The 54,508-nt window shown below is 40.0% G+C and carries 72 protein-coding genes and 2 pseudogenes (2 of these 74 running past the window's edge); 64 read left to right on the top strand and 10 right to left on the bottom strand.

Annotation, left to right across the window (positions count from 1 at the left end; translation table 11 throughout):
- The 3 genes in view from AC4ME5_RS01520 to AC4ME5_RS01510 are tightly spaced (at most 13 nt apart) and all read right to left on the bottom strand, a layout consistent with a single transcriptional unit that may run on beyond the window.
- Window positions 1–400: the 5' end (the start) of an HIRAN domain-containing protein gene (locus AC4ME5_RS01520; protein ID WP_491799515.1), read on the bottom strand. The gene continues 515 nt to the left of window position 1, outside the view; 400 of the gene's 915 nt are visible here — the first part of the coding sequence; the start codon lies at window positions 398–400; its stop codon lies beyond the left edge, outside the window.
- Between the two features lie 13 nt (window positions 401–413).
- Window positions 414–794, bottom strand: coding sequence for an ImmA/IrrE family metallo-endopeptidase (locus tag AC4ME5_RS01515; protein ID WP_491799513.1), 381 nt, complete (start codon window positions 792–794; stop codon window positions 414–416).
- Between the two features lie 3 nt (window positions 795–797).
- On the bottom strand, window positions 798–1,151 hold the full coding sequence (locus AC4ME5_RS01510; RefSeq protein WP_491799512.1) for a helix-turn-helix domain-containing protein: 354 nt from the start codon (window positions 1,149–1,151) through the stop codon (window positions 798–800).
- Window positions 1,152–1,449: 298 nt separating this feature from the next.
- On the opposite strand from AC4ME5_RS01510, the gene AC4ME5_RS01505 reads away from it, so the two are divergent.
- Window positions 1,450–1,641 carry a DNA-binding protein gene (locus AC4ME5_RS01505; RefSeq protein ID WP_491799510.1) on the top strand — a complete coding sequence of 64 codons (192 nt, stop codon included), beginning with the start codon at window positions 1,450–1,452 and terminating at the stop codon, window positions 1,639–1,641.
- 104 nt (window positions 1,642–1,745) lie between these two features.
- Here the strand turns inward: AC4ME5_RS01505 and AC4ME5_RS01500 are convergent, their stop codons facing one another.
- Window positions 1,746–2,402, bottom strand: a complete 657-nt coding sequence (locus tag AC4ME5_RS01500; protein WP_491799508.1) for a DUF4145 domain-containing protein — start codon at window positions 2,400–2,402, stop codon at window positions 1,746–1,748.
- Window positions 2,403–2,602: 200 nt separating this feature from the next.
- Complete coding sequence (locus tag AC4ME5_RS01495) at window positions 2,603–2,770, bottom strand: YjzC family protein (RefSeq protein ID WP_084940180.1); 168 nt, start codon at window positions 2,768–2,770, stop codon at window positions 2,603–2,605.
- A 116-nt stretch (window positions 2,771–2,886) separates the two neighbouring features.
- Between AC4ME5_RS01495 and AC4ME5_RS01490 the strand changes: the two genes are divergently transcribed.
- The 47 genes from AC4ME5_RS01490 to dapA all read left to right on the top strand — a co-directional run bounded on the left by AC4ME5_RS01490 (window position 2,887) and on the right by dapA (window position 33,803).
- Window positions 2,887–3,030, top strand: coding sequence for a hypothetical protein (locus AC4ME5_RS01490; protein ID WP_491799506.1), 144 nt, complete (start codon window positions 2,887–2,889; stop codon window positions 3,028–3,030).
- Between the two features lie 59 nt (window positions 3,031–3,089).
- On the top strand, window positions 3,090–3,374 hold the full coding sequence (locus tag AC4ME5_RS01485) for a DNA-binding protein (protein WP_491799504.1): 285 nt from the start codon (window positions 3,090–3,092) through the stop codon (window positions 3,372–3,374).
- A gap of 38 nt (window positions 3,375–3,412) precedes the next feature.
- Entirely contained in the window at window positions 3,413–3,841 is a 429-nt protein-coding gene (locus tag AC4ME5_RS01480; protein WP_491799502.1) for a hypothetical protein, read from the top strand.
- The gene (locus tag AC4ME5_RS01475) at window positions 3,838–4,176 is read left to right on the top strand and encodes a hypothetical protein (protein ID WP_491799500.1); all 339 of its coding nucleotides are present in this window, start codon (window positions 3,838–3,840) and stop codon (window positions 4,174–4,176) included. The genes AC4ME5_RS01480 and AC4ME5_RS01475 overlap by 4 nt, the downstream gene beginning before the upstream one ends.
- On the top strand, window positions 4,173–5,507 hold the full coding sequence (gene dnaB / locus AC4ME5_RS01470) for a replicative DNA helicase (protein WP_491799499.1): 1,335 nt from the start codon (window positions 4,173–4,175) through the stop codon (window positions 5,505–5,507). The genes AC4ME5_RS01475 and dnaB overlap by 4 nt, the downstream gene beginning before the upstream one ends.
- Window positions 5,508–5,510: 3 nt before the next feature.
- Window positions 5,511–6,272, top strand: coding sequence for a replication initiator protein A (locus tag AC4ME5_RS01465; RefSeq protein WP_491799497.1), 762 nt, complete (start codon window positions 5,511–5,513; stop codon window positions 6,270–6,272).
- On the top strand, window positions 6,273–7,094 hold the full coding sequence (locus AC4ME5_RS01460) for an ATP-binding protein (protein ID WP_491799495.1): 822 nt from the start codon (window positions 6,273–6,275) through the stop codon (window positions 7,092–7,094).
- Window positions 7,094–7,321 (top strand): hypothetical protein, encoded by a 228-nt coding sequence (locus AC4ME5_RS01455; RefSeq protein ID WP_491799493.1) that lies wholly within the window; start codon window positions 7,094–7,096, stop codon window positions 7,319–7,321. The genes AC4ME5_RS01460 and AC4ME5_RS01455 overlap by 1 nt, the downstream gene beginning before the upstream one ends.
- 120 nt (window positions 7,322–7,441) lie before the next feature.
- Complete coding sequence (locus tag AC4ME5_RS01450) at window positions 7,442–7,630, top strand: hypothetical protein (RefSeq protein ID WP_491799492.1); 189 nt, start codon at window positions 7,442–7,444, stop codon at window positions 7,628–7,630.
- Complete coding sequence (locus AC4ME5_RS01445) at window positions 7,623–8,120, top strand: DUF1642 domain-containing protein (protein ID WP_491799490.1); 498 nt, start codon at window positions 7,623–7,625, stop codon at window positions 8,118–8,120. Before AC4ME5_RS01450 ends, AC4ME5_RS01445 begins: the two co-directional genes overlap by 8 nt.
- 142 nt (window positions 8,121–8,262) lie before the next feature.
- Window positions 8,263–8,523 (top strand): DUF1372 family protein, encoded by a 261-nt coding sequence (locus tag AC4ME5_RS01440; RefSeq protein WP_491800059.1) that lies wholly within the window; start codon window positions 8,263–8,265, stop codon window positions 8,521–8,523.
- Window positions 8,520–8,774: a hypothetical protein gene (locus AC4ME5_RS01435; protein WP_491799488.1), complete on the top strand. Its 255-nt coding sequence runs from the start codon at window positions 8,520–8,522 to the stop codon at window positions 8,772–8,774. Before AC4ME5_RS01440 ends, AC4ME5_RS01435 begins: the two co-directional genes overlap by 4 nt.
- Window positions 8,775–8,786: 12 nt before the next feature.
- Window positions 8,787–9,272: a MazG-like family protein gene (locus AC4ME5_RS01430; RefSeq protein ID WP_491799486.1), complete on the top strand. Its 486-nt coding sequence runs from the start codon at window positions 8,787–8,789 to the stop codon at window positions 9,270–9,272.
- The gene (locus AC4ME5_RS01425) at window positions 9,269–9,547 is read left to right on the top strand and encodes a hypothetical protein (protein WP_491799484.1); all 279 of its coding nucleotides are present in this window, start codon (window positions 9,269–9,271) and stop codon (window positions 9,545–9,547) included. Before AC4ME5_RS01430 ends, AC4ME5_RS01425 begins: the two co-directional genes overlap by 4 nt.
- Window positions 9,548–9,558: 11 nt before the next feature.
- Window positions 9,559–9,924 (top strand): YopX family protein, encoded by a 366-nt coding sequence (locus AC4ME5_RS01420; RefSeq protein ID WP_491799482.1) that lies wholly within the window; start codon window positions 9,559–9,561, stop codon window positions 9,922–9,924.
- Window positions 9,921–10,241, top strand: a complete 321-nt coding sequence (locus AC4ME5_RS01415; RefSeq protein WP_491799480.1) for a hypothetical protein — start codon at window positions 9,921–9,923, stop codon at window positions 10,239–10,241. The genes AC4ME5_RS01420 and AC4ME5_RS01415 overlap by 4 nt, the downstream gene beginning before the upstream one ends.
- Window positions 10,238–10,504, top strand: coding sequence for a hypothetical protein (locus AC4ME5_RS01410; protein ID WP_491799478.1), 267 nt, complete (start codon window positions 10,238–10,240; stop codon window positions 10,502–10,504). The genes AC4ME5_RS01415 and AC4ME5_RS01410 overlap by 4 nt, the downstream gene beginning before the upstream one ends.
- Window positions 10,501–10,980, top strand: a complete 480-nt coding sequence (locus AC4ME5_RS01405; RefSeq protein ID WP_491799476.1) for a YopX family protein — start codon at window positions 10,501–10,503, stop codon at window positions 10,978–10,980. The genes AC4ME5_RS01410 and AC4ME5_RS01405 overlap by 4 nt, the downstream gene beginning before the upstream one ends.
- Window positions 10,958–11,122 carry a hypothetical protein gene (locus AC4ME5_RS01400; protein ID WP_414357173.1) on the top strand — a complete coding sequence of 55 codons (165 nt, stop codon included), beginning with the start codon at window positions 10,958–10,960 and terminating at the stop codon, window positions 11,120–11,122. The genes AC4ME5_RS01405 and AC4ME5_RS01400 overlap by 23 nt, the downstream gene beginning before the upstream one ends.
- 19 nt (window positions 11,123–11,141) lie before the next feature.
- Entirely contained in the window at window positions 11,142–11,567 is a 426-nt protein-coding gene (locus AC4ME5_RS01395) for an ArpU family phage packaging/lysis transcriptional regulator (protein WP_268719700.1), read from the top strand.
- Window positions 11,568–11,701: 134 nt separating this feature from the next.
- Window positions 11,702–12,268 carry a site-specific integrase gene (locus AC4ME5_RS01390; protein ID WP_000754955.1) on the top strand — a complete coding sequence of 189 codons (567 nt, stop codon included), beginning with the start codon at window positions 11,702–11,704 and terminating at the stop codon, window positions 12,266–12,268.
- 235 nt (window positions 12,269–12,503) lie between these two features.
- Window positions 12,504–12,848 (top strand): HNH endonuclease, encoded by a 345-nt coding sequence (locus tag AC4ME5_RS01385; RefSeq protein ID WP_491799474.1) that lies wholly within the window; start codon window positions 12,504–12,506, stop codon window positions 12,846–12,848.
- Window positions 12,849–13,056: 208 nt separating this feature from the next.
- Complete coding sequence (locus AC4ME5_RS01380) at window positions 13,057–14,325, top strand: hypothetical protein (RefSeq protein ID WP_491799473.1); 1,269 nt, start codon at window positions 13,057–13,059, stop codon at window positions 14,323–14,325.
- Complete coding sequence (locus AC4ME5_RS01375) at window positions 14,315–15,706, top strand: hypothetical protein (protein WP_491799472.1); 1,392 nt, start codon at window positions 14,315–14,317, stop codon at window positions 15,704–15,706. The genes AC4ME5_RS01380 and AC4ME5_RS01375 overlap by 11 nt, the downstream gene beginning before the upstream one ends.
- Window positions 15,696–15,935 carry a DUF7675 family protein gene (locus AC4ME5_RS01370; protein ID WP_491799471.1) on the top strand — a complete coding sequence of 80 codons (240 nt, stop codon included), beginning with the start codon at window positions 15,696–15,698 and terminating at the stop codon, window positions 15,933–15,935. The genes AC4ME5_RS01375 and AC4ME5_RS01370 overlap by 11 nt, the downstream gene beginning before the upstream one ends.
- A 110-nt stretch (window positions 15,936–16,045) precedes the next feature.
- Entirely contained in the window at window positions 16,046–17,458 is a 1,413-nt protein-coding gene (locus tag AC4ME5_RS01365) for a terminase (RefSeq protein WP_491799469.1), read from the top strand.
- An 80-nt stretch (window positions 17,459–17,538) separates the two neighbouring features.
- Window positions 17,539–17,997, top strand: coding sequence for a capsid assembly scaffolding protein Gp46 family protein (locus tag AC4ME5_RS01360; protein ID WP_491799467.1), 459 nt, complete (start codon window positions 17,539–17,541; stop codon window positions 17,995–17,997).
- Between the two features lie 3 nt (window positions 17,998–18,000).
- Window positions 18,001–18,891, top strand: a complete 891-nt coding sequence (locus AC4ME5_RS01355) for a phage major capsid family protein (RefSeq protein WP_491799465.1) — start codon at window positions 18,001–18,003, stop codon at window positions 18,889–18,891.
- A gap of 1 nt (window position 18,892) precedes the next feature.
- Window positions 18,893–19,099: a HeH/LEM domain-containing protein gene (locus tag AC4ME5_RS01350; protein ID WP_061418872.1), complete on the top strand. Its 207-nt coding sequence runs from the start codon at window positions 18,893–18,895 to the stop codon at window positions 19,097–19,099.
- A 5-nt stretch (window positions 19,100–19,104) separates the two neighbouring features.
- Entirely contained in the window at window positions 19,105–19,500 is a 396-nt protein-coding gene (locus AC4ME5_RS01345; RefSeq protein WP_491799463.1) for a phage Gp19/Gp15/Gp42 family protein, read from the top strand.
- Entirely contained in the window at window positions 19,487–19,825 is a 339-nt protein-coding gene (locus AC4ME5_RS01340) for a hypothetical protein (protein ID WP_491799461.1), read from the top strand. The genes AC4ME5_RS01345 and AC4ME5_RS01340 overlap by 14 nt, the downstream gene beginning before the upstream one ends.
- Window positions 19,818–20,054: a hypothetical protein gene (locus AC4ME5_RS01335; protein WP_491799459.1), complete on the top strand. Its 237-nt coding sequence runs from the start codon at window positions 19,818–19,820 to the stop codon at window positions 20,052–20,054. The genes AC4ME5_RS01340 and AC4ME5_RS01335 overlap by 8 nt, the downstream gene beginning before the upstream one ends.
- Complete coding sequence (locus AC4ME5_RS01330; protein WP_491799457.1) at window positions 20,051–20,386, top strand: hypothetical protein; 336 nt, start codon at window positions 20,051–20,053, stop codon at window positions 20,384–20,386. Before AC4ME5_RS01335 ends, AC4ME5_RS01330 begins: the two co-directional genes overlap by 4 nt.
- Window positions 20,387–20,398: 12 nt before the next feature.
- Entirely contained in the window at window positions 20,399–20,983 is a 585-nt protein-coding gene (locus AC4ME5_RS01325) for a phage tail tube protein (RefSeq protein ID WP_491799455.1), read from the top strand.
- 3 nt (window positions 20,984–20,986) lie between these two features.
- Complete coding sequence (locus AC4ME5_RS01320) at window positions 20,987–21,262, top strand: hypothetical protein (protein WP_491799453.1); 276 nt, start codon at window positions 20,987–20,989, stop codon at window positions 21,260–21,262.
- An 11-nt stretch (window positions 21,263–21,273) separates the two neighbouring features.
- Window positions 21,274–21,654 (top strand): DUF5361 domain-containing protein, encoded by a 381-nt coding sequence (locus AC4ME5_RS01315; protein WP_491799451.1) that lies wholly within the window; start codon window positions 21,274–21,276, stop codon window positions 21,652–21,654.
- A complete protein-coding gene (locus tag AC4ME5_RS01310) occupies window positions 21,654–24,437 on the top strand; it encodes a phage tail protein (protein WP_491799449.1) in 2,784 nt (927 codons plus the stop codon). The genes AC4ME5_RS01315 and AC4ME5_RS01310 overlap by 1 nt, the downstream gene beginning before the upstream one ends.
- Entirely contained in the window at window positions 24,437–25,132 is a 696-nt protein-coding gene (locus AC4ME5_RS01305) for a phage tail protein (RefSeq protein WP_491799447.1), read from the top strand. Before AC4ME5_RS01310 ends, AC4ME5_RS01305 begins: the two co-directional genes overlap by 1 nt.
- The gene (locus AC4ME5_RS01300) at window positions 25,129–28,425 is read left to right on the top strand and encodes a phage tail spike protein (protein ID WP_491799445.1); all 3,297 of its coding nucleotides are present in this window, start codon (window positions 25,129–25,131) and stop codon (window positions 28,423–28,425) included. The genes AC4ME5_RS01305 and AC4ME5_RS01300 overlap by 4 nt, the downstream gene beginning before the upstream one ends.
- Complete coding sequence (locus AC4ME5_RS01295; RefSeq protein WP_491799444.1) at window positions 28,422–28,631, top strand: hypothetical protein; 210 nt, start codon at window positions 28,422–28,424, stop codon at window positions 28,629–28,631. Before AC4ME5_RS01300 ends, AC4ME5_RS01295 begins: the two co-directional genes overlap by 4 nt.
- Window positions 28,621–29,229: a hypothetical protein gene (locus AC4ME5_RS01290; RefSeq protein WP_491799443.1), complete on the top strand. Its 609-nt coding sequence runs from the start codon at window positions 28,621–28,623 to the stop codon at window positions 29,227–29,229. The genes AC4ME5_RS01295 and AC4ME5_RS01290 overlap by 11 nt, the downstream gene beginning before the upstream one ends.
- 14 nt (window positions 29,230–29,243) lie before the next feature.
- The gene (locus AC4ME5_RS01285; protein WP_491799442.1) at window positions 29,244–29,525 is read left to right on the top strand and encodes a DUF7365 family protein; all 282 of its coding nucleotides are present in this window, start codon (window positions 29,244–29,246) and stop codon (window positions 29,523–29,525) included.
- Window positions 29,526–29,539: 14 nt separating this feature from the next.
- On the top strand, window positions 29,540–29,770 hold the full coding sequence (locus AC4ME5_RS01280) for a phage holin (protein ID WP_491799440.1): 231 nt from the start codon (window positions 29,540–29,542) through the stop codon (window positions 29,768–29,770).
- 9 nt (window positions 29,771–29,779) lie between these two features.
- Window positions 29,780–30,784, top strand: coding sequence for a GH25 family lysozyme (locus AC4ME5_RS01275; RefSeq protein ID WP_491799438.1), 1,005 nt, complete (start codon window positions 29,780–29,782; stop codon window positions 30,782–30,784).
- A gap of 207 nt (window positions 30,785–30,991) precedes the next feature.
- Window positions 30,992–31,237 (top strand): DUF7720 family protein, encoded by a 246-nt coding sequence (locus AC4ME5_RS01270; RefSeq protein ID WP_491799436.1) that lies wholly within the window; start codon window positions 30,992–30,994, stop codon window positions 31,235–31,237.
- A 497-nt stretch (window positions 31,238–31,734) separates the two neighbouring features.
- Window positions 31,735–32,811, top strand: coding sequence for an aspartate-semialdehyde dehydrogenase (locus AC4ME5_RS01265; RefSeq protein WP_491799434.1), 1,077 nt, complete (start codon window positions 31,735–31,737; stop codon window positions 32,809–32,811).
- A 56-nt stretch (window positions 32,812–32,867) separates the two neighbouring features.
- Complete coding sequence (gene dapA / locus AC4ME5_RS01260; protein WP_007521849.1) at window positions 32,868–33,803, top strand: 4-hydroxy-tetrahydrodipicolinate synthase; 936 nt, start codon at window positions 32,868–32,870, stop codon at window positions 33,801–33,803.
- Window positions 33,804–33,847: 44 nt separating this feature from the next.
- On the opposite strand, the gene mnmE is transcribed toward dapA, so the two are convergent.
- Together mnmE and AC4ME5_RS01250 are read right to left on the bottom strand one after the other, a co-directional pair.
- Complete coding sequence (mnmE, locus tag AC4ME5_RS01255) at window positions 33,848–35,221, bottom strand: tRNA uridine-5-carboxymethylaminomethyl(34) synthesis GTPase MnmE (RefSeq protein ID WP_096422283.1); 1,374 nt, start codon at window positions 35,219–35,221, stop codon at window positions 33,848–33,850.
- Between the two features lie 137 nt (window positions 35,222–35,358).
- Complete coding sequence (locus AC4ME5_RS01250) at window positions 35,359–35,541, bottom strand: 4-oxalocrotonate tautomerase (protein WP_001117401.1); 183 nt, start codon at window positions 35,539–35,541, stop codon at window positions 35,359–35,361.
- 122 nt (window positions 35,542–35,663) lie between these two features.
- Here AC4ME5_RS01250 and AC4ME5_RS01245 point away from each other — a divergent pair, with 122 nt between their 5' ends.
- From AC4ME5_RS01245 to AC4ME5_RS01195, 11 genes are all read left to right on the top strand, one after another.
- Window positions 35,664–36,254: a thymidine kinase gene (locus AC4ME5_RS01245; protein WP_491799419.1), complete on the top strand. Its 591-nt coding sequence runs from the start codon at window positions 35,664–35,666 to the stop codon at window positions 36,252–36,254.
- On the top strand, window positions 36,251–37,330 hold the full coding sequence (gene prfA, locus AC4ME5_RS01240; protein WP_001028815.1) for a peptide chain release factor 1: 1,080 nt from the start codon (window positions 36,251–36,253) through the stop codon (window positions 37,328–37,330). The genes AC4ME5_RS01245 and prfA overlap by 4 nt, the downstream gene beginning before the upstream one ends.
- The gene (gene prmC, locus AC4ME5_RS01235) at window positions 37,330–38,166 is read left to right on the top strand and encodes a peptide chain release factor N(5)-glutamine methyltransferase (protein WP_491799417.1); all 837 of its coding nucleotides are present in this window, start codon (window positions 37,330–37,332) and stop codon (window positions 38,164–38,166) included. Before prfA ends, prmC begins: the two co-directional genes overlap by 1 nt.
- Complete coding sequence (locus AC4ME5_RS01230) at window positions 38,150–38,752, top strand: L-threonylcarbamoyladenylate synthase (protein WP_042899485.1); 603 nt, start codon at window positions 38,150–38,152, stop codon at window positions 38,750–38,752. The genes prmC and AC4ME5_RS01230 overlap by 17 nt, the downstream gene beginning before the upstream one ends.
- 1 nt (window position 38,753) lies before the next feature.
- A complete protein-coding gene (locus AC4ME5_RS01225) occupies window positions 38,754–39,185 on the top strand; it encodes a GNAT family N-acetyltransferase (protein ID WP_491799415.1) in 432 nt (143 codons plus the stop codon).
- 49 nt (window positions 39,186–39,234) lie between these two features.
- On the top strand, window positions 39,235–40,491 hold the full coding sequence (gene glyA, locus AC4ME5_RS01220) for a serine hydroxymethyltransferase (protein WP_491799413.1): 1,257 nt from the start codon (window positions 39,235–39,237) through the stop codon (window positions 40,489–40,491).
- 7 nt (window positions 40,492–40,498) lie between these two features.
- Window positions 40,499–41,473 carry a nucleoid-associated protein gene (locus tag AC4ME5_RS01215; RefSeq protein ID WP_268713459.1) on the top strand — a complete coding sequence of 325 codons (975 nt, stop codon included), beginning with the start codon at window positions 40,499–40,501 and terminating at the stop codon, window positions 41,471–41,473.
- Window positions 41,473–42,075 carry a lysozyme family protein gene (locus tag AC4ME5_RS01210; RefSeq protein WP_061588162.1) on the top strand — a complete coding sequence of 201 codons (603 nt, stop codon included), beginning with the start codon at window positions 41,473–41,475 and terminating at the stop codon, window positions 42,073–42,075. Before AC4ME5_RS01215 ends, AC4ME5_RS01210 begins: the two co-directional genes overlap by 1 nt.
- 86 nt (window positions 42,076–42,161) lie before the next feature.
- Window positions 42,162–43,136: a DUF1002 domain-containing protein gene (locus tag AC4ME5_RS01205; RefSeq protein WP_491799410.1), complete on the top strand. Its 975-nt coding sequence runs from the start codon at window positions 42,162–42,164 to the stop codon at window positions 43,134–43,136.
- Window positions 43,137–43,209: 73 nt separating this feature from the next.
- Window positions 43,210–44,580 carry a 23S rRNA (uracil(1939)-C(5))-methyltransferase RlmD gene (gene rlmD, locus AC4ME5_RS01200; protein WP_491799408.1) on the top strand — a complete coding sequence of 457 codons (1,371 nt, stop codon included), beginning with the start codon at window positions 43,210–43,212 and terminating at the stop codon, window positions 44,578–44,580.
- Between the two features lie 305 nt (window positions 44,581–44,885).
- Window positions 44,886–45,485, top strand: coding sequence for a hypothetical protein (locus tag AC4ME5_RS01195; RefSeq protein WP_096422261.1), 600 nt, complete (start codon window positions 44,886–44,888; stop codon window positions 45,483–45,485).
- A 429-nt stretch (window positions 45,486–45,914) separates the two neighbouring features.
- Here AC4ME5_RS01195 and AC4ME5_RS01190 read toward each other — a convergent pair.
- Both AC4ME5_RS01190 and AC4ME5_RS01185 read right to left on the bottom strand, forming a co-directional pair.
- Window positions 45,915–46,034, bottom strand: a pseudogene (locus AC4ME5_RS01190) (TMEM175 family protein); the annotation flags it as partial.
- A 251-nt stretch (window positions 46,035–46,285) separates the two neighbouring features.
- A pseudogene (locus AC4ME5_RS01185) lies at window positions 46,286–46,582 on the bottom strand (IS110 family transposase); the annotation flags it as partial.
- A 396-nt stretch (window positions 46,583–46,978) separates the two neighbouring features.
- Between AC4ME5_RS01185 and AC4ME5_RS01180 the strand changes: the two are divergent.
- Window positions 46,979–49,783 (top strand): cation-translocating P-type ATPase, encoded by a 2,805-nt coding sequence (locus tag AC4ME5_RS01180; RefSeq protein WP_491799406.1) that lies wholly within the window; start codon window positions 46,979–46,981, stop codon window positions 49,781–49,783.
- A gap of 139 nt (window positions 49,784–49,922) precedes the next feature.
- On the opposite strand, the gene AC4ME5_RS01175 is transcribed toward AC4ME5_RS01180, so the two are convergent.
- A complete protein-coding gene (locus AC4ME5_RS01175) occupies window positions 49,923–51,125 on the bottom strand; it encodes an IS110 family RNA-guided transposase (protein WP_491799404.1) in 1,203 nt (400 codons plus the stop codon).
- Between the two features lie 566 nt (window positions 51,126–51,691).
- Here AC4ME5_RS01175 and AC4ME5_RS01170 point away from each other — a divergent pair.
- The 4 genes from AC4ME5_RS01170 to AC4ME5_RS01155 all read left to right on the top strand — a co-directional run.
- On the top strand, window positions 51,692–52,309 hold the full coding sequence (locus AC4ME5_RS01170) for an RpiB/LacA/LacB family sugar-phosphate isomerase (protein WP_057489087.1): 618 nt from the start codon (window positions 51,692–51,694) through the stop codon (window positions 52,307–52,309).
- Between the two features lie 358 nt (window positions 52,310–52,667).
- Complete coding sequence (locus AC4ME5_RS01165) at window positions 52,668–53,285, top strand: SAP domain-containing protein (RefSeq protein ID WP_033605621.1); 618 nt, start codon at window positions 52,668–52,670, stop codon at window positions 53,283–53,285.
- Window positions 53,286–53,337: 52 nt separating this feature from the next.
- A complete protein-coding gene (locus AC4ME5_RS01160; protein ID WP_491800057.1) occupies window positions 53,338–54,180 on the top strand; it encodes an ADP-ribosylglycohydrolase family protein in 843 nt (280 codons plus the stop codon).
- 46 nt (window positions 54,181–54,226) lie between these two features.
- A protein-coding gene (locus AC4ME5_RS01155; RefSeq protein ID WP_270747946.1) for a hypothetical protein crosses the window boundary here: on the top strand, window positions 54,227–54,508 show its beginning. It continues 285 nt past the right edge of the window; the window shows 282 of its 567 coding nt (coding positions 1–282); its start codon is at window positions 54,227–54,229; its stop codon lies off the right edge, out of view.

Here is a 54,508-nt window from a genome sequence, read left to right as displayed (position 1 = left end):
GGCCAATAATGTAAGTTATAAAACCAGTAATAAACAAGAAGAAGCCGAGAGGTGGAAATAAAAATAGGAAAATTGCACCTAAGACCATTAGCACAATGCCAGCTTCTTTATGGTCTTTGGGAGTGTGTTGCTTTTTACCGTTAGATGACAAAATAGATTGTTGTTTTTTTATGACTACTTTTTTCTTTCTCTTTTTAGACGGTTTCAACAAATCTGTAAGACCAAACGTTGTCTTATGATAGACCTTATTATACATGGCTTTCTTGGGATTCTTTATCCATCCCACGCCTTTCTTTCCATATCCAGGGATAATGGCTTTTTTAGCTTGTCTTTTCCATTTGCTGGTAGTTCTAGCTTTCAAGCTCTTTTTTAGACTTGGTGTTCTCATTCCTATTTTCATATTCTACCCCTATTCAACTAATCAATGAATAATATTCATCAATTACCATGACTTCATCTGTGATGGTTTTTAATTTGTGCTTTTTCATAAAGTGTAAATAGTTAAAAGATAACTGATCATCAGAGAGTGCGAGTTCTTCTTCTAGTAATTTATGGATCATGTGCCTATTGGCTTCATTTTCGCACCTATTGTGGTTATTTGTATATAACTCAGTAGAATGTTCCAGATGTCCTAATTCATGGTATATGACCCGTTTTTGTGCGTTCTCGGATAGCTCACGGTTTATAAAAATGATATTGATTTCTTTGATGTAGCACCCTGGTCTGTGCCAGAGTTCGTTATCAAAATAAGCTAGAGTGACACCGTGCGAGTCTACCAACTCTTCAATAGTCATAGGCTATCTACCTCTCAAATAAATCTCGATGATGTTCTGGATGGCATCGATGTCTTCCTCTGTAAGTGGCTTGCCATCAAAGGTCTTGGCATTCTCTGCCATTTTTCGGAGGTCAGCCGATGTATATCCTGCGATTGTATCATTATTTGAAATAGTCGGATTATCTGTGCGTCCAAGCAGGTAATCAGTGGACACGTTGAAGTAGTCGGCGATTTCTTGTAATCGTTCGGAGCTGACCTTTTGTCGCTTTAAAGAATACAGAGTATTTTTACTGTATCCAAGTTTTTCTTCTACTTGATTTAGAGATAAGCCTTGTTTTTTTGCTAATTCTCTAACTTTTTCAAATGTCGGAAACATTGTTAAATCAACCTTTCTAAGAGATTGACAAAAAATATTTAAATTATTTGTTTAAAATTGTTGACAAAATTAAATAAATGATTTAAAATAGTTTTTGTAAGTAAGTTACAACTAAAAAAACAACTAAAAAATAAATTATAAAAAATGTTTTGGCGAACGGTATTTATAGTTTTATTAGTGCTTTTTATTATGCTTTCATTTTAAATTATTTATTTAAAATAGTCAAGCAATAACACAAAAAATAGTTAAAATTTTAGTTGTTTCTTATTTACAAATTAGTGAAGAGGGAGGGACGTATATGCCAGATATCGCAAATGGTCGTGAAATAGTTAATGCTTTCTTGAAAGAGAAAGGGATCAAAAAAGCAACTCTAGCGGTTGCTTACGGCTTTAAGCGACAGGAAGTGACAAACATTCTAAGTGGAACAACAAAAGGTCCACGAGCGAACAGTTTTATTCTTCAGGTTATTGAAGATTATGGGATTGAGTAGGAAAGGAGTAAACATGAACGAATTAGAAAGAACAGCCCTCAATGAAATATTGAGGACCGTGACATATATTGCTGAGAAGTTGGATGAATTAGAATCTAAACTTACTAAATCGGATCTACAAGATTTTGAGCGTCCATAATAGTTAGTTGATATTCGATAAAGCGGATGGTAGCATTTAAAAATTTTTTCAAATCTTGTAAATCTTTGTCTGTATGTTTTCGTACGTAGTGAGTTTCATCGTTTCCTATCCACGAAGTGGCCTGAGCGAGTTTTTGTAAAATCTGATCATCGATGTAATCTTTAATGACAGCCCCTAACGGTTTTGTCTTAATTTCATCAGCTTTTTCAGGGAATTTGTATATTAAAAAATCTTTGATGATGAACTCTAGAGATTTTCTGAGACCAATCCCAACTAAAGTGTCGTAACCGTCTGCCTCGGCTTGTAAAGACTGAACATATGTCTTAACACCTTGAGGAGAAAGTTTAGAAATTTCTTTAGGGAACTTAGATGGGACCTCTTTGTAATAGTGTAAATCCCTTGGGAAAACATCTCCATAATCGGATACATAATCATAAGAATCTACCCAAGCATATTTACAAGAATTGCAAAATAAAGTTAAAAACAAGATGTGACTATTTTCATCTTTGTAAAATGATGAATCTTTTAATATAGGCTCTATGCCTCTACCACAGTTAGGACAAATATCTGTTACAGTAACATTTACTTCAGCATTGCCCCAATTACCATATTTCGCTTTCATCAACATAACAACTTCTCCAATCGTTTTTATTATATTATATCATATTTAGAAAGGAATAAAATGATTCATCATTATATAACCCATTATGCAAGCGATGGGAAAGATTACGCCGAAGCATGGATTCAAATTAATATTTTTGGAATGTGCTTTTGTTTATGGAAAAAGCGTACAACCATTGAACGATTGTACGCAAACGAAGATTAGACTTTCTTCCAGCCGTTGCCTTTAGCTGATGTCGGAGGGAGACGGTCACCTTTTCCAATAGTTGCGGTATGACCGTTAGTGACTTTTCCACCACGAGGTCCCACCTCTACATAGTGGCCAGGTTTCTGATTGTCTGTTCCAGGTTTTATTGGAGTATTTGACATAATAATGCTCCTTTCTGTTGAAATTTTGACTAAAACGGTGAGAGGTCCTAGTCAAGATTATTATAGCAAATTAGGAGGGAATTTCATCAGTCTTGAGACTGATATAGGAGGTATTGATGGAAGATAAAATCATTGAACTTGCTGATTACTTCATCAGTGAGAACACAACGTACAGAGAAGCTAAAATAGCGTGTGAGAAGCTATTGAGACAAGTTAGCCATGAAATTGAACTCAGGGCAATGGAAAGTAATATTGTATAAACAAAAAAGCATCTGACGGAAATCAGGCGCTCAACAAAATTATTCAAGGAAATTATATCATGAATGACTTAATGAATCAATTATTAGATCAGTTTGAAGCTGGATTGATGGACAGAACATTAAAGGTGATGAATATCATAACAGATGAGAAAAAGCGCTATCCGATGGAATTGAATAAGTCGCAATGTTCTGAAATGTTGCTTGGAACGAAAGATACAGGAACATTTGATGAGCGTTTCAATAGTCACAAGGACTTTCCAAGGATAAAAGGAAAACGTGAGAAATACCCTCGAGATGCGGTCATTGAATGGTATCACAATAACTGGCAAAAAACAGCTCTTTAAAGGAGCGGAAAAATGGAAATTAAGTGGGAGGAAACAATATGACAGAACCAACTTTATCAAGCCAATTGCTTGGCTTAGCAGTGATTTTCATTGGGATGTTCATCCTAATGGTGCTTACGGCTAAAAATGAAAAATCGGATGAGCAAAATGTTGTGGTCATTATTGAAGAAACAGAAGATTTCAGGGAAGTTGCTAGAAGAAACCTGAGAATGTGTGACAGAAAGTCTACCTATGACACACAACCTCCTATAGGCCTCGCTTCATCGATTGAGGATGTACCACAAGTTTTTCGGTCATGTATCGAAGACTATGACAGGCTAGCTCGTGATTATCATGAAGAAGCAAGAAATAATGATCTTCTAAGTAGACAAAATGCAAATCTCCTAGAAGAAAATGGGCGTTTGCTTTACAAAGAAATGACTATGGATTTACGTAAGAATCCAAGGAAATGGAGGGCAAAGACATGACAGTTAGTCGTGATATGAGCGAGATGGAAATACGTGTGTTAAACATGATCATGAATTGCGCTACTTTCGATTTGCCCATTCAAGCAAGTGAAATACGCTTAGAAACTGGACTGTCGAAGCGTAAGCTGGAGGAGACTATCGAAAGTTTGCGTGTGAATTTTAGGCATCCTATCGTAGCTAAGAAGATGAAACCGAACGGATATTACTTACCACGAAGTGAGGAGGAGCGACAAGCTGGTCTGGCTCCTTATCGCAGACAAATCTTGACCGAGCAAAAGAATCTTGCTGCAGTGATGAATGTGGATTTGGAAAAGTATTGGGGGGATAACGCATGAGTGAAGATTTTAGAATACCACCTCATGATCTAGTAGCAGAGCAGTCAGTTCTTGGAGCTGTCTTCATCTCACCGGACACCATCATTTCACTGGCAGATGAATTGACTCCTGATGATTTCTATAAGCCTGCCAACAAGATTGTATTTAAGACCATGTTGTCATTGCTTGAAAAAGGTGAGCCAATCGATGCTACGACAATGGTTTCTGCTCTGACAAATCAGGGAGAGATTAAAAAAATTGGTGGTTTAAACTATGTTGTTGAACTAGTAAACTCAACTCCAACATCAAAAAATGTGGAGCATTATGCGAAGCTAGTAAAAAAAAAGTCAACTCTAAGAAGAGTAATTGCTGATTTGTCGGACTCACTCTCTAGTGCCTATCAAAGCGATGCATCTATCGCCGATATCATTGCTAAAACTGAAAAGTCTATGCTTGACATCAGCAATCAGAATACGGGTACAGGATTTCGCAATGTGGCTGATATCCTTGATACACACATGCAGATGGTTGAGACCAGATCGCAGACAGATGGAGTTGTGACAGGTCTATCTACTGGATTTGATGGACTGGACAAGATTACAACTGGTCTTCATGAGGACAACCTTATCATCCTTGCTGCTCGTCCAGCGATGGGGAAGACAGCGCTAGCTCTAAATATCGCTCAATATATCGCTGTAAAAGAGAAAAAAACTGTTGCTATTTTCTCGCTTGAGATGGGGGCGGAGAGCTTGATTGAGCGGATGTTAGCATCTGAGGGCATGGTAGAAGGGTATCATCTCAAAACTGGGAATCTGAGTGTTGAGGAATGGAGTAGGCTAGTGCATGCACAAGGGAATCTCTATGACGCTCCTATTTTTGTTGATGATACGGCTGGTATTCGTATCTCTGAGATACGGTCAAAGGCTCGTAAACTTGCCCAGGAAATGGGAGGCCTTGGAGTCATTATCATTGACTACTTGCAATTGATCACTGGGGCAAAAGGTGAGAATCGTCAGCAGATTGTTTCTGAAATTTCAAGGGAATTGAAAATCCTAGCTAAGGATTTGAAAGTACCTGTCATTGCTTTGTCGCAATTAAGTAGGGCGGTTGAGCAGAGACAAGATAAGCGTCCGATGTTAGCAGATTTGCGAGAGTCAGGTTCGATTGAACAAGATGCAGACATTGTAGCTTTCTTGTATCGTGATGCCTACTATCAGAAGGAGCAAGGAGATAGTCAAGAAGCAAATAACGTGACGGAGCTTATCCTGGAAAAGAATCGGCATGGCAGTCTCGGAACAGTGAAGTTGTATTTTCACAAGGAATACACAAAATTTTCAAGTGTGGAGGAGTAGAAGATGGCTGAGACTTATTTTAAAAATGAAGTTGAAAAGTTTCAATATTTTCAATTGCCTAAATGGCTCTTTAAGGAGCCTTATAAAAAGTTATCAAACAACGCTAAAATAATGTACGCCTTGCTTTATAATCGTTTGGACTTGTCTTTGGAGTCCAAGTGGCATGATCGAAATGGTCAAGTATTTATGTATTTTACAACGGCTGAATTTTGCGAAGAGTTGGGTTGTTCGGAGAAAACGGTAACCAAGATTAAAAAGGAACTTGTTACATCAGGTTTGTTGAGGGAAGAACGTCAGGGCTTGACTAAGCCAAATCGACTTTACATCCTTGGTCCAAAAATTATCAAGCGTGAACCTCCAGAACCGAAAAAAATACCGTCCAGAACCGTAGAAAATACCGCTCTGGATACGCAAGAAGTACAAACAATAAAGACTGATATTAGAAAGACTGATATAGATAATAATAAATTGTTGATTTGTAAAGAAGTTATTTCTTATCTCAATTTGAAATCTAAGAAAAATTTCAAGGTAAATACTGCTAGTCATCAAAAATTTATCAAGGCAAGGTTAAAAGAGGGCTATGTCCTTGAAGATTTTAAAAAGGTTGTGGATATTATGGTCGCTAAGTGGAAAGGTACAGAATACGAGCAGTATCTTCAACCGCAAACGCTTTTCGGTAATAAGATGGACAATTATTTAAATCAGCCTATGCCTCGCAAAGCTCAGTCGTTTCAATCAGCAGTTGACGAAAGGCTAGGGTTTTAGATGAAGCAGTTTAAACAATTCAAAACCAGAACAGTTCTTGATGATATTTGTGAAATCCATGGATGCCATCTTTGGTCTGTTAAGATTCCCATCAAGGGCAAGGTTGAGGAAATCAGTCAATGTCCTGAGTGCGAGAAAGAGAACATTCGACGCTTTGAAAAGCAGTTGAATATGGAATCTGAGGTAAAGAGTAAGCTATCGGATACTTACGAGGTCTTTGATCGTGACAGTATCGTTTCAAGTAAGCTGACTAGCAAGTCACTACATGACTATGAAATTCAAGTTGACATCGACGAAAATGCTATGAATTTTGTGAAGCGGTTGGAGCGCTGCTATGCCAAGGGTGAGACTGGGAATGCTATCATCACTGGTCCTTCTGGTGTTGGTAAGAGCCATCTAACCTATGGATTTGCTCGGTTTCTCAATGAGCAATTTAAGTCTTATGATGAACCTAAAAGCGTGCTCTTTGTGTCGGTTGTGACCTTGTTTGACAAGATTCGAGAAAGCTTTGAGTTTGACAATGGATTTTCAGAAGCAAAGATGGTCAAGCTACTGTCTGAGGTTGACTTTCTCTTCTTGGATGACCTTGGGAAAGAGAGTCGCAAGGCTGATACCAAACGGAATGAGTGGGCGCATCAGATATTGTTCAAGATCCTGGATAATCGGACGAATACGATTATCAACACGAATCTGTCTAGTGAAGAAATCAAAGAGCTTTACTCGGATGATTTTGGGAATGGGGCTTTATCAAGCCGTATCTTTGAGGGAGCAACTGGCAGGTGCTTTGTGTATCCAGCTGGGATGAAGGACAGGAGGTATTGATGTTAAATCTTTACTTCGTCTACAATGGACACTGCAAGTTTTTTCTTGGAAGTTTTAACAATGTGGATGAACTTATTGAACGGATGAAAGACCATCAGTGGTCTTTCTCAGGTATTACCAGACCAAAATTCAAGAAACACATCGGAAAAGACGATGTACGTTTTGATTATGGTGCGATAGATTGCTATTACTTAGCGACAAAATCAACGTGCCGCGAACCACGTTAAAAGCGAGCTAGAATATGCGTCAGACTTGGACGAATGGCGTATAAAGAATTTGCTAGCTCTTGTGTCTTTGAGCCATGAGGGGCAAGAGCTGGATTTTTAGAAAACCAAGTGGGATAAACCATGGGATATAGCAAACAAATAGTAATTGATGGATTGAAACATTCAATTGAAATCACAGAGCAGGAAATCGAGGAGTATTCGAAGCTATGCGATAGACGAGTGGCACAAGGTCGTACTGCTCATCGTGAATTTTTGAAGAAAAAACTTAAGAAAATGAAAGAACAGTTGAAGGAGTTGGAAGATGAATAAGCAGGAATTGATTGAACGGATAGAAGGCTTAAAAAATATTTTTGGCAACAAAGCAGAATATATTGAGATAGACGCGGTAATAGAACTTGTTTCTAAACTAGACGAACCGCAACCAGTCAAAGTCCCGCAGTTTGTGGCGGATTGGATTGAAAGTTCAAAACAAGAAAAACGTAATCTCCGCAATGCTCTTAACAACGGAGGAGAGAAAATGCGTTTGTGGTTTCTCGATCAAGAAAATTATAATCTATTCGCTCGAGCATGGCTGGACGGCTACGAGGTTGAGGAAGAGAAGCGGTATTTGGTGAAAGTGAAAGGGATAAACGAAGACTGCGAGTATTTGTTTTTTGGGGAACTTTCGAATACTTGGAAGTTTAGAAGTCTTGGTAGTTTTGGAGAACTTAAGAAGCACCATACACGTAAAGAATTAGAAGACGCAGACTTCGGCTGGGTGTTTGATTGCCCAGGAATTGAGATTGAGGAGGTTGAGTGATGTCGTTTTACGGTGGAGACTATATCGATTATTGCGAGTATTGTGATGATAGATACAGTGGGATATTTAAACTCAAAGAAAATGAGAATGTTTTCGATGGATTTGATAGATGGTTGAAAGAACACGGAAGGAAGGCCATAGATTGAAACGATTTATCGCGATCTGGATATTATTGTCAGCGATTTTGAACATCTGGCAGTGTGTCCATATAAGAAATCTTGAAAAAAAGCGCCCGATTGTTATCTACAAAGCAGATAACAAAGGCGCAGAAATCAAAGGCAGAGTCGTCCACAAAGAAAAAATAGGCGACATGCACACAATCACAGTACAGAACTACGGAATTTTCGTAGTTACGAAGGAAGTGTATGAGAAAGTAAAAGTTTGGGATGAGGTAGAAATATGAAAAAAATATTAGTTGCTACAATTTTAATCAGTTTGTCTTTTATTAGTCTTGTAGGGTGCGGGAATAAAGACATTTTAGGAACAACCTTTACTTTCAAATATGCAAAAGTAAAATTAGTTGACGGGCAAATTGTCGAAGGTAAGGTTGCGCAATGGGCGAAATATGAACGACAAGATAGCGTTCGAGTTACTTTTGAAAACGTAGAGGTGTATTACACTCACTCAAGCAATGTAACCTTGTATAACAAATAGAAAGGGGTTATCATGAACACACTAGACAGAGTGAAACAATGGTTTATTGACCGTGACTTTGAAAACGGTGGACGACTAGATAAGCAGTCATTAAAACTTAGCGAAGAGTTCGGAGAGTTATGCGCTGGCTATCTCAAGAAAAACGAACAACTGACCAAAGATAGTATCGGAGATTGTGCAGTCGAGATTGTCGGTTTGGCCTTGCTGATAAAAGAGGATTTGAAGGAGATTTTTAAAACATCAGAAAATGATAGAGATTTAATGACATGTTTTAGTCATTTAAGTAGAAATATAAGCGATTTTCAGATTTATCGAGAATCATTTTCTAAAGATTTTCGCAAATTAAGTCTGATACGTACTATACGATGGTTAAAATCGCTAAGCACTGCACTCGGATATGATTTTGATGAATGCTTTGAACTAGCCTATCAAGAAATCAAAGACCGTAAAGGTCGCTGGATTGATGGAACTTTCGTTAAAGAGGAGGATTTGAAATGAAAAAACTAGGAATCATTATTGGGGTGGTATTTGTAATCGTTGTATCGCCATTTGTGATTCAGTATGGTTGGAATGAAATCATCACAACGATTGTCCCAGTTGGTAACATTACAGTCTGGCAAGCATTAGGAATGGATGCACTACTATCTTTCATCTGGCCTGTGTTATCCAGCAAAAAAGAATCTGAAGAGGATTATTCGTATGCTGTGAAGAGCAGTATTTCGAAAATCATTACATGTGCATTTTTAATTTGGTTAGCTAGTTTGTTTATTTAAGGAGTGTTAGCATGATACCAAGATTTAGGGTTTGGCTGCCAGATACTATTCAGATGTTGAGAGTGAAAGCACTCGTTTTTGAAAAAGATAGGACAAGGTGTGTTTGTGGATATAGTTTTGACTTTTATCTTGAAGATGAAAATGCAACTATCATGCAATCAACAGGGCTCAGAGACAAGAACGGGCAAGAAATCTTTGAAGGGGATATCGTTCAATTTTCCGATAGTCTATATACTGTTTTTTACGACATCAAAGAAGGAAGCTATCGATTAAAACCACACGACGATAGGTGGGTTATAGATTATATGTCTAATTTTTCAAGTGACGAAAGTTTTGAAATCGCCGGGAACATTTACGAAAACAAGGAGTATTTATGATTATTATTAGCACAAATCCTAAAAATCCGCTTTTACAAAAAGTGAAAGAGGAACTTGATTTTTTAGGAAAAAATTATGAAGTGAAAAAATCATGGACGGATGAACTTATCAAACAATGTTTTATTAATAATTTTGAATTTTGTTCAGGACATTATATGAGCCAAATTAGAAACTTGAATTTTGAACAAGCATTAGAGATGATACACAAAAATCCTAAAATGTTAAGAAAATTCATTGTTATAAATGGGAATAAATCGATAGCAGATTTTCCTAAAATAAGTCTTGTTAGAAAACAATTGAAAGGGTTATTAAAATGAGCAAAGAATCAAGAATGTTTTACAATCACATTAGAAAACAACTGGTCTATGTTCCGAATACATCGATTGCCGAAAGATTGAAAAAACATATTTTAGCACATCCAGGTTTTAACAGTAGTAGAAGTTTTTTGGATTCTGTTGTTGCAAATTATTGCATCAACAGAAAGAAAGACAAGTTGCCTAGCCGTGAAGTGATTGGCTGGTTAGGTAAATTTTTAGATGTAAACTACGAAAACCCAGAGCTTTTGGAGGAAAAAGAATGAGACCAGAATTTAGAGCATGGGATAAAGAGTTTAAAGAAATGGTGCAAGTTGATGCACTAATCTTGAATGAACAAGTTATCAAAGCAACATACAAAAATGGTAACGTTGTAAAAGAGGATATCAAAAACTATGACCTCATGCAATCAACAGGACTTTTTGACAATAACGATCAAGAAATCTTTGAGGGGGATGTCTTAAAATTTAATGACGAGTGGGATGAATATTGTCACGAGGGTTATGTAGATGGCTCAGTAGAAGGTATTAATTTCATTGAAGTAGTGAGAGGTGAAGCTTGTTTTGAGTTCGGAAAAACTAGATATCCCGAATCGTCTCTATTCATACGAATGGAAGACGAACATCTTACTTTCGCTGAATTGATAAAGAGTAGAGACTTTGAGTTTGAAATCATCGGCAACATCTACGAAAATCCTGAGCTTTTGGAGGAGATGGAATATGAGAATAAAAACATCAAATGATTCTATTATCAACGTTGATAGCGTGAAGCATAGCATCACAATTGAAGGAGTTGAGTTTGGTTCAGATTGTAGTGCTTTGGTATCTAAGAACAAAGACGGTACAGGAACAATTACTCTGATATTTGAAGGAAAAATTATTTGAGATAGAAACGAGGTGAGTGATGCCTTTCTTTCCTGATATAAATGAAGCCAAAACAAAAGAAAATGCCAAGAAAATTTTAAAAGGATATCCTAGATGGCGTCGTGTTGCCAATGACACTGAAGGTCAGAAAGTGACCACTACCTACTCATTCATGCCACGAAATCCATCAAGCGGGAGAGATAGTCAAGTCGAGAAGTTAGCTATACGGAAAGTTGATGCAGAGCTTGAGCTGGATGCAATTGAGCAAGCAGTTAGTAACTTACATGATCCTCTATATCGTAGGATACTTTTTGAAAAGTATCTTCAGTGGGATTGCAAGAAGGATGAAACAATCGCAATGGACTTATCTCTTTCAGAAAGTTCATATTATGACATCTTGGATAAATCTCTGATGGCATTTGCAGAACTTTATCGAAACGGTGAACAGATTGAAATTTTGGAGTAAACTTGGAGTTTTTTTGGAGTAAAGCTGGAGTAAGTTCGTAGTGAATATATGATTTTATGTGCTAAAATTATATTATGAAATAATTGTAAAGGCAGGCACACCCTGTCTTTTTCTTTGAGTTTGGAGGTGATATCGTGAAAAAAGTAGAACCAATTCGTGAACCAGATGACATTGATAGAATGAAGCATTATTTGAAATCAAAGAGTGAACGAAACTATATTCTTTTTTTAGTAGGAATATACTCAGGTCTACGAGTAAGCGATATTGTTCCTCTTCAAGTAAAACATGTAGTTCAAGATAGAATTGAGATCAAAGAGAAAAAAACTGGCAAAATAAGAAAATTTGCAGTTAATCCAGAATTACGTAAGGCTTTGAATCGTTACATAAAAGAAAATCATCTTGAGAGTTACGACTATCTTTTTCCAAGTAGAAAAAAAGTTAGAGGTGACGGAGTAAGAATTAAACACATTGGTAGAGTAGCTGTGTATCAATTCTTAAATGATGCAGCTAAACATTCAGGACTTAAACACATCGGCACACACTCGATGAGAAAAACGTTTGGTTATCATCACTATAAACAAAATGGAAATATAGCTATTTTAATGCAGATACTTAATCACTCTGCACCAGACATCACATTAGATTATATTGGATATAATCAAGATGAAATTGATGAAAGTATGCTTACCTTTACGTACTAAAAAGCACGCTTATTTAACATATTGAGAAATGGTAAATTGGATAAATAAGAAACGCTAGAAACCCATTGTCACGACTGAGTTAAACCACACTCTCTTGAAAGTCACAAAATATAAGATATGTTAAATAAAAGAGGGGGTGAGTGCACTAAAAACACCCCTGTTTTGAAAGATACCGAGGGGGTATATTTGAGAATACCAATCCCCCTCCCCTAAGAAGAAAGGATCCCCTCCCTAGATGAATACCCCCCAGGATAGACCGGACCGGAGTGGTCCTCACAGAGTCGCTTTTGAAAAGAATAAAAAGATTATTCTAAAGACCAGAAATACTTGTGGGATTTGTGGATTACCAGTGGATAAGTCATTGAAGTATCCACATCCTTTGTCACCAGTTATCGATCACATTATTCCAATCAATCGAAACGGTCATCCATCAGACATCAACAACCTACAGCTAGCGCACTGGCAATGCAACAGACAGAAGTCTGATAAGTTATATGCTGACGATAGGTCAGCCAATGCTACTATTGTAGGCAATCGCAACCTGCCACAGTCAAGAGATTGGACAAAGTACAGAGCTTGAAGAAGCCAAAAAAGAAAAATTATATTATTTTTTAAAAATATCAAAAATAATAATGAATGCTTAGAATTTGAAAAAATAACAGATATGTGTGAAGTAAGTCCTAGCAGAGGATAGGGGGGCATCCCCCTCCCACTAGGCGCTCGAGGGCTTCACGCCGTCACTGTACATTTTTTCTCGCGCCAAATCATCACAATGAAAGGAGAGCGATTTGGAATTAAGAGGTATTGATTATCTTAGGAGGAAGTTGAATCTTTATCGGAGCAGAGTCAATCTGAGATACAAGCATTATGCGATGCAGCACTATGAAGCACCGACAGGAATTACAATTCCTGCACATATCAGGGCGAAGTATCAAGCTGTTCTTGGTTGGACTGCAAAGGGAGTTGATAGTCTTGCAGATCGTTTGATTTTCAGGGAATTTGCCAATGATGATTTTAATGTTATGGAAATCTTCAATCGCAACAATCCTGACATCTTTTTTGATAGTGCTATTTTAGCTGCACTGATTGGTTCGTGTAGTTTCGTCTACATTTCGAAAGGTGAAGATGATGCGGTGAGGTTGCAAGTCATTGAATCAAGTAATGCGACGGGTGTAATTGATCCAATCACTGGATTGCTTGTAGAAGGTTATGCAGTTCTGGCTCGTGATGATTACAATCGTCCAACACTTGAAGCCTACTTTGAGCCTAATGCTACTCACTTCATTCCGAAAGATGGTAGACCATACTCGGTTGTGAATGAAACTGGTATCCCTTTGTTGGTTCCGGTTATTCATCGTCCTGATGCGGTTCGTCCGTTTGGTAGGTCGCGAATTACCAGGGCTGGAATGTATTATCAGAAATATGCTAAGCGTACTTTGGAGAGAGCAGACATTACTGCGGAATTTTACTCTTGGCCACAGAAATATATTCTTGGACTTGATCCTGATGCGGAACCTATGGAGAAATGGAAAGCTACTGTATCAAGCTTGTTGACGATTTCTTCAAGCGATAAAGGTGAGAAGCCGAGCGTTGGACAGTTTACTACAGCTAGCATGTCACCGTTTACTGAGCAACTGAGAACAGCCGCTGCTGGATTTGCTGGTGAAATGGGGTTGACTTTGGATGACCTTGGTTTCGTTTCAGATAATCCATCATCTGTGGAAGCCATCAAGGCTAGCCATGAGAATCTTCGTCTTGCTGGTCGGAAGGCTCAGCGCTCACTAGGTGCTGGATTGCTAAATGTCGCTTATGTTGCAGCTTGTTTGCGTGATGAGTTTCGCTATACTAGAAGCCAATTTGTAAGAACCACAGTCAAGTGGGAGCCTTTGTTTGAAGCGGATGCGAATACGATGACCATGATTGGTGATGGTGTTGTCAAATTAAATCAGGCATTACCTGGTTACATCAACGCAGAAACCATTCGAGATCTTACTGGTATCGCTGGAGATATGTCTGCTAAACCAGTGGTAAGCGAGGGTGGTTCAAATGGAGAATGATGTTTTACCTGGTATCTTGCAAGAGGTTCAGGAGAGGTTTGAGAGAGATTTCGGTAAGAGTGAGATCGTCAGAAATGCTTTTGCTACGTTGAAGGCAAAAAAGGCCACTTACAAAACTGCAAATGAGTTTGCGATTGAAATTGGCGATATTCTCTCTAAGGCTCTAGGAACGTCCCTGAGCACCGATAAATTACCAGATGGTAAAATGTATTACAATATTGCTCAACGTTTACTGACGGACGTGCTAGGACGAAATCACGAGCTTGTGAGTGGTTATGCTAGCGATGTCCAGAAGAATTTGAACGATGAAGCAAAAATCAGTCTGAAAGTTCAAGTTCCTGAATTAAATCAGGAACGAATCGCTGGCATTGTCAATCGATTTTCGTCTGAGGAGAATTTTGAGGATGTCAGTTGGTTGCTCGGTGAACCTATTGTGAACTTCACTCAATCAATCATTGATGACAGCATTAGGAAGAATGCTGAGTTTCATCATAAAGCTGGATTGCAACCAGAGATTGTCCGAAAATCGTATTTTCATTGTTGTGAGTGGTGTCAGGAAGTTCAAGGGAATTATAAATATCCAAGAGTTCCGAAGGACGTTTATAGAAGGCATCAGCATTGTCGTTGTATTGTAGATTATGATCCTAAAAACGGGAAAGTTCAGGATATTTGGAATAAAATTTGGAGAAAAAAAGATGAAAATGTTAAAATAGAAGTAAGAAAAGACATAAATAAAGATTTGCAAATGAGTGAAGTGAGAAAGCTAGCACTTCAAAACGGAATTCTTTCAAATCCTATTAAGAAAAGTCGTAAAAAATTAACTGAGGAACAAATTATCGAAGCTGTTGGTGGTGGAGATAGGACTAGAGGGTCATGTTCGTCAGCAGCATTTGCTTATATTGGGAACAAAGGTGGCTATACTGTCCTAGATTTTAGAGGAGGAAAGAGTTGTGATTTCTTTTCTCGAGATAGTAGGATTAAAATGATTGGTAGCCTTCCAGGAGTTGAAATGCATGTTGCTAAACATACAAATGATTTTACTGCAGTAAAAGAATTGTTGGAGAAAGTAGAAAGTGGAAATGAATACTACTTGGCAACAGGGAGTCATGCAGCAATCATAAGGAAAAACGAAGGTCGTTTCGAGTACTTGGAACTTCAATCAAGAACGTTAAATGGTTTTAAGCCGTTTAACAACATTGTTCTGAAAGAGAGATTCAAAGGTCAGAAGTCTCACAGTGTAGCTGGGAGAAGATATGATGCAAATAGCTATCTTATTGATGTGAACTCATTGAAAGATAACCCTGAATTTCACAAGATATTGAGTTTTATCAATACTGCAGATTCTAAACAAATGAAGGGGGCTGAGGGTCGTGAAAGATGATTATGAAGAAGTTAATTGGTCTGAATATTGCTATAAAGAAAATGATGGTGATATAGTTTGGTGGGTTGATACAGCCTGGTTCGCTAGAGGGTTGATGTTAATCACATTCGACAAGCAAAAATTCTATAACCTTTTTGAAGATTATCCTCATAATATGAGCTCAGAAGAGATTGAAAACTTTGATAAAGAGAATCCATTTTGGGCTGATTTCTTTTCGGACCGAAAATAAGAAATTTGAAGCACTCGAAAGGGTGCTTTTATTGTGCATTAGTTTAGGAGGTGATCCGATATCTCCCAGCGATAGGGTTATCATGCGATGACGATTGAAAGGAATGTGGAATGGCGAGGAAGAAACTTGGCAATCAGAATCCTACTCAATCGGTGATTTTAAAATACGTCAAGAAAAATTCAAAAGCTAAAGAAGCGATTGAACTTTACGAACGGACGGGTCTTTCTTGCTATGCCTGGCAGAAAAATCTCTTACTGCCTATGATGGCCATTGACAAGAATGGTCTTTGGGTGCATCAGAAGTTTGGTTACTCTATTCCTCGACGAAATGGTAAATCTGAACTACTATATATTGGTGAAATTTGGGGGTTACATGAAGGATTAAATATCCTACATACTGCCCACAGGATTTCTACCTCTCATGCCTCTTTTGAAAAGGTCAAGCGATACCTTGAAAAGATGGGGTATGTGGATGGTGAGGATTTTAATTCCATTCGAGCCAAGGGGCAGGAGCGGATTGAACTTTATTCAACAGGTGGTGTTGTCCAATTCCGTACCAGAACATCAAATGGTGGTCTTGGTGAAGGGTTTGACATGCTGATCATTGACGAGGCTCAAGAGTACACGACCGAGCAAGAATCTGCTTTGAAGTACACGGTTACGGATAGTGAAAATCCTATCACAATCATGTGTGGGACACCTCCGACACCTGTTTCAAGCGGTACAGTCTTTACTAAGTACCGAGAGACTTGTCTTTTTGGGAAAGGGAAGTATTCGGGCTGGGCTGAGTGGTCGGTTTCTGACGAAAAGGAAATCGACGATGTGGAAGCCTGGTATAATTCCAATCCATCAATGGGCTACCACTTAAATGAGCGTAAGATTGAGGCAGAGCTTGGTGAGGATAAGCTGGACCATAATATCCAACGTTTGGGATTTTGGCCAACTTACAACCAGAAATCTGCTATTTCTGAAACTGAGTGGAACGAGCTCAAGGTGGATGATATTCCAGAATTGTCTGGCAAGTTGTCTGTTGGTATTAAGTACGGCCAAGATGGAACGAACGTGGCATTGAGTATTGCTGCACGGACTAAGGATGGTCGTTACTTTGTTGAGACAGTCGATTGCCAATCTGTTCGTAATGGTAATGAGTGGATGGTTGCCTTTTTGCGTGAAGCTGATGTGGCTCAGATTGTCATTGATGGCGCAAGTGGTCAAAAAATCCTGGACGAAGAGCTGAAGGACTACAGAATCAAGAATGTGATTCTTCCGACAGTGAAAGAAATCATCGTGGCCAATGCTCTTTGGGAACAAGGCATCTACCAGAAAACCATCTGTCACGCTGGCCAGCCATCGCTATCAAAAGTAGCCACTAACTGCGATAAGCGGAATATTGGTTCAAATGGTGGTTTTGGTTATCGATCGCATTTTGATGATATGGATATTTCTTTGATGGACAGCGCCTTGCTTGCGCACTGGGCTTGTGCTACGACTAAGCCTAAGAAAAAGCAGAAAATTAGTTATTAAAATAAGCGGTCAGGTGACTGCTTTTTTTGATGCCAAAAATTACCGAACTGCCGGGAAAGCAGGAGAAAGGAGACATGAGAATGTCAGATTTTAAACCAATTACTACACAAGAAGAATTTGATGCTGCTATTAAGGCCCGCTTATCTCGTGAGAAAGAGAAATACGGAGACTATGACCAGCTCAAGTCTCGTGTTGCAGAATTGGAAAAAGAAAATGTTGGCTTGAAGTCAACGATTGAAGCTAATAATCAAAGTAAGGCGGATGCTGACAAGCAACTTCAAGAAATGGAGAATCAAATCGCTGGTTATGAGACGGCTAGTCTGCGAACTCGGATTGCTTTGCAACATGGACTACCTTACGACCTTGCAGATCGTTTGCAGGGGACTGATGAAGAAAGCTTCAAAGCAGATGCGGAGCGCTTGGCTGGGTATATGAAGAAAACTCAACCAGTTTACCCGCTTGGAACAAAGGAGCCTAGCTCAATTGATGACAAAGACGCAGCATTAAAAGGAATGTTGCACAAAATGAGAGGAGAATAATTTATGGCAACACTACAAACAGGGGATATTTTCCCAGTCGAAACAGTCCAAGACATTTTTAGTAAGGTAAAGGGACATTCAACCCTTGCAAAACTTACTACTCGAGAACCTATTCCATTTTCTGGAACTGAAACATTTGTATTCAATCTAGAAGGAAATGCTGAAATCGTAGGTGAAGGCAATCCTTCGAACGCTGGAAGTGCAACTATGAAACCAAAGGTAATCAAACCTATTTTGATTACTTACCAAGCACGGGTATCTGAGGAGTTTGTAAATTGTTCGGAAGAAAAACAATTATCTTACCTCAAATCATTTATTGATGGCTTGTCTAAAAAAGTTGCACAAGCAATTGACATTGCTTCATTCCATGGACTTGAACCAAAATCAATGACAGATGCTTCTTTCAAAGCAACAAACTCATTTGATGGTTTGATCACAGGGAATGTAGTTGCTTATGAAGCAAGTAAAATTGATGAAAATATTGATGCTGCTGTTGCAACCATCACAGCAAATGATTGCGAAGTAAATGGAATCGCATTGTCTCCTGCTGCAGGAGCAGCACTTGGAAACATCAAGGTAAACGGGGTAGTCCAATATCCTGAATACCGTTTTGGCCAAAATCCAGGATCATTTTACGGAATGAAGTCAGATGTCAATAAAACATTGACAACAGTTGCAAGTTCGGCTAAAAAAGACCATGTTATCGTTGGTGATTTTGAAAATGCCGTCAAATGGGGATATGCAGATGAAATTCCTCTTGAAATCATTAAATACGGTGATCCAGACGGAGCTGGTCGCGATTTGAAACGCTACCGTGAAGTTTGCTTGCGTACGCAAGTGTATGTAGGTTGGGGAATTCTTGACGAGCAGGCATTTGCTCGTGTGGAGGCTTAATATGGAATATATTAACAAAGAAACCTTAGCAACAATTGAAACAGACAGTAAATTGGCGGGTGACTGGGTTCCTATTAGTGAATTCAAGGACGAATATCGCCTTACTGTTCCAGAAATTAAGGCGAAACTTGATGAATTGGGTGTTGAGTATGATAGCAAGGCAAATAAATCTGCTTTGCTTGATTTACTAATCGCAAATGAAGGGTGATTAAGATGGAAAACTTTGCAACAGTCGAAGATTTGAAAAAATTGTGGCGAGCGTTGAAATTCGATGAGGAAAAACGAGCCGAGGCGCTGTTGGAAGTTGTTTCTCATTCTCTTCGCGTCGAAGCTAAAAAAGTTGGCAAGAATTTAGATGTGTTAGTGGCTACTGATCCATCTTTTGCTATGGTGGTCAAGTCCGTCACCGTTGATGTGGTAGCTCGTACCCTAATGACTTCAACTGACCAGGAGCCGGTGACTCAATTTGCTGAAAGTGCCTTGGGCTACTCAGTGAGTGGTTCTTATCTAGTCCCTGGAGGTGGTCTCTTCATCAAGGACTCTGAATTGAAACGTCTAGGTCTCAAAAAACAAAGATATGGGGTGATTGATATCTATGGGACGGATTAAAGGAATTACTGTAACTTTGATTGGGAAAACCAAGAATGGTAGGGATGACTTTGGGCATCCAATCTATGTGAATACTGAAATTCAAGTAGAAAATGTTCTGGTTGTCCCAGCTTCAACAGAAGATGTCACTAATCAGCTCAATCTGACCGGAAAGAAGGCTTCTTATACGCTAGGAATCCCAAAAGGTGACCAGAACGAGTGGAAAGACCGTGAGGTTCGTTTCTTTGGGCGAAAATGGCGCACGATTGGCTTTCCGTTAGAAGGCATTGAAGCCATGATGCCTTTGGACTGGAACAAGAAAGTGATGGTTGAAGCGTATGAGTAAAGTGAAATTTGAATTGAACTCATCGGGTGTTTCTGCTCTATTACGATCTCCTGAAATGCAAGGCATTTTGGAGGAGAGGGGAAGCGAAATTGCAGAACGTGCTGGTGAAGGGTTTGAGTTAAAGTTTTCTCCTGGTCAAAAGCGAGCCAATGCCAAAATTAGTACCACGGATATCAAAAGTATGGCTCGAAATAAAAAACATAATATTTTACTGAAGGCTATGAGATGATTGAAGTAATTGTAAAAAAATTTTTGGACGGAATGTTAGATGTTCCGTCTTTTTTTGAGCATGAACAAGACATGCCTGAAAGTTATGTCATTTTAGAAAAAACTGGAAGTGGTGGAAGTGATTATGTCCATTCTGCTACTTTCGCTTTTCAAAGTTATGCGCCATCTTTGCAAAAGGCTGCTGAATTGAATGAGAAAGTCAAAAAAGCAGTTGAGAATCTCATCACGGTTAATGAGATTAGTGGTGTGCATCACAATAGTGATTATAACTTTACAGACACAGACACGAAACAATATCGCTATCAAGCGGTTTATGACATTAATTATTTTTAAAAGGAGGATTCTATGGAAGGATCAGAACAAACAGTAACAGCTAATGTTGCATCGGCAGCTAACGTTACTGCTGCAAAACCGAAAGCAAGCGGAGCTGTATTCAGCGCACCGTTAGGGACAACTTTGCCAACAAATGCAAAATCAGAGTTAGATGCTGCATTAAAAACTTTGGGATTCATTTCCGAAGATGGTTTGACAAATGAAAACTCACCAGAAAGCGAAGATGTAAAGGCTTGGGGTGGTCAGACTGTTCTATCATCTCAAACTGACAAGAAAGATACCTTCAAATACAAATTGATTGAAGGTCTCAATGTGGACGTCCTCAAGGAAACTTATGGGGCAGCTAATGTCAGTGGTGATTTGAAGACAGGAATCACTGTTAAAGCTAATTCGGATGAATTGAAAGAGCATTGTATTGTCATCGATATGTTCTTGAAAAATGGAGCACTGAAACGGATTGTCATTCCGAGAGGTAAGGTTAGTGAAATTGGGGAAATTAGTTATAAAGACGGTGAACCAATTGGCTATGATCTCACTATTACTGCTTTACCAGATGATCAAAATAATACTCATTATGAGTACATTCAGGGGGCGTGATAAATGGCTAAAAATATTAAAGGAACAACACCGTCAGGTTTTAAATTTGAAATTTCAGAGCGCCGTTTAAACAACTATGAGCTGCTTGAATTATTGGGGGAAGTCGATGAAGGAAATGGTCAAGCTTTTCCTAAAGTTCTCAAGTTGTTATTTGGTGAAGAGCAAGCCAAGGCTTTTAAGGATCATTTGCGGGAAGAGGACGGTATTGTGCCAACTGATAAGCTAGCAGAAGAATTAAAGGCTGTTTTCAATACTGTGCAAGAATTAAAAAAATCCTAGTCCTTAATCAGATGATCAAACTAGATGAAGATGCACTTATCTGTGATCTAGCTGAAACCTATCAGATATACAGTTTCCGACAGCTACCTCTCTTGCAGGTAGCTGTTTTTGCCTATGGGTTAAGAGATGATTCTCGTATCAAGCAACGCTTGTCTGGTCAAATCGTCCCCTTAGAAACAATGCTGTTAGCTGGTATGGTTGATAGACTTTCTCTTTCACTTTGGATTCAGACGAAGGATGGACAGAAAGGGAAGAATCGTCCTAAATATATCCTAGATCAATTGATACATAAAAAGAAGAAGGATGAAAGAGAGCATCTAGTGTTTGAATCTGGTGAGGACTTTGAAAAATACCGTAAAGAATTCTTAGCCAGAGTAGGAGGTGAGGACTAATGGCAACAGAACTTGCAAAAGCGTATGTGCAAATCATTCCATCTGCAAGAGGGATTGGAGGGATGATCCAGAAGGAGATGGGGGGAGAAGTCGCATCTGCTGGAACAAGTGCCGGAGAGTCTCTTGGCTCTAGCATGGTGGCAACTTTAAAAAAGGTAATTGTAGCAGCAGGGATTGGCAAAGCCTTCTCGGCAGCAATCAGTGAAGGTGCAGCGCTTCAGCAATCGCTAGGAGGTGTCGAAACTCTTTTTAAAGATTCTGCCGATAAGGTAAAGGGATATGCTAATGAAGCCTACAAGACAACAGGTCTGTCAGCCAATGCCTACATGGAAAATGTGACAGGCTTCTCAGCTAGCCTCTTGCAATCTCTTGGTGGTGACACTAACAAAGCTGCTGAAACAGCAAACATGGCCATGATTGATATGTCAGATAATGCTAATAAGATGGGGACATCAATGGAAAGCATTCAGATGGCATATCAAGGATTTGCTAAGCAAAACTATACCATGCTGGATAACTTGAAGCTTGGTTATGGTGGTACAAAGCAAGAAATGCAACGGCTCTTAGCTGATGCAGAGAAACTGACGGGTGTTAAGTACGACATTAACAATCTTTCGGATGTTTATAATGCCATCCATGCTATCCAAGAAAATCTCGACATCACTGGTACAACTGCCAAAGAGGCAGCATCTACTTTTAGTGGTTCTTTTGAATCCATGAAAGCAGCTGCTCAGAATGTGCTAGGTAAGATAGCAATTGGTGAAAATGTAACACCAGCCTTGCAGTCATTATTAGAAACAACGAAAACATTTTTATTCGGAAATTTCTTACCCATGATAGGGAACATCTTATCAGGGCTAGGTGTTGTTTTAACACACGGACTCAGTGATATTGCTTCTCAACTTTTCGGAGATGCTTTTGGGAGTGCTGTTTTTGATCAACTTGCACATGTGACAGGAATTTTCGAAACCTTCTTTGATATGATCTTTGGGTCAATGGATAAAGAGGCGAATTTTGAGATATTAGATGCACTTGGTTTTAGTGAGGATGCAGCGAATCAAATTATCAATATTGCAGACAATATCCGAGTCACTTTTGAGAACATTGGTTCTGCAATCGGTGATGTATTGGGTATTATCGGTGATTTTGTTGGTGATCTTTTAGGAATCAAAGATGGAGAGCAGGGAGTAAACCTGCTCGGTTTTGCATTTGAAACATTAACGGGATTTTTGAGAGAAGCTTCAGGGATCATTAAGGAAATTACGAGTTTTTTCAAAGAAAATCAGTTAGCAGCAGATTTACTCAAAACTGCGGTAGTAGCTCTAGGGATTGGATTTCCCGTTGCTAAAATTGCTACATTCGTTCAAAGTTTAGGTGGGCTACCAGGAATATTTACGATTGTTCAGACGGCTATTTCAGGATTTGCTACAACAGCGATGGCTGCTATTTCGTCAATTCCTCTTGTGGGGTGGATTGCAGCAGCAGTTGCAGCATTAGCTTGGTTCTTTACGCAAACAGAGACTGGAAAGGCAATTCTTCAAGATTTTATGTCTTGGCTCTCTGAGACATGGTCAGCGATTGCTCCAATTTTAACTGAAGTATGGAATGGTATGGTTGAAGCGGCTACTACTGCATGGAATGCAATGGTTGAGTTTGTTTCGCCTATTATCCAATCTGTTGTTGACTTTATCAAATCTGTCTGGGATGGAATTTCCCAGTGGTGGTCTGAAAATCAAGGGTTGATTCAGCAGACATTTGAAACTGTCTGGAATGCTATTCAAATGGTCATTCAGACCGTTATGCCGATTATTCAATCTATTATTGAAACCGCAATGAATATTCTTGCTCCTTTTATTGAGACAACATGGAACAATATTTGCACGGTTGTTACGACTGTCTGGGAATTGATTAAGATTGCTATTCAGACAGCTATGGACGTTATTGGTGGAATCATTACGGCTGTTTTGGCAGTTATCAATGGGGATTGGGAAACTGCATGGAACGCTATAAAGAGCGTTGGGGAATCAATCTGGAATGGATTGTCCTCTGCAGGGCAAGCTATCTTTGATGGATTTTCTCAGATATTGTCTAATATCTGGGAAACTATTAAAAGTGTAGCAAGTTCTGCGTGGGAAACTTTAAAAGCTAGCGTTCTAAGCATTATTAATGGTCTTGTATCCGGAGCACAGAATGCATGGAACAGCATGTCTAATGCGGTATCTAGTCTTGTAAGTAATGTAACTGGATTCTTCAATCAATTGTGGAATATCGACCTATTCGCAGCTGGTCAAGCAATTTTACAAGGTTTCTTGAATGGTTTGCAGTCTATGTGGTCTTCTGTCACTGACTTCGTTGGTGGTATTGCTAGCTGGATTGCAGAACACAAAGGTCCTATCGAATATGACCGGAAATTGTTGATCCCTGCAGGTAATGCAATCATGAAGGGGTTAGACCAAGGATTGCAAGACCAATTTAAGGATGTTAAACAAACGGTCGGAGGCATGGCTGATGAAATTTCAAATGTATTTTCAGGAGACGGTCTTGATCTGAATTCCTCTGCCTCAGTTACAAAAAGTCTTGAGGCACAGTTGGCTATGCCGTCAGCTCAATTTGAAGCACATGAGAGTAAAACAGTGTCTGAGATAGCGATTCTGAGAGCAAGTATGGAGAAGATTCTTACTGCTATCCTTGAAAAATCGTCAGATGTCTACCTAGATAATGATATTATCTCGCTCAAAACATACGAACAACACGGTGCTATTTATGCGAGAGGGGGAATTTAATGGATTATATGATCATCAACGGTTTTAATACATCAAGCCTTCCTGGTTGTGTTGTGACAGATTTTGGGAAGGTGGAGGCTGCTAAGCCGAAAGGAGAGAAGGCTGACCTTTATGGAGTCAATGGCAGTTATCGTGTATTAGACGGTTCTTTCGACAGTTACGAACGAACCTTCATTCTTCATGTTAAAAAAATGGTTGAGATTTCAAGTATTCTTGATAAATTTCAATCGAACGATAATGTTTTGGAGTTTAGCTATCAGCTTGGCTCATTGTTTTATGCTAACTTTGTGACTGCTAGTTTTGAACCTTTTGGGAATCATGCTTGGAAGTTAGAAATCAAGTTAGACATGCAACCCTTCCGTTATCAAAAAGCTGTAGAACCTGTGGTTCTGACTGCATCTGGTACAATCAATAATCTTGGGACGATTTATTCGGAACCAATCATCGAGATCGAGGGGGATGGTGATATCTCCCTTACAATTGGTCGAAAAACTATGTATCTTGCGATTAAGACAAAGGCTACAATCGATTGTAGGCAAGGTAAGCAGAATATCTACAACGCTACTGGTGCGGTTCAGAACACACTTCGCAAACGTGGAGGGTTCTTGGAAATACCGACTGGTAAGGTCGGAATCTCGTTTACCGGAAATGTCCGTAAAATTACTATTCGACCGAATTGGAGGTATAAGATTTGATTTATTTAACAAATGGAAATATGCCTCTGAACGCTGCCTATGCTGATGAAATTGTTCAAGAGAATAATAGCACTTATCAATTGTCCTTCCGATTTCCGACCTCGGATTCCTTATGGGAGCAGTTGAAGGAGGAGGCGTTCCTAACGGCTGATGACCTTCACGGTGAACAGGATTTTGTCATTTTCGAGGTAGAGAAGAAGCATGGCTATATTCAAGTCTATGCGAATCAAGTATTTACCCTCTTGAATAACTATGTGGTCAGTTCGCTTACTCTTGATCGAGCGACTGGCTCAACTGCTCTCAGTCGTTTTGCTGGCGCGATCACTCGTGACAATCCGTTCTCATTCTTCTCTGATATTGAAGATAGGCACACCTTCAATGTTGGCTCCAAGAATGCTATGGAGGCATTTGCGAAAGATAAGCACTCGATTATCGGCCAATGGGGTGGCGACCTTGTTCGCCATGGCTATCAGGTTCGACTTTTGAAAAATGGCGGTTCAGAAAGTGAATCGCTTTTTATGTACAAAAAGAACCTGTCTAGCTATCAGCACAAGACCTCTACTAAATCTCTGAAAACTCGAATTACTTTCATCGCGACAGTCAAGGGAGAGGGAGAGAAAACACCTGATCGTACGTTCACAGTTACCATTGATAGTCCACTCATTAACAAATACAGTCAAATCTACGAAGATGTGATTGAGGTTACTGACCAGGACGTGAAGGATGAAGCGAGTCTACGCAAGTATGGTGAGCAGTATTATCGAACATCGCTTTGCGACATGATGGAAGATAGCCTTGAGATTGAGGTTGTCGGTCAGAGTGATGTGCCTGTTCAGATGTTCGATGTCGTGAGTATCTTCCACGAGCAATACAATCTTGATGTGCGCAAGAAGATTACTAAGTACACCTACTCACCAATGGGCAAGAAATTGAAAACAATTGGTTTTGGTCAGTTTAAGTCAGGTCTTGCGAATGCGATTGGTAACGCAGTGAGTGATGCCGTTAAAGATGAAACTCAGAAACTTCAAGGGAAGTTCGAAACTCAACTAGCAAGAGAAATCAAGAATGCGGACCTTGCATTTGATAGGCAGAAAGAAGAGTTAGTCAATCAATTCACAGACGGTCTCAACGCTGCCAAAGCCAGAGCCGAAGAAGTCAAGCAAGAACTCTCTGACACGATCGACCAGCGGTTTAGCAGTTTCGACAATGGGCCATTACAAGAAGCTAAGCGAAGGGCTGAAGAAGCCTTGCAAAACGCTGGCGCAAGTAGCTTACTTGCCCAGGAAGCTAAGCGAATTAGTGAGCAGGCAACCGCTGATATAAGCAAATTAAAAACCGATGTTGCTGATGGATATATCAACAGGAATGCTTATCAACAAGGCCTTCGTGGGATTATGCGAAAAATTGAGGTAGGAAAGTTATCAACTGAAGGCCAAATTGATATTAAAATAGCTAATTACAAGCAGACTGTAGATGGTCAATTCACAAGTTTATCTTCTCAGATTGCAGGTAAGGCTAATCAGACGGACTTCCAGCGAGTTCAGGAGACCAGTAGACTCTACGAGCGTATTATTGGCAGTAGCGAGTCTGACATTGCTGAGAAGGTCGCACGTATGACCCTGACTAATCAGTTATTTCAGGTCGAAGTCGGCAAATATTCAAGCGTCGGCGGTCCGAACATGCTACGAAATTCGAGAGCGGATGATGGTCTGAAATATTGGACTGAGGATAATGGTCGTTTGGGCTTTACGTCGCACGGCTACTATTTCAACGGCCAGAAGCGCATGTTTGAACTGCGACCAGGAGCCGTCGTTAAAAGCCCACGGTTCATTGTCAAGCGAAATACTGATTATACGTTGAATATTTTAGGGTTCGACAACAACTCAAAATATTTCAGGGTTTATATTAGTAAGCGCGTAAAAGGCTCTGATAGTGATTATCAACAGAGGATACTTATATTCAATGGTCAGCCTAAATGGATTAATGGACCTGTTTTTGATGCTTCGAAAGCGGTCAAGAAATCCATTACATTCAACGTCGGTGAATTCGATGAATGTTATCTGCAATTCGAATACGACAAAAACAATCCCAACAAATGGGGCGGTCTATTCATGACCGAGCTTGATCTTTACGAAGGCACAACCGATCGCAAATGGCAACCAGCGCCAGAAGATGCGACCTTAGAGACAGACAAGACGCTTGAAGCAACGCAGACCAAAATGACTCAGCTAGCTGGCTCATGGGCTGTTCAAAATCTTACAAGCGCTGGAGCTATCGCTTCACAAATCAACGCAACGAATAATGATGCTTTGATTGAAGCCGAGAAAATTAGGCTCAAGGGCAAGACCTTACTTGACGAATTAACAGCCATTGATGGCTACTTCAAGCGATTGTTTGTGGGTGAAGGTAATTTTGCTAAGCTGAACGCTGAAATTATCGGAGCGAATACTATCACAGCAGACAAGCTAATGATGGACCAGGCCATGGCCAGACGATTTGTCTCAAGCGACATCTTCACAGATACGCTTGCGGCTAAGGAAGCCTTCATCAATAAATTAAGGTCGGTAGTAGTATCTGCGACTTTGCTTGAGGGTTACAAAGGGGTAATTGGGGGATTCCAGCTTGGAACACATGAAAAAGACCCGACCGTATATTGGTTGACGGGTAGAGATCAATTCTCTGTTGGTATGAGTAATGGTTATGGTAAATGGTCTCAAACAGCATTATGGGTGAATTGGGGAAATGATTGGAACGCTCCTGGGAATTACGCTTGGTTTGTTAAGCGTTCAGGGGAAATGTACTGTTATAATCGAGCGTATTTTTGGAATACACCTGTCATCTATGGGGATCTCCGCGTCACTGGCAACATTTACTACCATAATGAGAATTCAGGGAAATCTGGTTACTGGATTCACTCTTCTAAGTACTCAAATTTTGAGCCTTCGAATAACTATCTTTACCTCTATTACAGCGGTTCAGGATACGACTGGATACCGATGAATAAAGAAATCTCAGACCGTCGATACAAGCATAATATCGAAGTTAGTACAGTCTCAGGTCTCGATGTAGTCGAAAATCTAAAGACATACAGTTATCGCAAGGAATACGATGGCAAAATCGAAGATATCGCTTGTGGTATCATGGCGCAAGATGTCCAGAAATATGCTCCTGAAGCATTTTTTGAAAATCCTGACGGTGCATATTCGTATCGAACCTTTGAACTTGTGCCTTATCTTATCAAGGCCATTCAAGAACTCAATCAAAAAATACAGAAATTGGAGAAAACAGCATGAACGAACAAGACAAACAAATCAGCAGTCTAGCGATTAAGTCGCTTAGCGAGAAAATCAGCAAAGAGGCTACTCAATCAGCTACGCTCGAAGCCATCTATACAGTAACCGCGATGGAGCTTGAGCAGATGAAGCAGATCATCGAATCTGACGAAGAACTCAAAGCGAAATTTGAAGAAGTGAAAGGAAAAATGACAAATGGCAATTAACGGTTATGAACTAGCAAGCAAGCCTTATACACGAGGCTTTGGTGATAATATCAAGACCGTGGTTGAAATTCGTCTGTCAGAAGGCAGTCGCTACAGTACGAACATGCGTGAGTTGGCAGGAGACCGCACGACTGAGCAAGAGGATGTCTTAATTCAAGCGGTGCTTGATATTATCAAGACTGAATTAGATCCAGGCTCTGCAATTGTGAAGGCACAAGCTGAGATTGAGCAAGCTGTTCAGACTCTTGCGAAAACAAAGACAGACTTGACTGCTAACAAAGAGAATCTTGATAGTGTATCAGCAATCAGTGAGGTCTTGATTGCTCTGGCAATTTCTCAAAACGGCGGTATGCCTACCAATGCTTATGCCAAGGTGTCAGCATTCATCAAGCCTCTTGTAAAAGACCGTCGTTATTCAAACGGTGACATCGTATCCATGCCTTATCCTTACGACACAAATCCAAAATGGCCACAAGGTACACAAACTATCCTGAAATTTCAGATGGAGCCTAATGAAGGTTACACTTGGAAAGATCAGCCTCTTGCTGAAATGCTACAGAAGGGCATTTTGACCATCGTAATGCCACGAATTGAGTAGAAGAGGGAGGTTATATGCCAGATTATGAACGATTTCTCGTACAGATCTTTATCACCCTCATTCCTGTGATTGGTCTTTATTTTTCGATGAAAGATAAAGCAACCAAGCAGGAGAATCGTCTTACGATTTTAGAGAAAGATATCGAAAATCTGAACGAATTCAAGACATCAGCCAACAAACGGCTCGATAACCACGATGAACAAAATAAGGCTATCTTAGTACTAGCTGAGCAAGTAAAATCGCTCGGTGAGGATGTAAGAGAGCTTAAAAGCTTGATTCAAAACAAACAACAATAAAAAGGAGAAATAAAATGATTAACTGGAAATTGCGCTTGAAAAACAAAACAACACTCATTGCTTTATTGGGAGCAATCTTTCTCATGGCCCAACAATTCGGGCTTGAAATTCCAAAGAATATTCAGGATGGTGTGAACACATTCGTTTACATTCTTGTTTTGATTGGCGTTGTAAATGACCCAACAACTGCAGGAATTTCTGATAGCAAAAGAGCGCTCGAATACTACGAGCCAAGCGAGGACTAGGAGAAAACAATGAAGAAAAATGACTTATTCATCGACGTATCCAGTCATAATGGATACGATATTACAGGGATTTTAGAGCAAATGGGTACACAGAATACCATTATCAAAGTTTCTGAAAGTACAAATTATCTAAATCCTTGCCTGTCCGCTCAAATTGAACAATCAACCCCTGTTGGATTTTATCACTTCGCATGGTTTGGAGGTGACATCGAAGAAGCCGAACGAGAGGCACGCTACTTCCTTGATAATGTACCTAAACAAGTGCCTTACTTGGTACTTGATTATGAAGACCATGCAAGCGGAGACGTACAAGCAAACACTGATGCCTGTATCCGATTCATGCAAATTCTTGCTGATGCTGGTTATACACCTATCTATTATAGCTATAAGCCTTTTACGCTCAACAATGTGGACTACCAGCAAATTCTTGCGCAATTCCCTAATAGCTTATGGATTGCCGGCTATGGGCTAAATGATGGAAATGCTGATTTTGAATACTTCCCATCCATGGACGGGATTCGCTGGTGGCAATACTCTTCAAATCCGTACGACAAGAACATTGTTTTACTAGACGATGAAGAAGTTAAACCCAAATGGAAAAAGAATGATACCGGATGGTGGTATGAATATCCTGACGGCTCTTATCCAAAAGACGAATGGGAAAAGATTGATGGCATCTGGTACTACTTCGACGAGAGAGGTTATTCAATAGCTTCTCGCTGGTTGAAGGATGATAGTAAATGGTATTATCTAAAAGAAAACGGCGCAATGGCCGTTGGTTGGGTGCTTGTGAATGGTAAATGGTACTATCTTGATGCTTCAGGAGCAATGGTCACTGGCTGGGTTCAATACAAGGACAAACTATACCATCTCAAAGAAGAGAATGGAGCAATGTCTTCAGAAGAACTTGTTAAAGTTGAAGGTGGCTGGTACTACGTCAATGAAGATGGCAGCCGCTCAGACAAACCAGCGCTTGATGTATTACCTGATGGACTAATTGTTACTACAAAATAATTTTTTTAAAATAGAAAGGAAATTTTCTAAAATATTGTTCTAATTGTTTAACCGCAGGCTTATGCTTGCGGTTTTTTTGTTTGCTCTGGAAAGGTTGGATTTAAAATCCAAGCTATTTCTCCGAAAGTACTTTCAAAATCAAAAAAGTAATGATTTTTTCTCTGTTTTTTTATTCTTTTTACGAATAGATAAGTAGGAGGAAGAAATATGAACATTTTGAACATTGAGCTTACAAGTGTAGAGCAGACTGAATTAGGGTATGAACATTGGGTGGATGTGACTTACACTGTCCCGATTTTGAAGAATGAGTACACGGTCAAGTTGCTGCTACTCTTTGACTTTGAAATCGAAGATGCTGAAGTGATTGAGTATCTAGTCAACGCTTGGAAGTACCGTGAGCTGGTCCTGCATTCTGTTAGGATGTACGAGATGGAACGAAGTGATCGCACATAATACCTTGCCCCAAACTCGCCCCAAAAGTTTTTTGAAGTTATCTTTATTTATATGAAGAAAAAATAAAAAAGCCCGTAAAATAGGGCTTTCTTTTCGGATAAATCACTATAAAATAGTATATATAAGGCGGCAATTAGCATATTAGAAACAAAATGACCTTGGCAGACCAAGGTTTTTCTTATACACCTGTGTAAATGAAGCTAAAGAGCTTTGGCTGTTGACAAAAGTGACTCTATCTAGTAGAATAGTAGATGCGATGAGTCGATAGGTAGTCTTCGGACTACTATTGAGCATAAGGAGGTCATATCGCAGGAGCGGACCTTGATGAGTTGTGTGAACCTGCTCATCACATGAAGATGCCTCTTAGTCCCTGGTCAAATGGCTAGGGATTTTTAGTTTTCAGAAAATATAGTCTAAAAGTGCTTTTCAATTTCTGGAAAAAGTAGTATAATACATCTATTATAGAAATTTTTAGAAAATTCCGAAAGAGGTTATTTATGGGATATACAGTTGCTGTAGTCGGCGCGACAGGTGCTGTCGGAGCTCAGATGATAAAAATGTTGGAAGAATCAACACTTCCAATCGATAAAATCCGTTACCTTGCTTCTGCACGTTCAGCAGGCAAGACTTTGAAATTTAAAGACCAAGATATTACGATTGAAGAAACAACTGAGACAGCTTTTGAGGGTGTTGATATTGCACTCTTCTCAGCAGGTGGTTCGACATCAGCTAAGTATGCACCATACGCAGTTCAAGCTGGTGCGGTAGTAGTGGATAATACATCTTATTTCCGTCAAAATCCAGATGTACCATTGGTTGTCCCAGAGGTCAATGCCCATGCACTTGATGCCCACAACGGAATCATTGCCTGCCCTAACTGTTCAACAATCCAAATGATGGTGGCTCTTGAGCCGGTCCGCCAAAAATGGGGCTTGGACCGCATCATCGTTTCAACTTACCAAGCAGTCTCTGGTGCTGGTATGGGTGCGATTCTTGAAACACAACGTGAACTTCGTGAAGTCTTGAATGATGGTGTGAATCCACGTGATTTGCATGCGGAAATCTTGCCTTCAGGTGGTGACAAGAGACACTACCCTATCGCCTTTAACGCTCTTCCACAAATCGATGTCTTCACTGACAATGATTACACTTACGAAGAGATGAAGATGACTAAGGAAACTAAGAAAATCATGGAAGATGATAGCATCTCAGTATCTGCAACATGTGTGCGTATTCCAGTCTTGTCAGCTCACTCTGAGTCAGTTTATATTGAAACAAAAGAAGTGGCTCCAATCAAAGAAGTCAAAGCAGCCATCGCAGCCTTTCCAGGTGCTGTTCTTGAGGATGACGTAGCGCACCAAATCTATCCTCAAGCCGTCAATGCAGTGGGTTCGCGTGATACTTTTGTTGGTCGTATCCGTAAGGATTTGGATGCTGAAAAAGGAATCCACATGTGGGTTGTTTCAGATAACCTTCTCAAAGGTGCTGCCTGGAACTCAGTTCAGATTGCAGAAACGCTTCACGAACGTGGATTGGTTCGTCCAACAGCTGAGTTGAAATTTGAATTAAAATAGTCATATCGTTTAGGAGTTCAGATGAACTCCTTCTTTGAAATAGAGAGGTGTTTCTCATGTCTTATCAAGATTTAAAAGAGTGTAAAATCATCACGGCCTTTATTACCCCTTTCCATGAGGATGGTTCCATTAACTTTGATGCTATCCCAGCCTTGATCGAGCATTTATTGGCCCATCATACAGATGGAATTCTTCTAGCTGGAACGACTGCTGAGAGTCCAACTTTGACCCACGATGAGGAGTTGGAACTCTTTGCGGCTGTACAAAAGATTGTCAATGGGCGTGTTCCTTTGATTGCGGGTGTAGGTACCAATGATACCCGAGACTCGATCGAGTTTGTCAAAGAAGTAGCAGACTTTGGTGGTTTTGCAGCTGGGCTTGCTATTGTGCCTTACTATAATAAACCTTCTCAAGAAGGCATGTACCAGCACTTTAAGGCCATTGCAGATGCTTCTGACCTACCAATTATTATCTATAACATTCCAGGCCGTGTGGTTGTCGAATTAACTCCTGAGACCATGCTTCGTTTGGCTGACCATCCTAATATCATCGGTGTTAAAGAATGTACCAGCTTGGCAAATATGGCTTACTTGATCGAGCATAAGCCAGAGGAATTCTTGATTTATACAGGTGAGGACGGAGATGCCTTCCATGCTATGAACTTGGGTGCAGATGGTGTGATCTCTGTTGCCTCTCATACAAATGGGGATGAAATGCATGAGATGTTTACTGCCATTGCAGAAAGCGATATGAAGAAAGCTGCAGCTATTCAGCGTCAGTTCATTCCTAAGGTCAACGCCCTCTTCTCTTATCCAAGCCCTGCTCCAGTTAAGGCTGTTCTCAACTACATGGGATTTGAAGCTGGACCAACTCGTCTACCTCTTGTTCCAGCGCCAGAAGAAGATGCCAAACGCATTATCAAAGTCGTCGTAGATGGCGACTACGAAGCAACTAAGGCAACTGTAACAGGTGTCTTAAGACCAGATTACTAATAACGACAATAAAATCCATGACCGCAAGAACGATCATGGATTTCTTATTTTCCTAGACAGAATTGGCTAAAGAGTTGGGTGATGAGTTCATCAGGTGCGGCATCTCCAGTGATTTCACCGAGGATTTCCCAAGTACGGGTCAAGTCAACTTGAAGCAAATCAACTGGCATCCCCAGTTCAAGACCTTCATTAACAGCTTGCAAGCTTTCAACAGCCTTTTCAATCAAGGAAATGTGACGGGCATTTGACAAGTAAGTAGCATCTTGCTCAACCAAACCAGCATTTTCAAAGAAGAGGTTGTTGATACGTTCTTCAATTTTATCAATGTTTTGATTTTTAAGAACTGAAATACGAATGACATCTTCAGGAAGTTCTGAAGTTTCAATCGCTTCTGGCAGGTCTGTTTTATTGAGAAGAATAATGCGATTAGTGTCCTGACTGATTTCTAGGAGTTGTCTGTCTTGGGCTGTTAGTGGTTCGCTAGCGTTTAAGACAAGAAGTACCAAGTCAGCTTCCTTGAGGGCTTTCTTGGAGCGTTCAACCCCGATTTGTTCCACAACATCATCTGTTTCCCGAATTCCAGCTGTATCAATCAATTTGAGAGGTACTCCATTGATGTTGACGTATTCTTCGATGACATCTCGTGTAGTACCAGCGATATCCGTCACGATAGCCTTATCTTCACGCAAGAGGTTGTTGAGAAGGCTGGATTTTCCAACGTTGGGACGGCCGATGATAGCTGTTGAAATACCCTCACGAAGGATTTTACCACGGCGAGCTGTTTTAAGGAGATTGGTCAAGAGTTGTTCAAACTCCTTAGTTTTCTCACGAACAACAGCAGTAGTAGCTTCCTCAACATCGTCGTACTCAGGATAGTCAATATTGACCTCAACTTGGGCAAGTGTATTGAGGATTTCTTGGCGAGTATTGTTAATGAGGTCAGAAAGGGAACCATCTAGTTGTTTGACCGCAATGTTCATAGCTTTATCTGTCTTGGCACGAATGATGTCCATCACCGCCTCAGCCTGAGTCAAGTCCACACGTCCATTTAGAAAGGCGCGCTTGGTAAATTCACCAGGTTCTGCCAACCGAGCTCCTTCACGAATAGCTAGCTGGAGAATCTCATTGGTCACCGCAATCCCACCGTGAGTGTTAATCTCGATAATATCCTCACGAGTGAAGGTCTTTGGAGACTTCATAGCTCCAACCATAACTTCGTCCATGACCTTCCCTGTCTGCGGGTCAATAATATGACCGTAGTTGAGAGTGTGGCTGGCAACCTTGCTCAAGTCTTTTCCTTTGAATATTTTTTGCGCAATAGCAAAACTGTCTGTTCCGCTTAGGCGGACAATACCAATAGCCCCTTCACCTAGTGGAGTAGAGATAGCTGCGATGGTATCAAATTCACGTGTAATCATAATGTTTCCTTTAATTAATAGCTCTTTTCTTGAAAAATTTTCCAAGTTTCTTTTCAAATTGTAACAAATTTAGGTTATTTCTTCAATGGATGCTACTTGGAGATTGAAAAAGCCTAAGCAATTCTGCTTAAGCTAGCTTATTTGGTGCGCATTTCCCCTTGTGGAAAGTAAGTTCCTTCTGGCATGTCGTTGATGATGACATGGACAGCAGATTGAGGTGCTCCAGTGTTGCGGACAACAGCTTCCGTTACTTCCTTAGCCAGAGCTTTCTTTTGCTCGAGCGTGCGTCCTTCAAATAAATCGATGCGTACAAATGGCATAATAGCTTCCTCCACTAGTTTTTGATTTCTTCTATTTTACCACATTTTGCCGTTTAAAGCTTCAGAAAATTATGATATACTAGAATGTAGCAAAAATTTAGAAATGGACGTGAAATAGAAGCATGGCACAGTTGTATTATCGTTATGGGACCATGAACTCTGGTAAGACGATTGAGATTCTCAAGGTAGCCTATAACTATGAAGAGCAAGGAAAAGGTGTTGTTATCATGACCTCTGCTCTGGATACGCGTGACGGTGTTGGATATGTGTCGAGTCGGATTGGCATGAAACGCCCAGCCATTGCGATTGAGGAAACGACGGATATCTTTGGATTTATCCGTGATTTACCAGAAAAACCTTACTGTGTGTTGGTCGATGAGGCCCAGTTTCTCAAGCGTCACCATGTTTACGACCTAGCTCGTGTTGTCGATGAGTTAGACATTCCTGTCATGGCATTTGGTTTGAAGAATGACTTTCGCAATGAATTGTTCGAAGGTTCCAAACACCTTTTGCTCTTAGCAGACAAGATTGAAGAAATAAAGACCATCTGTCAGTACTGTAAGAAAAAGGCGACTATGGTGTTGCGCACGCACGATGGTGTACCAGTCTATGATGGAGAACAAATTCAGATCGGTGGAAATGAAACCTATATCTCAGTCTGCCGTAAACATTATTTTGCCCCTGAAATCAATAAGGAGAATGAAGAAAAATGAACATCTATGATCAACTACAAGCTGTAGAAGACCGTTATGAAGAATTAGGAGAATTGCTGAGTGACCCTGATGTCGTTTCAGACACCAAACGTTTCATGGAGCTTTCAAAAGAAGAGGCTTCAACTCGTGACACAGTAACAGCCTACCGTGAGTACAAACAAGTCCTTCAAAACATCGTCGATGCTGAAGAAATGATTAAGGAATCAGGTGGAGATGCGGACTTGGAAGAAATGGCCAAGCAAGAGCTCAAAGATGCCAAGGCTGAAAAAGAAGAGTATGAAGAAAAATTGAAAATTTTGCTCCTTCCAAAAGATCCTAATGACGACAAGAACATCATCCTTGAAATCCGTGGAGCGGCTGGTGGTGACGAAGCGGCACTTTTCGCCGGAGACCTTCTAACTATGTACCAAAAGTATGCGGAAGCACAAGGCTGGCGTTTTGAAGTCATGGAAGCTTCTATGAATGGTGTCGGTGGTTTCAAAGAAGTGGTTGCCATGGTTTCGGGTCAATCTGTATACTCTAAACTCAAGTATGAGTCTGGAGCCCACCGTGTTCAACGTGTCCCTGTAACAGAGAGCCAAGGGCGTGTACACACTTCGACAGCGACAGTGCTTGTCATGCCTGAAGTAGAAGAAGTTGAATACGATATCGATCCAAAAGATCTTCGTGTGGACATTTACCACGCATCTGGTGCTGGTGGTCAGAACGTCAATAAGGTTGCGACTGCCGTGCGTATCGTTCACTTGCCAACTAATATCAAGGTTGAGATGCAGGAAGAACGTACCCAGCAGAAAAACCGTGAGAAGGCCATGAAAATCATCCGTGCGCGTGTTGCTGACCACTTTGCACAAATTGCACAGGATGAACAAGACGCTGAACGTAAGTCTACTATCGGTACTGGTGACCGTTCAGAACGTATCCGTACTTATAATTTCCCTCAAAACCGTGTCACAGACCACCGTATCGGTTTGACCCTCCAAAAACTAGATACGATTTTATCTGGTAAATTGGATGAAGTTGTGGACGCCTTGGTGCTCTATGACCAAACACAAAAATTAGAAGAATTAAACAAATAATGAAATTAGCTCAATTATTTTCAGATTTTGAAGAAGCGTTGATAAGAGAAGGAGAGGAAGCAGAAAGCCTCTCTTTTGTCTATCGTAGCTTAAAAAATCTCGCTTTTACGGACTTTGTTTTTGCTCTTCAACAAGAGGTAACAGAGGATGAAAAACAATTTGTAGAAGAAATTTACCAGCAGTTAGCGGTTCACAAACCAGCTCAGTATATCATTGGTCACGCAGATTTCTTTGGAATGCAGTTAAAAGTGGATGAGCGGGTTTTGATTCCTCGTCCAGAAACAGAAGAGTTGGTGGAACTTATCCTAGCTGAAAATCCTGAGGAAAATCTTAAGGTCCTAGATATCGGGACTGGAAGTGGAGCCATAGCTCTTGGATTAGCTAAAAACAGACCAAATTGGTCAGTGACAGCAGCAGATATTTCCCAAGACGCTTTGAAGCTTGCATCAGAGAATGCTAGCAATCAAAATCTTAATATATTTTTTAAAAAATCTGATTGTTTTGCAGAAATTTCTGAAAAATATGATATAATTGTATCCAATCCACCCTATATCTCTCGTGAAGATGAGTCAGAGGTTGGTTTGAATGTTTTGCATTCAGAACCTCATCTAGCTCTCTTTGCAGACGAGGATGGCCTAGCTATTTATCGCAGAATTGCGGAAGATGCAAAAGACTATCTCGCAGATGGTGGTAAGATTTACCTTGAAATTGGATACAAGCAAGGTCAAAGTGTTCCTGCGCTTTTTAGGAAACATCTTCCTGAAAAACGGGTACGAACACTCAAGGACCAATTTGGTCAAGATAGGATGGTTGTAGTTGATGATGGACAGGATTAGACAAGAGTTGGAAATGGGTGGGGCAGTCATTTTGCCTACAGAGACAGTTTACGGCCTCTTTGCTAAGGCCTTAGACGAAAAAGCTGTCGACCATGTTTACCAACTCAAACGTCGTCCTAGAGACAAGGCGCTCAATCTTAATGTCGCTTCTCTAGAGGACATCTTGCACTTTTCAAAGAATCAGCCAACTTATCTACAAAAGCTTGTAGAGGCCTTTTTACCGGGTCCCTTGACCATTATCCTCGAAGCCAATGACCGAGTTCCCTATTGGGTCAACTCTGGTCTTGCAACTGTCGGATTTCGGATGCCGAGTCACCCCATTACACTTGATTTAATTCGAGAGACAGGTCCTTTGATTGGGCCGTCTGCCAATATCTCGGGTCAGGCGAGTGGAGTGACCTTTGCTCAAATTCTAGAGGATTTTGACCAAGAGGTTCTGGGTCTGGAAGACGACGCTTTTCTAACTGGACAGGATTCGACTATTTTGGATTTTTCTGGAGACAAGGTGAAAATCTTGCGCCAAGGAGCGATTAAGCGAGAAGATATTCTTGCACAGTTGCCAGAGATTTCTTTTGAGGAGGAATGAGATGCTAAGAGATTTGCAAGAAACAGATGTGAATGCTATATGTGAGATTAACCAAGAGGCTTTGGGCTATTCTTTTAGTCCAGAGGACACAGCTAGTCAACTAGCTAGACTGTCTCAGGATTCTCATCATTTCCTACTTGGCTATGAGGATGAGGTCAGCCATGTCCTACTTGGATATGTCCATGCTGAAGTTTATGAATCTCTCTATTCTAAAGCAGGATTTAATATCTTAGCTTTAGCGGTTTCACCTCAAGCCCAAGGACGAGGTATCGGTAAAAGCCTACTGCAAGGGTTGGATCAAGAAGCAAAAAGACGGGGTTATGGGTTTATCCGCTTAAACTCTGCTGATCATCGTCTGGGAGCTCATGCATTTTATGAAAAAGTTGGTTATACTTGTGATAAAATGCAGAAACGGTTTATTCGCATCTTTTAGTATATTTTCTTAAACTAAAGGACCAGTCACACTATAAAGGAGAAGACCTATGATTTTTGACAAAGACGATTTTAAAGCATACGATGCTGATCTCTGGAATGCTATTGCCAAAGAAGAAGAACGCCAACAAAACAACATCGAGTTGATTGCTTCGGAAAACGTGGTTTCCAAGGCTGTTATGGCAGCTCAAGGGTCTATCTTGACAAACAAATATGCCGAGGGTTACCCAGGACGCCGTTATTATGGTGGAACTGATGTAGTAGACGTGGTAGAAACTCTAGCTATTGAACGTGCAAAAGAAATTTTCGGTGCTAAATTCGCCAATGTCCAACCTCACTCAGGAAGCCAAGCCAACTGTGCGGCTTACATGGCCTTGATTGAGCCAGGTGATACCGTTATGGGGATGGATTTGGCAGCAGGTGGACACTTGACCCACGGAGCTCCAGTTAGCTTCTCTGGTCAAACCTACAACTTTGTTTCTTATAGTGTGAACCCTGAAACGGAACTCTTGGACTTTGATGCTATCTTGAAACAAGCCCAAGAAGTAAAACCAAAACTAATTGTAGCGGGTGCTTCAGCCTATTCTCAAATTATCGACTTCTCAAAATTCCGTGAAATCGCTGATGCCGTTGGGGCTAAGCTCATGGTCGATATGGCCCATATCGCTGGTTTGGTTGCAGCTGGACTTCATCCAAGCCCAGTACCATACGCTCATATCACGACAACAACGACCCACAAAACTCTTCGTGGACCGCGTGGTGGTTTGATTTTGACAAATGATGAGGACCTAGCTAAGAAAATCAACTCAGCTATTTTCCCTGGTATTCAGGGTGGTCCTTTGGAGCACGTTGTCGCTGCTAAGGCGGTTTCCTTCAAAGAAGTTTTGGATCCGGCTTTCAAGGAATATGCTGCTAATGTCATCAAAAACAGCAAGGCTATGGTTGAAGTCTTCTTGCAAGACCCTGATTTCCGTATCATCTCAGGTGGTACTGAAAATCACCTCTTCCTAGTGGATGTGACTAAGGTTGTAGAAAACGGAAAAGTTGCTCAAAACTTGCTGGATGAAGTCAATATTACCCTAAATAAAAATTCAATCCCTTACGAAACTTTGTCACCATTCAAGACAAGTGGAATTCGTATCGGAGCAGCAGCCATCACTGCACGTGGATTTGGTGAAGAAGAAAGCCGTAAAGTGGCTGAACTCATCATTAAAACCCTTAAGAATGCAGAAAATGAAGCTGTCTTAGAAGAAGTGAGAAGTGAAGTCAAAGCATTGACAGATGCTTTCCCACTATACGAGGACTAAAACTTTTATGGACATTTATATTAAGAAAGCTATCATCCATCAGTTCAGCCCAGATGATACCGAGTTGTTTCTAGCGGATAAGTTTCTCAATATCACTCCAAAAATCGAGGAATACCTACGCAAAAAAATCGAACGCGTGTATTCAGATGAAGCCAAGACGGGGATTTTCGAGGAAGAAAATCCCTTCTTCAATCACATCACAGACGATTTGTTGGATACATCAGTAACTCTGGCTAACCTCTGGAAAGAGGAGTTTAGCATTTCAGAAAATCTCAAGACCAATGACTTGGTTTTTGTTCAGTTTTCTAAAGAAGGCGTTGAACATTTTGCTTTCTTGCGAATTGCCTTGCGGGAAACCTTGACCCACCTCGGTGGAGAAGATGACAACCCAATCAAGCTAACTCAGAATAACCTCCCTGGATTTGGAACGGGAGCTGATGAGGCTTTGGTGGTCAATCTTCAGAGTCGCAAGTACCATCTGATTGAAAAACGAATCAAGTACAATGGGACTTTTTTGAACTATTTTTCAGAAAATCTCCTAGCTGTCGCGCCTAAGATCTCTCCCAAGAAATCCATCAAGGAATTGGAAAAAACAGCCCAGAGAATTGCAGAGTCCTTTAACACGGATGACTTTCAGTTTCAATCCAAGGTCAAATCAGCTATTTTCAACAACCTTGAAGAAAGCAATGAATTGTCGCCTGAAAAATTGGCTAATGATCTTTTTGATAACAACCTGACAGCTCGCTTGAGCTTTATCGACCAAGTCAAGGAAGCTGTACCAGAACCAGTCCAGTTTGATGAAATTGATGCCAGTCGTCAGCTCAAGAAATTTGAAAACCAAAAACTTTCCTTGTCAAATGGAATTGAACTCATCGTTCCCAATAACGTCTACCAAGACGCCGAGTCTGTTGAGTTTATCCAAAATAACAATGGAACCTATTCTATCTTAATCAAAAATATCGAGGATATTCAAAGTAAATAATGTTTAAATTTATAAGAAGAGTGCTTGTGCTAGCAGTCTTCCTTTTCGCAGGATACAAAGCTTATCATATTCATCAGGATGTTAAACAAGTCATGACCTACCAACCCATGGTGCGAGAAATCTTGAGTGAAAGAGATACTCCAGCCAATGAAGAGTTGGTGCTCGCCATGATTTATACGGAAACGAAGGGAAAAGAGCGGGATGTCATGCAGTCTAGTGAGTCTGCTAGTGGCGCTACCAATACCATCAATGACGATGCCTCTAGTATTCGCCAAGGGGTACAGACACTAACAGATAACCTCTATTTGGCACAGAGCAAAGGAGTAGATGTCTGGACCGCCGTTCAAGCCTATAATTTTGGACCTGCCTATATCGACTTTATTGCTCAGAATGGTAAGGAAAATACTTTGGCCCTAGCCAAGCGTTACTCCCGAGAAACGGTCGCTCCAATCCTTGGTAATACTACAGGGAAGACCTACACCTACATCAACCCCATTTCTATCTTTCACGGAGCAGAACTCTATGAAAATGGTGGAAATTATTACTACTCGAGACAGGTACGCTTTAACCTGTACATCATGAAATTCTTTAATTTCTTCTAAGCATCTGGTTTTACCAGGTGTTTTTCACTATAAGTTTTATTTAAGATTGTTTTATTACCCTAGAAAGGAAAAGGAGGGTATACCCTATGAGAAAGAAACTCTTTCTAACAAGCGCTGCAGTTCTGTGGGCAGCAACAGCTATGACGAGTGTCCACGCAGCAACAGATGTTCAAAAAGTAATCGATGAAACCTATGTACAACCTGAATATGTGCTTGGTTCTTCACTAACTGAAGACCAAAAAAATCAAACTCTTAGCAAACTTGGCTATGACGCATCGAAAGACACCAAAGATATCAAAACCATGACACCTGATATCTATTCGAAAATTATGAATGTGGCTAATGATGCTAGTCTACAACTCTATTCGTCGGCCAAGATTCAAAAGCTGGGGGACAAATCACCTCTAGAGGTCAAGATTGAAACGCCTGAAAATATCACCAAGGTGACGCAGGATATGTACCGTAATGCAGCAGTCACCCTGGGAGTCGAGCATGCCAAAATCACAGTTGCAGCACCTATTCCAGTTACAGGTGAGAGCGCCCTAGCTGGGATATACTACTCATTAGAGGCCAATGGTGCTAAAGTACCGCAAGCCAATAAAGACCTAGCCCAAGAAGAACTAAAAGCCTTGTCCGATATCAATGCTGAAAACAAGGACAAGTCAGGTTATGATGCCAATAAGCTCAATGCGGCTATGACAGATATCAAGGCAGGAATCGCAAAGGCTAAAGAAGCCAAAGGAAATCTGACAGAAGAAGATGTCCGAAAAATCGTTGAAGACACTCTAAAAAACTACAAACTCGATCAGGTTATAACAGGAAACCAGGTCAATATCATCATCAATTTTGCGCTCAACCTCTCAAAGAGTGACATTTTGAACAATGCTGATTTCACTAAAACCCTAAATGATCTCAAACAAAGCATCGTTTCCCAAGCTGGTGATAGTTTTAAAAATATCAACCTCAACTTTGATGCCAATAAAGCGCTAGAAGAGGGGGGCAATTTCTTTAGCTCCCTCTGGCAAGCCATTGTCAACTTCTTCAAGAGTTTTGGTGCTTAGGTCATTTCATGATATAATAGATGGTAACAGAAATGTTGCCGTCTTTTTTGTCGGCCGATAGAAAGTGAAGAATATGTTAAAGAAAAATGATATTGTAGAAGTTGAAATTGTCGATTTGACCCATGAAGGGGCAGGAGTTGCCAAGGTAGAAGGTTTGGTTTTCTTTGTAGAGAATGCTCTACCAACTGAAAAAATCCTCATGCGTGTCCTTAAAGTCACTAAAAAGATTGGCTACGGGAAAGTTGAAGAATACCTTACTTACTCTCCACACCGTAACCAAGACCTTGACCTAGCTTATCTACGCTCAGGTATCGCTGACTTGGGGCATCTTGCCTACCCAGAGCAGCTCAAGTTTAAAACCAAGCAAGTCAAAGACAGTCTATACAAAATTGCTGGCATTAGAGATGTAGAGAACACTGAAACGCTGGGTATGGAAAATCCAGTCAAATATCGAAATAAGGCGCAAGTGCCTGTTCGTCGAGTGAATGGTGTTCTAGAGACTGGTTTCTTCCGTAAGAATTCCCATGACCTCATGCCTCTGGAAGACTTCTTTATCCAAGATCCTGTGATTGATCAAGTCGTAGTAGCCCTACGGGATCTGTTCCGTCGTTATGATTTGAAACCTTATGATGAACAGGAACAGTCTGGCTTGATTCGGAACCTCGTTGTCCGCCGTGGTCATTACTCAGGACAAATTATGGTTATTTTGGTAACCACTCGTCCTAAAGTTTTCCGAGTTGAACAGTTGATTGAACAATTAATCAAGCAGTTTCCAGAGATTGTCTCTGTCATGCAAAATATCAACGACCAGAATACCAATGCGATTTTCGGCAAGGACTGGCGGACACTTTATGGTCAAGACTACATTACCGACCAAATGCTTGGCAACGACTTCCAAATCTCTGGACCAGCTTTTTACCAGGTCAATACTAAAATGGCTGAGAAACTCTATCAAACAGCCATTGACTTCGCGGAGCTAAGAGAAGATGATGTGGTTATCGATGCCTACTCAGGAATTGGGACCATTGGTTTATCCGTTGCTAAGCATGTCAAGGAAGTTTATGGTGTTGAAGTTATTCCAGAAGCAGTTGAGAATAGCAAAAAGAATGCCCGACTAAACAATATCTCAAACGCCCACTATGTCTGTGATACAGCTGAAAGTGCCATGAGGAATTGGGTTAAAGAAGGTATTCAACCAAGTCTTATCCTAGTAGACCCACCAAGAAAAGGCCTTACAGAAAGCTTTATCAAGGCAAGTAGTCAAACAGGAGCAGAACGTATCACCTATATCTCCTGCAATGTTGCAACCATGGCGCGTGATATCAAACTCTACCAAGAGTTGGGATATGAGTTGAAGAAAGTCCAGCCGGTGGATCTTTTTCCTCAAACGCATCATGTTGAGGCGGTATCACTGCTTGTACGAGCTGAGGCATCAGCGAAGTAGAAGCAGATGTTCCGCCCATGGTATAGGACTCGTAGAATGAAGAGGGAAACCGACGAAATGATACGGTAAGTTCGAAATGCTGAGTGTGTAAGCTTATTAGAGAAACGTGCCTAACACAGCCATGAATAAATTATTGAAATGCTTCTTTTACCACCAATATTTTCTGTTCCGAATGTGATTCAGCATAAGGAACTGAGGTAGATTTATAAGAGACTGTTACTGGGAAGTTGCAGTCTTTTTAGGGGTTTAATGGTATAATGAGATTATAAATGTGGATATTGTTTAAATTCTCTGGAGGACGCATAATGTTGAATTTAGTAAAAGGTCACCAAGTTAGCTTGGTAGAAAACCTGTTTGAATCATTTACAAAGTTAACTGAACATCATTTGACGGCGAATGTACACGCAGAAAAAATATTAGAGGTTTTTCAACACTTTATTGCGATTCATGATGAGCCCTTGTTTTTTATTTTAGAATTGCCTGTCAGTATTGATAGAGAAAAAGTGATAGCAAAGAATATTATCAAGGAATCCCATAAGGATGTTTATTATATTGATGGTTGTTCAAGAGAGGAATGCCTAGCACTGTTGATTAGATACGGTGATTTACTTGTTAATGATGGACTAAGTAAGTTTGGATTTGGTGGGCATAAAAGTCATGATGAGATCATGCTTGATAGCTATAATGTTGTGACAGTTTATAGTAAAGAACTATCGAAATTTAATGACTTTTTTGAACCTCATAATATTCAATTTGTAGAAGAACTAGTGACAGCTTGGAAAACTTTTTCTAAGACTTCATCAGGAATCTCTGAAATCTATGAAAGTAATGGAAAAACTGTTTATGATTTGCCTAGAGAATTAGCTGAATGGGGAATATATTTAGCTGAAACTCGAACTGAATAGGTATAACTATAGATTAGAAAGAGAATATATCAATTCCTCTAATACCTCAAATTTAACTTTAGTCAATTTATAGAAGGGAAAGCAAGATGTAAGCACACGTTGAGGCGGTATCACTGCTTGTAAAAGCTTAGAAACCTTTGACGAAAGGGAAAGTAAAAAGAGGCTGGGACAAAAGTCCTAGCCTCTCAATTGTTTTTGGATTGTCGAGCAAGACGCAGTGGTTGAGTGGGCTCTACTACGCTGATTTCATCAGCTTTTACAGCCCTACTCAACTGTGCGGAGGTGGGACGACGAAATCGAATTCTAACGAATTACTGATTTCTGCCCCACTCTCTTTTGTCGTATGATGGGGAAGTATTAAGGTAACCTCTCATATTTTTTACTAGGTTTGAAAACTTATTTGTCATTTGTTGGAATCTTTTGTACGGATTACTTAATGCTCCTTGGCAAAATTACAATGACTGCTGTAATACCGACAGCCCACGCCATTGCTGATGGAAAAATTGTTAAAGTCAGAATCAAACCAATTAGTTTTATAGCAATATCCCATATAGCAATATCCCAAACCGTGTAACGATTTTCTTCTCTAGCTTTTTTAATAGTTACTTGGCTATTGCTGAGATGGGGTAACTCTTCATATATCCATATATTTGTAAAAGAAATCAGAAGAACAACTATTCCATAAAAAGTTTGTGCTACTGTGTTATTAAACTCCATTGAAACAAGAGTGGTTGCATATGGGAAAAGAGAAGAAAAAATAGTAGTAAAAGAGAAATCCAAACCAGGTTGTTATTGATTTTTTCAATTTTATCTGTTTTACGAACTCGCAGACTGTCTAATTGCTTCTTAGCTTCCAGTGGATTTAGCCGTGTATAAGCGTAACCGCATTCCTCAAGAAAGGCCTGAAGACGTCGAGAATAGACGCCTGTGGCCTCAAATATAATCTCAGGGTTATGAACTGTTTTCAAGTCCCCCAACAGGCGATTGAATCCAATGGCATCATTGAGTATGGTGTAGCCGTGAACCTTCTCACCGTTGACTAAAATTGCCACCTCAGAACTTGTTTTACTGACATCAATTCCAAATACTGCATGCATGACATTACCTCTTTTGTCTTGAATAATTCCATGTTTTAGTGATTTTATTTTCAATACGCGACGTTTAGCGTCCCACATACTTTGATCAAACTCCACCTAAAACAAGGTGTCTTGCCAGTTTGTCAAGCGACGTCTAGCGCCATAGAGCCCTACGACTTTACAAGACACCACTACTTTAACATAAAGAAAAAGTAGTGAGTACTCTCTCCCGTCGGAGATTTCTTCACTACTAATCTTAGTATGTTTTCTACAGCAAAATAGGCTCCATAATCCCTATGGTGGTTTTACCCACTACAGAAATTATAGAGCCCTTTTCTTTTACCTTTTCTGAAAAAGGAGTATAATAGGGGCGAAAATATAAAATCGTTTTAATGATTTAGAATCGAGGAAAGGATTATGAGTAATTCTAGTCAGAAAGGTGCTAAATTAGGGACCTGTGCCCCTGATCAGGTTTATCAGGTGTTGCAAACAAGTCCTCAAGGCTTAAACTCACAAGAAGTCCAGAAAAGGCAGGCGACTTACGGGCCTAACCAATTAAAGGAGAGTAAACAAGAACCTATTTGGTTGACTTTTGTCAGACATTTTACCAGTCTCATGGCCCTCTTATTGTGGGTTGGTGGCTTTATCGCTATGCTTTCTCATAGTCTAGAGTTGGGGATTGCTATCTGGTTGGTCAACATTATTAATGGTCTCTTTAGTTTTATTCAAGAATATAGAGCAAGTCAGGCTACGGCAGCCCTTAATAAGCTTCTTCCATCTTACACACGGGTTCTTCGGGATGGGAAGGAAGATAAGATTCTTGCTCAGGACTTGGTGCCAGGGGACTTGGTTTTCATTGAAGAAGGAGACCGTATTTCTGCAGATGGACGCTTGATTGCCGTGACAGATTTGCGAGTTAATCAGTCTGCTCTTACTGGTGAGTCTAGCCCTATTTACAAGTCAGACCAAGCGGATTTAGATCCTGAAAAAAACGAGTTAGAATATGACAATATGGTGTTTGCTGGAACTACAGTTTCTTCTGGGTCTGGGTGTTTTATAGTATCTGCTATCGGAATGGAAACAGAGTTTGGACAAATTGCAGATTTGACACAAAACCTTACTCAGGAAAAAAGCCCTCTTCAGAAAGAATTAGATCATTTGACCAAGCAAATTTCAGTAATTGCAGTCTCTATTGGTCTCTTCTTTATGGTTGCAGCAACCCTATTTGTTCACCAACCTTTGTCTCAATCCTTTATCTTTGCCCTGGGTATGATTGTTGCCTTTATTCCTGAGGGGCTTCTTCCCACGGTTACCCTATCTCTAGCCATGGCCGTTCAGCGCATGGCTAAGGATCATGCTTTGGTTAAGAAGTTGTCTTCGGTTGAGACTCTTGGAGCGACCTCTGTTATTTGCTCAGATAAAACAGGGACCCTAACTCAAAACGCCATGACAGTTAATCATTTATGGACCTTGTCAGGTAATTATGAGGTAACTGGACTAGGTTATGCACCAGAAGGGCATATTGAGAAGGATGGCCGCCCTGTTTCTCTGAAGGAGAATGACCTCGTGAATCGTTTGGTTCGCTTTTCTCATTTGGCTAGTAATGCACAGGTTGTGGAACCTAGTGCTGATAATCCCAATTATACGATTTTAGGTGATCCGACTGAGGCTTGTCTTAATGTTTTAGCCGAAAAAGCAGGGATTAATTTAAATGAAAATCACGCTTGGGCTCCTCGTATCAAAGAAATTCCCTTTGATTCTGATCGTAAACGAATGACAACGGTACATAGTCTCGAAAAAGGTCTAGATGGCAGTCACCATATTTCCATCACTAAGGGTGCGCCTAAAGAAGTGATGGAACTTTGCTCAGACTATTATGATGGTCAAGGGGCAATCAAATCTATGACTGCTGCAGAACGTCAGGCTATTCTTGCTGCTAACGATAAATTTGCTCGTGACGGCTTGCGTGTTTTAGCTGTGGCTTATAGGCCCTTAGAAAGTGATCATATTGGAGAAGACAAGTGGGATATGCAGACTTTGGAAGAAAATATGGTTTTTCTGGGTCTTGTTGCCATGAGTGATCCCCCACGTCAGGGTGTACGTGAAGCTATTGCAAAATGTCACCGAGCTAATATTCGTATTATCATGGTTACAGGTGACTATGGCTTGACGGCTCTTAGTATTGCCAAGAAAATCGGAATTGTGCAGGGTGATGATGCGCGTGTTGTTTCAGGACTTGAACTGGCTGACATGGATGACGATCAGCTTAAAGAAGCGCTTAAAGGTGAGATTGTTTTTGCCCGTGTAGCCCCTGAACAAAAATATCGTGTAGTCAATGCACTTCAGGAACTTGGTGAAGTTGTTGCTGTTACTGGTGATGGAGTAAATGATGCCCCTGCTCTGAAAAAGGCTGATATCGGGGTAGCTATGGGAATATCCGGAACTGACGTCGCCAAGGAATCTGCCGATATGATTTTAACGGATGATCACTTTGCTTCTATTGTCCATGCTGTTGAAGAGGGACGTGCCGTTTATCGAAATATTCAAAAATTCCTGACCTATATTTTTAATTCCAATACACCGGAAGCTGTACCATCTGCCTTCTTCTTGTTCTCTTTGGGGCGCATTCCTCTTCCTTTAACCGTTATGCAAATCCTAGCTATTGACTTAGGAACAGATATGGTACCTGCTTTGGGATTGGGGGTTGAACCACCTGAAGAAGGAGTGATGGACAAGCCACCAAGACGTTTATCGGACCGCTTACTTAATCGCCAACTATTGCTTAAAGCTTTTGTCTGGTATGGATTGATTGAAGCAACCTTGGCTATGGGTGCTTTCTTCCTTAATTATTGGGTAAATCAAGGAAATTTGAACCATCTGGCTAGCTCAGGTCCCCTCTATCGAGAGGCAACCACCATGACTTTGGGAGCGATTATCTTTACTCAGATTGGTATGGCCATGAATAGTCGTAAGGGTAGGGGCTCTATATTCCAAGTTAAACTTTTTGCTAATAGGATTATTAGCTTAGGAATTGTTCTAGAAATTGTTCTCTTTATTATCCTATCTTATCTACCGCTCTTCCACACGCTATTTAACACAGCCCCAATTGGACTTGATGATTGGCTCTATTTACTTGCTTGTCCCTTTGTTATTATGGCTTTGGAAGAAATCAGATATCGCTTATTTTCTACCATTTGTCAAGTCTGTCAAGGCTTTAAGTGAAAAATGAGATAAGACAGTAGCTATTCCGAGGTTACTGTCTTATTTTTAACACTTTTTGAGCCATAAAAGGGCATGCTAAAAAACACCTCATCTGGTATTTTTTGAAACAAGGTGTTACAATAATACGACATAGACAGTCTTATCGATTTTGGGTCAAAGAGTAATCGTAAAGTTTGTTATGCGTAATGAGGTAATACATTGTTCGAATGAGACGATGTATAGAGGCAATCGTATGTGGCTTAGTTGAAGCTATTGTCGATTGTCTTTTTCGTTTCTCATACAAGTCAGCGATATGGCAGGGATTGGTATGACTAGCTGAAGCGATGTTGTGAATGCACTTGAACAAGATTTTTCTGGCATAGGGATTACCTCGTTTAGTGATGTGTTCCTTGGCGAGAAAGTTCCCAGATTCATAGTGTCTCAGGTCAATGCCAATAAAAGCGTTGATTTGATTGGTAGAGTGAAAGCGACGAAAATCTCCCAATTCGCCAATGATAGAAGTCGCTGTGGTTTCTGCGATGCCAGGAATTGACCGTAAGATGTCATACTCTGGTAAAGGCTGAGCTAGAGCTACCATGTCGTTTAGGACAACTTGTCTGCGATCAGAAAGACGAAGCAATTCTTGAGCATAGTAACGAACCTCTTCAAGCATTGGAGAGGTTTTCTTGACCACACAAAAAGATTGTTTAGCGAGTTTTATAAGTTTATCAGTCAGGTAAGCAATACGCTTTTCAGAGATGCGTTTGGAGGTAGATTGACGGATAATCTCACACAAGTCACTTTGAGATAGTCTTAATACAAACTCTTTGCATGGAAAAGCCATCACTAAGTTCCAATATTGCTCGCCAGTTGGTGTGGATAAGAGATTTTCCAATTCAGGAAAGGTGATTTGTAGGACCTTGTGCAGACGGTTTTTAGCTCGAACAAGGTCTTCTGTCAGATTTTGATAGAAACGGCTTAAATCACGAAGGTGTTGATAAACTTCTTCCTGCACGTAAGTTGGTTTACGATTGTGCACAAGCTGAGATTTAGCTAACTTTTCAGCGTCAATTTTATCTGTTTTACGAACTCGCAGACTGTCCAATTGCTTCTTAGCTTCCAGAGGATTTAGCCGTGTGTAAGCGTAACCATATTCCTCAAGAAAGGCCTGAAGACGTCGAGAATAGACGCCTGTGGCCTCAAATATAATCTCAGGGTTATGAACTGTTTTCAAGTCCCCCAACAGGCGATTGAATCCAATGGCATCATTGAGTATGGTATAGCCATGAACCTTCTCACCGTTGACTAAAATTGCTACCTCAGAACTTGTCTTACTTACATCAATTCCAAATACTGCACGCATGACATTAGTAGAATTCTATTTCTAAAATGAGTGAAACTAAGATAAGTAAAAGAAATGCTCAAATCAGATTTGAAAAACATAATAACTAAGATAGACAAAGATGATATACATTAACGTTTTATTTGACAGGCGAGTTCTTTTTATTAAAATAATTGTAAGTAAAAAAAGAGTGGGTATTTTCTAGTAAATTTCAATAATAAAACCTTGATTTGGCGCCATTTCTTTTCTGTCCTTCCCGCAGGCGCGGGAGTAAACCCTTTTGTTGAGGATTTATTCCTTTTTAAATGAAAATAATACAAGTAGGACACTTCTAAAAGTGATCTACTTTTTTTTTAAATATTTTCATTCTAAAGTTTAATTTTTAAAACAACTCTATCACTTTCGTGATATAATATAGATGTTGACTAACTCCACACGTTGAATGTGTTGTATTGATGTCAAAAGTTGCACCCGATAAGTAAATAAAGTGTAAAAAACAAAGGCTTGTTCAATTCGAAGTATGATACATTACCGGCACCCAAACCAAAGAAAAAGAAATAATTAAATTAGAAGTAACAGGGGAAATGATGAGAATTGGAGTTATTCAAGCAAGTTCGCAAGCGACCAAAAATCAAATAATCTATGATGCTGTATTAAAGTATGCTCCAAAGAAATCTGAGGTTATAAATTTTGGCTGTACGATGGAAGAAAATGAAAAATACTCGTATATAGAAATTTCTATTCTTATAGGTATCTTGTTGGCAAGTAGGACAGTTGATTTCGTTGTTACGGGCTGTTCTTCCGGACAAGGAATGATGCTTGCTTGTAATAGTATGCCTGATGTCATTTGCGGATATGCACCTACACCGAATGATGCCTATTTATTTGCCCAGATTAATAATGGAAATGCAATATCATTACCATTAGGTGAAGATTATACATGGTCAGGTACTGAAAATCTTGAAAGAACAATAGAAGCTCTTTTCTCGGAGCCATTTGGGCAAGGATACCCCAAGAGTGAGGCAGAGAGAAAGGTAAGAGATGCTGAGAAACTTAAAGAAATAAGAAGAATCGGGCAGGTTCAGTTTGAAGAATTTGCAAATGTACTAGATAAATTATTATTTGAATCAATCAAGAGGAAACAGGATGTAATTCAAAATGTAAAGGCATATGGGAAGAAAGAAATAGCTGATTTAATAAAATGAGTAAATCACAGTTTGTCGGGGTAATACCTTTTAACGATAATCTTGTGCTATCCTTAAAAGCGTTATAGACATGTTTCTACATATAAACAGGTTTACTTAACATACTTAGTGTTCACTCGTTTCATGTTGAGGCCGTATCACTGCTTGTTCGAACTAATTCATCAGTGAAGTAGAAGTGGATGTTCGGCCCATGCGATAGGACTCGTAGAATTAGGAGGGAATCTAACGAAATGATACGGTAAGTCCGAACCGCCGTGTGTAAGTTTGTTAGTGAAACGTGGATAATTCTCAAAACAAAGAAACTAAAACTCCATTATTTTAAGATGACAACCTAAACTGTTTTTAAGGAGGTGTTATATTGATAGAGAGTAGACCTGAGTTTGATAAAATCACATCCTTTGATGAATTTAATAAATACTATTGGTATCGTGATGAACTTTCACAGATATGCAAGTCATTAGGGCTTAAATATAGAGGTACAAAACAAGAACTCAATGATATTATTGAGCAGTACTTTAAGGGGAATTTGATTAAAAAATCATCAATAAAAAGGAATAAGAAACGAGTAGAAGTTCTTACCTTAGATACGCCCTTGCTTGAATGCGGGTTCTCCTTTAACGCACACTTTAGAGAATATTTCTCAACTTTAACAGAAGTTTCACCGTTTAAATTTACTGCTGATATGGCCGCTGCTTGGAGAAAAGTAAAAAGAGAACATGATTTAAGTTTTACCATTCAAGATATGTTAAAAGTTTATTATGGAAATTCAGATTATGCCAAGTATGATCATTCGGTTTGTCAATGGAATCAATTTCTAAAGGATTTCTGTGCAGACGAAAATAGTGCCAACTACTCTAATAAACTAAAAGTAGCTTCTATTCTTTGGAAAGAAGTTAGAAATTCAAGTAATGAAAAAATTTATTCAAAAAAACTTTTGACTGAATATGCTGATAGAATAGACGAGTATGAAAAGTAGAAATATCAGTCTAAACTAATAGTTTGTAAGGAGGAATACCAGGCTAGGAGCAATAGTTGGAGATATTGTAGGTTCAGTTTACGAATGGAACAATATCAAAACGAAAGACTTTCCATTATTTCGTGAGAATTGTTTTTTCACTGATGATACGGTTATGACCTGTGCTGTTGCAGAAGCCATTATGAATGGCGGTCAGAAGGATGACTTTATTGACGCCATGAAAAAATATGGTAGGATGTATCCCGATGCAGGTTACGGTGCAAGATTTGGGAATTGGGTTGATAGCGACGATCGAGAACCTTATAATAGCTTTGGAAATGGCTCAGCAATGCGTGTTTCTCCATGTGCCTGGACCATGGATTGTAGTTTCTGTGCACGAACGGGAGCCTGGCCGTCCAGAAGAGCTCTTGCACGACTTTCTGCAGAGGTGACTCATAACCATCCAGAGGGGATCAAAGGAGCTATGGCGACGTCTGATGCTATCTTTATGTGTCGTTATTACTTTGGAGGTTACAGTAGCGACTATGGAAAATCGATCAACGACAACCCTACGGAGTGTAAGAGACTTATCAAGGAACACATAGAGCAAGAGTATGGATATAACCTTTCTCAAACACTAGATGAAATTCATCCTACTTATCGTTTCAATGAAACTTGCCAGGATACGGTACCTCAAGCTATCATCGCCTTTCTTGAAAGTACAGACTTCGAAGATGCTATCAGAATTGCTATTTCTCTCGGCGGAGATAGTGACACTCTCGCTGCCATCACAGGGAGCATAGCAGAGGCGGCTTATGGAATTCCTGAGTGGATTCAAGACAAAGTTTATACTTATTTGGATGAGCCTTTAAAAGAAGTGCTTAGACGATGGGGAGAAACGGTTGTAATAAAATAATAGATAGGCGTTATGCGGACCAATAATGAAAGATTGATGATTATCGATGGTTATATTGAAATTGTATCAAAGTGATTACTCAAAGGATTTAGTCATTTTTGAGACTTTAGAAGAAGGGAAAGCATTTGTCGCTCAAATCCCGGGGTATACTCTAGAAAACGAAGATGGGTTTGAAGTGGAGTATTTTAACCCTAAACACTTGCCGGATTATATGGAAATTGTCTTTAATGGGAATATTGTCCCTTTATCTAGATTCTCATTTGAACCTGAGGAAAATGTCGAGATTATTTGGAAAGAGATTTCGAATCTATCCGTTAAAAACGATAAA

It is taken from the genome of Streptococcus sp. A69 (genome assembly GCF_058556195.1).
This window is presented reverse-complemented; position numbering and strand designations above follow the sequence as displayed.

Bases quoted from the DNA above. Each gene is read 5' to 3' on its own strand.
- AC4ME5_RS01295 (WP_491799444.1), top strand. From the start codon at position 28,422: ATGAACGAACAAGACAAACAAATCAGCAGTCTAGCGATTAAGTCGCTT.
- AC4ME5_RS01475 (WP_491799500.1), top strand. From the start codon at position 3,838: ATGACAGTTAGTCGTGATATGAGCGAGATGGAAATACGTGTGTTAAAC.
- AC4ME5_RS01495 (WP_084940180.1), bottom strand. From the start codon at position 2,770: ATGTCAAATACTCCAATAAAACCTGGAACAGACAATCAGAAACCTGGC.
- AC4ME5_RS01445 (WP_491799490.1), top strand. From the start codon at position 7,623: ATGAATAAGCAGGAATTGATTGAACGGATAGAAGGCTTAAAAAATATT.
- AC4ME5_RS01325 (WP_491799455.1), top strand. From the start codon at position 20,399: ATGGAAGGATCAGAACAAACAGTAACAGCTAATGTTGCATCGGCAGCT.
- AC4ME5_RS01265 (WP_491799434.1), top strand. From the start codon at position 31,735: ATGGGATATACAGTTGCTGTAGTCGGCGCGACAGGTGCTGTCGGAGCT.
- AC4ME5_RS01425 (WP_491799484.1), top strand. From the start codon at position 9,269: ATGAAAAAACTAGGAATCATTATTGGGGTGGTATTTGTAATCGTTGTA.
- mnmE (WP_096422283.1), bottom strand. From the start codon at position 35,221: ATGATTACACGTGAATTTGATACCATCGCAGCTATCTCTACTCCACTA.
- AC4ME5_RS01275 (WP_491799438.1), top strand. From the start codon at position 29,780: ATGAAGAAAAATGACTTATTCATCGACGTATCCAGTCATAATGGATAC.
- AC4ME5_RS01360 (WP_491799467.1), top strand. From the start codon at position 17,539: ATGTCAGATTTTAAACCAATTACTACACAAGAAGAATTTGATGCTGCT.
- AC4ME5_RS01340 (WP_491799461.1), top strand. From the start codon at position 19,487: ATGGGACGGATTAAAGGAATTACTGTAACTTTGATTGGGAAAACCAAG.
- AC4ME5_RS01330 (WP_491799457.1), top strand. From the start codon at position 20,051: ATGATTGAAGTAATTGTAAAAAAATTTTTGGACGGAATGTTAGATGTT.
- AC4ME5_RS01350 (WP_061418872.1), top strand. From the start codon at position 18,893: ATGGAATATATTAACAAAGAAACCTTAGCAACAATTGAAACAGACAGT.
- AC4ME5_RS01515 (WP_491799513.1), bottom strand. From the start codon at position 794: ATGACTATTGAAGAGTTGGTAGACTCGCACGGTGTCACTCTAGCTTAT.
- AC4ME5_RS01225 (WP_491799415.1), top strand. From the start codon at position 38,754: ATGCTAAGAGATTTGCAAGAAACAGATGTGAATGCTATATGTGAGATT.
- AC4ME5_RS01385 (WP_491799474.1), top strand. From the start codon at position 12,504: ATGAATACCCCCCAGGATAGACCGGACCGGAGTGGTCCTCACAGAGTC.
- prfA (WP_001028815.1), top strand. From the start codon at position 36,251: ATGAACATCTATGATCAACTACAAGCTGTAGAAGACCGTTATGAAGAA.
- AC4ME5_RS01460 (WP_491799495.1), top strand. From the start codon at position 6,273: ATGAAGCAGTTTAAACAATTCAAAACCAGAACAGTTCTTGATGATATT.
- AC4ME5_RS01270 (WP_491799436.1), top strand. From the start codon at position 30,992: ATGAACATTTTGAACATTGAGCTTACAAGTGTAGAGCAGACTGAATTA.
- AC4ME5_RS01430 (WP_491799486.1), top strand. From the start codon at position 8,787: ATGAACACACTAGACAGAGTGAAACAATGGTTTATTGACCGTGACTTT.
- AC4ME5_RS01400 (WP_414357173.1), top strand. From the start codon at position 10,958: ATGAGAATAAAAACATCAAATGATTCTATTATCAACGTTGATAGCGTG.
- AC4ME5_RS01465 (WP_491799497.1), top strand. From the start codon at position 5,511: ATGGCTGAGACTTATTTTAAAAATGAAGTTGAAAAGTTTCAATATTTT.
- AC4ME5_RS01480 (WP_491799502.1), top strand. From the start codon at position 3,413: ATGACAGAACCAACTTTATCAAGCCAATTGCTTGGCTTAGCAGTGATT.
- AC4ME5_RS01245 (WP_491799419.1), top strand. From the start codon at position 35,664: ATGGCACAGTTGTATTATCGTTATGGGACCATGAACTCTGGTAAGACG.
- AC4ME5_RS01395 (WP_268719700.1), top strand. From the start codon at position 11,142: ATGCCTTTCTTTCCTGATATAAATGAAGCCAAAACAAAAGAAAATGCC.
- dnaB (WP_491799499.1), top strand. From the start codon at position 4,173: ATGAGTGAAGATTTTAGAATACCACCTCATGATCTAGTAGCAGAGCAG.
- AC4ME5_RS01365 (WP_491799469.1), top strand. From the start codon at position 16,046: ATGGCGAGGAAGAAACTTGGCAATCAGAATCCTACTCAATCGGTGATT.
- AC4ME5_RS01175 (WP_491799404.1), bottom strand. From the start codon at position 51,125: ATGCGTGCAGTATTTGGAATTGATGTAAGTAAGACAAGTTCTGAGGTA.
- prmC (WP_491799417.1), top strand. From the start codon at position 37,330: ATGAAATTAGCTCAATTATTTTCAGATTTTGAAGAAGCGTTGATAAGA.
- AC4ME5_RS01310 (WP_491799449.1), top strand. From the start codon at position 21,654: ATGGCAACAGAACTTGCAAAAGCGTATGTGCAAATCATTCCATCTGCA.
- rlmD (WP_491799408.1), top strand. From the start codon at position 43,210: ATGTTAAAGAAAAATGATATTGTAGAAGTTGAAATTGTCGATTTGACC.
- AC4ME5_RS01355 (WP_491799465.1), top strand. From the start codon at position 18,001: ATGGCAACACTACAAACAGGGGATATTTTCCCAGTCGAAACAGTCCAA.
- AC4ME5_RS01205 (WP_491799410.1), top strand. From the start codon at position 42,162: ATGAGAAAGAAACTCTTTCTAACAAGCGCTGCAGTTCTGTGGGCAGCA.
- AC4ME5_RS01505 (WP_491799510.1), top strand. From the start codon at position 1,450: ATGCCAGATATCGCAAATGGTCGTGAAATAGTTAATGCTTTCTTGAAA.
- AC4ME5_RS01485 (WP_491799504.1), top strand. From the start codon at position 3,090: ATGAATGACTTAATGAATCAATTATTAGATCAGTTTGAAGCTGGATTG.
- dapA (WP_007521849.1), top strand. From the start codon at position 32,868: ATGTCTTATCAAGATTTAAAAGAGTGTAAAATCATCACGGCCTTTATT.
- AC4ME5_RS01410 (WP_491799478.1), top strand. From the start codon at position 10,238: ATGAGCAAAGAATCAAGAATGTTTTACAATCACATTAGAAAACAACTG.
- AC4ME5_RS01215 (WP_268713459.1), top strand. From the start codon at position 40,499: ATGGACATTTATATTAAGAAAGCTATCATCCATCAGTTCAGCCCAGAT.
- AC4ME5_RS01315 (WP_491799451.1), top strand. From the start codon at position 21,274: ATGATCAAACTAGATGAAGATGCACTTATCTGTGATCTAGCTGAAACC.
- AC4ME5_RS01180 (WP_491799406.1), top strand. From the start codon at position 46,979: ATGAGTAATTCTAGTCAGAAAGGTGCTAAATTAGGGACCTGTGCCCCT.
- AC4ME5_RS01375 (WP_491799472.1), top strand. From the start codon at position 14,315: ATGGAGAATGATGTTTTACCTGGTATCTTGCAAGAGGTTCAGGAGAGG.
- AC4ME5_RS01280 (WP_491799440.1), top strand. From the start codon at position 29,540: ATGATTAACTGGAAATTGCGCTTGAAAAACAAAACAACACTCATTGCT.
- AC4ME5_RS01305 (WP_491799447.1), top strand. From the start codon at position 24,437: ATGGATTATATGATCATCAACGGTTTTAATACATCAAGCCTTCCTGGT.
- AC4ME5_RS01435 (WP_491799488.1), top strand. From the start codon at position 8,520: ATGAAAAAAATATTAGTTGCTACAATTTTAATCAGTTTGTCTTTTATT.
- AC4ME5_RS01285 (WP_491799442.1), top strand. From the start codon at position 29,244: ATGCCAGATTATGAACGATTTCTCGTACAGATCTTTATCACCCTCATT.
- AC4ME5_RS01195 (WP_096422261.1), top strand. From the start codon at position 44,886: ATGTTGAATTTAGTAAAAGGTCACCAAGTTAGCTTGGTAGAAAACCTG.
- AC4ME5_RS01450 (WP_491799492.1), top strand. From the start codon at position 7,442: ATGGGATATAGCAAACAAATAGTAATTGATGGATTGAAACATTCAATT.
- AC4ME5_RS01345 (WP_491799463.1), top strand. From the start codon at position 19,105: ATGGAAAACTTTGCAACAGTCGAAGATTTGAAAAAATTGTGGCGAGCG.
- AC4ME5_RS01320 (WP_491799453.1), top strand. From the start codon at position 20,987: ATGGCTAAAAATATTAAAGGAACAACACCGTCAGGTTTTAAATTTGAA.
- AC4ME5_RS01510 (WP_491799512.1), bottom strand. From the start codon at position 1,151: ATGTTTCCGACATTTGAAAAAGTTAGAGAATTAGCAAAAAAACAAGGC.
- AC4ME5_RS01420 (WP_491799482.1), top strand. From the start codon at position 9,559: ATGATACCAAGATTTAGGGTTTGGCTGCCAGATACTATTCAGATGTTG.
- AC4ME5_RS01500 (WP_491799508.1), bottom strand. From the start codon at position 2,402: ATGAAAGCGAAATATGGTAATTGGGGCAATGCTGAAGTAAATGTTACT.
- glyA (WP_491799413.1), top strand. From the start codon at position 39,235: ATGATTTTTGACAAAGACGATTTTAAAGCATACGATGCTGATCTCTGG.
- AC4ME5_RS01170 (WP_057489087.1), top strand. From the start codon at position 51,692: ATGAGAATTGGAGTTATTCAAGCAAGTTCGCAAGCGACCAAAAATCAA.
- AC4ME5_RS01290 (WP_491799443.1), top strand. From the start codon at position 28,621: ATGGCAATTAACGGTTATGAACTAGCAAGCAAGCCTTATACACGAGGC.
- AC4ME5_RS01250 (WP_001117401.1), bottom strand. From the start codon at position 35,541: ATGCCATTTGTACGCATCGATTTATTTGAAGGACGCACGCTCGAGCAA.
- AC4ME5_RS01335 (WP_491799459.1), top strand. From the start codon at position 19,818: ATGAGTAAAGTGAAATTTGAATTGAACTCATCGGGTGTTTCTGCTCTA.
- AC4ME5_RS01405 (WP_491799476.1), top strand. From the start codon at position 10,501: ATGAGACCAGAATTTAGAGCATGGGATAAAGAGTTTAAAGAAATGGTG.
- AC4ME5_RS01455 (WP_491799493.1), top strand. From the start codon at position 7,094: ATGTTAAATCTTTACTTCGTCTACAATGGACACTGCAAGTTTTTTCTT.
- AC4ME5_RS01210 (WP_061588162.1), top strand. From the start codon at position 41,473: ATGTTTAAATTTATAAGAAGAGTGCTTGTGCTAGCAGTCTTCCTTTTC.
- AC4ME5_RS01490 (WP_491799506.1), top strand. From the start codon at position 2,887: ATGGAAGATAAAATCATTGAACTTGCTGATTACTTCATCAGTGAGAAC.
- AC4ME5_RS01415 (WP_491799480.1), top strand. From the start codon at position 9,921: ATGATTATTATTAGCACAAATCCTAAAAATCCGCTTTTACAAAAAGTG.
- AC4ME5_RS01230 (WP_042899485.1), top strand. From the start codon at position 38,150: ATGATGGACAGGATTAGACAAGAGTTGGAAATGGGTGGGGCAGTCATT.